Origin of the sequence: Clostridioides sp. ES-S-0001-03 (genome assembly GCF_020676075.1) — a bacterium.
Classification (GTDB): Bacteria; Bacillota; Clostridia; order Peptostreptococcales; family Peptostreptococcaceae; genus Clostridioides.
Map to the genome: position 1 here is coordinate 57,672 of NZ_JACVWJ010000003.1, position 57,671 is coordinate 115,342.

46 protein-coding genes (2 of these 46 cut by a window edge) are annotated in these 57,671 nt (G+C 27.8%); 40 read left to right on the forward strand and 6 right to left on the reverse strand.

Annotated features, from left to right (window positions below; all coding sequences use genetic code 11):
• The 9 genes from IC174_RS06825 to IC174_RS06865 form a co-directional block, all read left to right on the forward strand.
• A protein-coding gene (locus IC174_RS06825) for an EAL domain-containing protein (RefSeq protein ID WP_227482493.1) crosses the window boundary here: on the forward strand, positions 1-2,355 show its 3' portion. 282 nt of this gene lie to the left of the window's left edge; 2,355 of the gene's 2,637 nt are visible here — the last part of the coding sequence; its start codon lies off the left edge, out of view; its stop codon occupies positions 2,353-2,355.
• A 172-nt stretch (positions 2,356-2,527) separates the two neighbouring features.
• The gene (gene asrA, locus IC174_RS06830) at positions 2,528-3,535 is read left to right on the forward strand and encodes an anaerobic sulfite reductase subunit AsrA (protein ID WP_227434906.1); all 1,008 of its coding nucleotides are present in this window, start codon (positions 2,528-2,530) and stop codon (positions 3,533-3,535) included.
• The gene (gene asrB / locus IC174_RS06835) at positions 3,536-4,327 is read left to right on the forward strand and encodes an anaerobic sulfite reductase subunit AsrB (RefSeq protein ID WP_227482494.1); all 792 of its coding nucleotides are present in this window, start codon (positions 3,536-3,538) and stop codon (positions 4,325-4,327) included. It abuts the gene before it with no gap.
• 12 nt (positions 4,328-4,339) lie between these two features.
• Positions 4,340-5,311: a sulfite reductase subunit C gene (gene asrC / locus IC174_RS06840; RefSeq protein ID WP_227482495.1), complete on the forward strand. Its 972-nt coding sequence runs from the start codon at positions 4,340-4,342 to the stop codon at positions 5,309-5,311.
• 56 nt (positions 5,312-5,367) lie between these two features.
• The gene (locus IC174_RS06845; RefSeq protein WP_227434902.1) at positions 5,368-6,153 is read left to right on the forward strand and encodes a formate/nitrite transporter family protein; all 786 of its coding nucleotides are present in this window, start codon (positions 5,368-5,370) and stop codon (positions 6,151-6,153) included.
• Between the two features lie 262 nt (positions 6,154-6,415).
• Entirely contained in the window at positions 6,416-8,434 is a 2,019-nt protein-coding gene (locus tag IC174_RS06850) for an FUSC family protein (RefSeq protein WP_227434900.1), read from the forward strand.
• A 225-nt stretch (positions 8,435-8,659) separates the two neighbouring features.
• Positions 8,660-9,517, forward strand: a complete 858-nt coding sequence (locus IC174_RS06855; RefSeq protein WP_227434899.1) for an alpha/beta hydrolase — start codon at positions 8,660-8,662, stop codon at positions 9,515-9,517.
• 97 nt (positions 9,518-9,614) lie between these two features.
• Positions 9,615-10,484 (forward strand): radical SAM protein, encoded by an 870-nt coding sequence (locus tag IC174_RS06860; protein ID WP_227434897.1) that lies wholly within the window; start codon positions 9,615-9,617, stop codon positions 10,482-10,484.
• A gap of 262 nt (positions 10,485-10,746) precedes the next feature.
• Positions 10,747-12,747, forward strand: a complete 2,001-nt coding sequence (locus tag IC174_RS06865) for an FAD-dependent oxidoreductase (protein ID WP_227482496.1) — start codon at positions 10,747-10,749, stop codon at positions 12,745-12,747.
• Between the two features lie 225 nt (positions 12,748-12,972).
• Here IC174_RS06865 and IC174_RS06870 read toward each other — a convergent pair whose 3' ends face one another.
• Entirely contained in the window at positions 12,973-13,605 is a 633-nt protein-coding gene (locus IC174_RS06870) for a CatB-related O-acetyltransferase (protein WP_227482497.1), read from the reverse strand.
• 416 nt (positions 13,606-14,021) lie between these two features.
• Between IC174_RS06870 and eis the strand changes: the two genes are divergently transcribed.
• The gene (gene eis, locus IC174_RS06875) at positions 14,022-15,233 is read left to right on the forward strand and encodes a GNAT family N-acetyltransferase (protein WP_227482498.1); all 1,212 of its coding nucleotides are present in this window, start codon (positions 14,022-14,024) and stop codon (positions 15,231-15,233) included.
• A gap of 80 nt (positions 15,234-15,313) precedes the next feature.
• On the opposite strand, the gene IC174_RS06880 is transcribed toward eis, so the two are convergent.
• On the reverse strand, positions 15,314-16,222 hold the full coding sequence (locus IC174_RS06880) for a LysR family transcriptional regulator (RefSeq protein WP_227434891.1): 909 nt from the start codon (positions 16,220-16,222) through the stop codon (positions 15,314-15,316).
• 303 nt (positions 16,223-16,525) lie between these two features.
• Between IC174_RS06880 and aroD the strand changes: the two genes are divergently transcribed.
• The 11 genes from aroD to IC174_RS06935 all read left to right on the forward strand — a co-directional run bounded on the left by aroD (position 16,526) and on the right by IC174_RS06935 (position 29,685).
• The gene (gene aroD, locus IC174_RS06885) at positions 16,526-17,293 is read left to right on the forward strand and encodes a type I 3-dehydroquinate dehydratase (RefSeq protein ID WP_227482499.1); all 768 of its coding nucleotides are present in this window, start codon (positions 16,526-16,528) and stop codon (positions 17,291-17,293) included.
• Positions 17,294-17,313: 20 nt separating this feature from the next.
• Positions 17,314-17,391 (forward strand): GTP-binding protein, encoded by a 78-nt coding sequence (locus tag IC174_RS21365; protein WP_227434955.1) that lies wholly within the window; start codon positions 17,314-17,316, stop codon positions 17,389-17,391.
• A 353-nt stretch (positions 17,392-17,744) separates the two neighbouring features.
• A complete protein-coding gene (locus tag IC174_RS06895) occupies positions 17,745-18,311 on the forward strand; it encodes a beta-class carbonic anhydrase (protein ID WP_227434884.1) in 567 nt (188 codons plus the stop codon).
• Between the two features lie 309 nt (positions 18,312-18,620).
• Positions 18,621-19,082: a MarR family winged helix-turn-helix transcriptional regulator gene (locus IC174_RS06900; RefSeq protein ID WP_227434883.1), complete on the forward strand. Its 462-nt coding sequence runs from the start codon at positions 18,621-18,623 to the stop codon at positions 19,080-19,082.
• A 67-nt stretch (positions 19,083-19,149) separates the two neighbouring features.
• A complete protein-coding gene (locus IC174_RS06905) occupies positions 19,150-21,396 on the forward strand; it encodes an ABC transporter ATP-binding protein (RefSeq protein ID WP_227482500.1) in 2,247 nt (748 codons plus the stop codon).
• Positions 21,389-23,221: an ABC transporter ATP-binding protein gene (locus IC174_RS06910; protein ID WP_227434881.1), complete on the forward strand. Its 1,833-nt coding sequence runs from the start codon at positions 21,389-21,391 to the stop codon at positions 23,219-23,221. The genes IC174_RS06905 and IC174_RS06910 overlap by 8 nt, the downstream gene beginning before the upstream one ends.
• 654 nt (positions 23,222-23,875) lie before the next feature.
• The gene (gene hflX / locus IC174_RS06915) at positions 23,876-25,147 is read left to right on the forward strand and encodes a GTPase HflX (RefSeq protein WP_413926913.1); all 1,272 of its coding nucleotides are present in this window, start codon (positions 23,876-23,878) and stop codon (positions 25,145-25,147) included.
• A 232-nt stretch (positions 25,148-25,379) separates the two neighbouring features.
• Complete coding sequence (locus IC174_RS06920; protein WP_227434879.1) at positions 25,380-25,919, forward strand: flavodoxin domain-containing protein; 540 nt, start codon at positions 25,380-25,382, stop codon at positions 25,917-25,919.
• Between the two features lie 207 nt (positions 25,920-26,126).
• Positions 26,127-27,491, forward strand: coding sequence for an aldehyde dehydrogenase (locus IC174_RS06925; RefSeq protein WP_227434878.1), 1,365 nt, complete (start codon positions 26,127-26,129; stop codon positions 27,489-27,491).
• A 146-nt stretch (positions 27,492-27,637) separates the two neighbouring features.
• A complete protein-coding gene (locus tag IC174_RS06930; RefSeq protein ID WP_227482501.1) occupies positions 27,638-28,804 on the forward strand; it encodes an AI-2E family transporter in 1,167 nt (388 codons plus the stop codon).
• Positions 28,805-28,902: 98 nt separating this feature from the next.
• Complete coding sequence (locus IC174_RS06935) at positions 28,903-29,685, forward strand: alpha/beta hydrolase (RefSeq protein WP_227434876.1); 783 nt, start codon at positions 28,903-28,905, stop codon at positions 29,683-29,685.
• Positions 29,686-29,805: 120 nt separating this feature from the next.
• Here the strand turns inward: IC174_RS06935 and IC174_RS06940 are convergent, their stop codons facing one another.
• Both IC174_RS06940 and IC174_RS06945 read right to left on the reverse strand, forming a co-directional pair.
• Entirely contained in the window at positions 29,806-30,459 is a 654-nt protein-coding gene (locus IC174_RS06940; RefSeq protein ID WP_227434875.1) for a TetR/AcrR family transcriptional regulator, read from the reverse strand.
• 23 nt (positions 30,460-30,482) lie between these two features.
• Positions 30,483-31,847, reverse strand: a complete 1,365-nt coding sequence (locus IC174_RS06945; protein ID WP_227482502.1) for a sodium:solute symporter family protein — start codon at positions 31,845-31,847, stop codon at positions 30,483-30,485.
• Between the two features lie 674 nt (positions 31,848-32,521).
• On the opposite strand from IC174_RS06945, the gene IC174_RS06950 reads away from it, so the two are divergent.
• From IC174_RS06950 to IC174_RS06980, 7 genes are all read left to right on the forward strand, one after another.
• Complete coding sequence (locus tag IC174_RS06950) at positions 32,522-33,952, forward strand: MFS transporter (RefSeq protein WP_227434873.1); 1,431 nt, start codon at positions 32,522-32,524, stop codon at positions 33,950-33,952.
• A gap of 99 nt (positions 33,953-34,051) precedes the next feature.
• The gene (gene hisC / locus IC174_RS06955) at positions 34,052-35,155 is read left to right on the forward strand and encodes a histidinol-phosphate transaminase (protein ID WP_227434871.1); all 1,104 of its coding nucleotides are present in this window, start codon (positions 34,052-34,054) and stop codon (positions 35,153-35,155) included.
• Positions 35,156-35,187: 32 nt separating this feature from the next.
• Positions 35,188-35,406, forward strand: coding sequence for an indolepyruvate ferredoxin oxidoreductase subunit alpha (locus tag IC174_RS06960; RefSeq protein WP_227434869.1), 219 nt, complete (start codon positions 35,188-35,190; stop codon positions 35,404-35,406).
• Positions 35,407-35,422: 16 nt separating this feature from the next.
• Complete coding sequence (vorB, locus tag IC174_RS06965; protein WP_227482503.1) at positions 35,423-36,472, forward strand: 3-methyl-2-oxobutanoate dehydrogenase subunit VorB; 1,050 nt, start codon at positions 35,423-35,425, stop codon at positions 36,470-36,472.
• Between the two features lies 1 nt (position 36,473).
• The gene (locus IC174_RS06970; protein WP_227434863.1) at positions 36,474-37,214 is read left to right on the forward strand and encodes a thiamine pyrophosphate-dependent enzyme; all 741 of its coding nucleotides are present in this window, start codon (positions 36,474-36,476) and stop codon (positions 37,212-37,214) included.
• Positions 37,215-37,216: 2 nt separating this feature from the next.
• A complete protein-coding gene (locus IC174_RS06975; RefSeq protein WP_227482504.1) occupies positions 37,217-37,756 on the forward strand; it encodes a 2-oxoacid:acceptor oxidoreductase family protein in 540 nt (179 codons plus the stop codon).
• Between the two features lie 124 nt (positions 37,757-37,880).
• The gene (locus IC174_RS06980; RefSeq protein ID WP_227482505.1) at positions 37,881-39,980 is read left to right on the forward strand and encodes an acetate--CoA ligase family protein; all 2,100 of its coding nucleotides are present in this window, start codon (positions 37,881-37,883) and stop codon (positions 39,978-39,980) included.
• Between the two features lie 133 nt (positions 39,981-40,113).
• On the opposite strand, the gene IC174_RS06985 is transcribed toward IC174_RS06980, so the two are convergent.
• Together IC174_RS06985 and IC174_RS06990 are read right to left on the reverse strand one after the other, a co-directional pair.
• Complete coding sequence (locus tag IC174_RS06985; protein ID WP_227482506.1) at positions 40,114-40,629, reverse strand: ferritin; 516 nt, start codon at positions 40,627-40,629, stop codon at positions 40,114-40,116.
• A gap of 99 nt (positions 40,630-40,728) precedes the next feature.
• Positions 40,729-41,940 carry an ROK family transcriptional regulator gene (locus IC174_RS06990; RefSeq protein ID WP_227434857.1) on the reverse strand — a complete coding sequence of 404 codons (1,212 nt, stop codon included), beginning with the start codon at positions 41,938-41,940 and terminating at the stop codon, positions 40,729-40,731.
• A 243-nt stretch (positions 41,941-42,183) separates the two neighbouring features.
• Between IC174_RS06990 and IC174_RS06995 the strand changes: the two genes are divergently transcribed.
• The 12 genes from IC174_RS06995 to IC174_RS07050 all read left to right on the forward strand — a co-directional run.
• Entirely contained in the window at positions 42,184-42,525 is a 342-nt protein-coding gene (locus IC174_RS06995; protein WP_255612860.1) for a hypothetical protein, read from the forward strand.
• A 976-nt stretch (positions 42,526-43,501) separates the two neighbouring features.
• Positions 43,502-44,944: a cell wall-binding repeat-containing protein gene (locus IC174_RS07000; protein WP_227434856.1), complete on the forward strand. Its 1,443-nt coding sequence runs from the start codon at positions 43,502-43,504 to the stop codon at positions 44,942-44,944.
• A gap of 80 nt (positions 44,945-45,024) precedes the next feature.
• Positions 45,025-45,378, forward strand: a complete 354-nt coding sequence (locus IC174_RS07005; RefSeq protein WP_227434853.1) for a hypothetical protein — start codon at positions 45,025-45,027, stop codon at positions 45,376-45,378.
• A gap of 203 nt (positions 45,379-45,581) precedes the next feature.
• The gene (locus IC174_RS07010) at positions 45,582-46,403 is read left to right on the forward strand and encodes a histidinol-phosphatase HisJ family protein (RefSeq protein WP_227434851.1); all 822 of its coding nucleotides are present in this window, start codon (positions 45,582-45,584) and stop codon (positions 46,401-46,403) included.
• Between the two features lie 273 nt (positions 46,404-46,676).
• Positions 46,677-48,560: a glycoside hydrolase family 13 protein gene (locus IC174_RS07015; protein ID WP_227434850.1), complete on the forward strand. Its 1,884-nt coding sequence runs from the start codon at positions 46,677-46,679 to the stop codon at positions 48,558-48,560.
• A gap of 225 nt (positions 48,561-48,785) precedes the next feature.
• Complete coding sequence (locus IC174_RS07020) at positions 48,786-49,670, forward strand: hypothetical protein (RefSeq protein ID WP_227434849.1); 885 nt, start codon at positions 48,786-48,788, stop codon at positions 49,668-49,670.
• 94 nt (positions 49,671-49,764) lie between these two features.
• Entirely contained in the window at positions 49,765-50,445 is a 681-nt protein-coding gene (gene pgmB / locus IC174_RS07025; protein WP_227434848.1) for a beta-phosphoglucomutase, read from the forward strand.
• Entirely contained in the window at positions 50,442-52,739 is a 2,298-nt protein-coding gene (locus IC174_RS07030; RefSeq protein ID WP_227482507.1) for a glycoside hydrolase family 65 protein, read from the forward strand. The genes pgmB and IC174_RS07030 overlap by 4 nt, the downstream gene beginning before the upstream one ends.
• A gap of 217 nt (positions 52,740-52,956) precedes the next feature.
• Positions 52,957-53,850: a glucosaminidase domain-containing protein gene (locus IC174_RS07035; RefSeq protein WP_227482508.1), complete on the forward strand. Its 894-nt coding sequence runs from the start codon at positions 52,957-52,959 to the stop codon at positions 53,848-53,850.
• A gap of 47 nt (positions 53,851-53,897) precedes the next feature.
• On the forward strand, positions 53,898-56,198 hold the full coding sequence (locus IC174_RS07040) for a glycoside hydrolase (RefSeq protein WP_227482509.1): 2,301 nt from the start codon (positions 53,898-53,900) through the stop codon (positions 56,196-56,198).
• Positions 56,199-56,591: 393 nt separating this feature from the next.
• The gene (locus IC174_RS07045) at positions 56,592-57,320 is read left to right on the forward strand and encodes an ATP-binding cassette domain-containing protein (protein ID WP_227482510.1); all 729 of its coding nucleotides are present in this window, start codon (positions 56,592-56,594) and stop codon (positions 57,318-57,320) included.
• Positions 57,313-57,671, forward strand: the 5' portion of a protein-coding gene (locus IC174_RS07050; protein WP_227482511.1) for an ABC transporter permease. Its footprint extends 346 nt past the window's final position; only the first 359 of its 705 coding nucleotides appear in the window; it begins with the start codon at positions 57,313-57,315; its stop codon lies beyond the right edge, outside the window. The genes IC174_RS07045 and IC174_RS07050 overlap by 8 nt, the downstream gene beginning before the upstream one ends.

The following is a 57,671-nucleotide window of genomic DNA, read 5'->3' on the forward strand; positions in this document are numbered from 1 at the left end:
CAAAAGGAACTTGAAAAAGGAACCATTGATATGATACTTACAGGAAGCATTAGAGATATACCAAATACAAAGGTAGTATTACGTTTTTCATCAGAGCCTATCTATTATGCAACAACTAAGGGAAACAAAAAAATACTAGATGGTTTGAATTATGCATTAAATGAGATTAAGCGAGAAGATATATATTATGATGGTAATTTATTTAATAAACATTATAAGAGTACTGCAATAGCTACAGAAGTATTTACTTTGGAGGAAAAAGAATATATAAAGAAACATCCTGTAATAAAAGTTGTATCAGGTCCTGATACGTCACCACTATCTTTTTATGATAAAAATACAAATTCCTACAAAGGTATATCAATAGATATATTAAAATCAATTTCAAATAACTCAGGTTTAAAGTTTGAGTATATAAAGGTAGATAATTTTTCAGAGGGTTTAAAAATGGTTGAAAATGGTGAGGTAGATATTTGTGCAAATATGTTTATGTCACGAAGTACTGAGTTAGAGCATAATATTATATTTACTGATGGCTACCTTGAAACTACCATGTTAGGTTTGGCAAAAAATGATATTAGAATGGATGAAAAAACTAAAGTAGCAATGATTAAATGGACAGGGATAGAATCATTCGTAAAAGAATATTATCCAAATCAAGAAGTAAGTTTTTATCCAAATGCTAGTAAATGTATTGAAGCTGTCAAGAAAGAAGAAAGTGATGTATTTATAGGAAGCAACTATATCCTAAATAATATAATTAATACTGAAGAATCTGATGGGCTTATGTTTATGCCAATAAAAAATCAAGTCGTGGATATTGGAATAGGGGTTTCTGAAAAAGCAAATCCTGCATTATTGTCAATACTCAATAAATCCATCAATAGAGTTACAGAAGAAGAGGTTGCAATTGCAGTTACAGGCAGTACGAAGTACTTAGAGCATACAGTTACTCTATTAGATTTTATACAGCATAATATTATGGCATTTATTTTGATAATATTATTTATTATATTTATAGTTTTTGGAATATTTATTGTAAATTATAAGGTACAAATGAATAAATTAAAAAAGATAGCATATGTTGATGAAGTAACAGGTATAAGAAGTCTATTGAAATTTAAAATTGATGCTAATAAGCTTTTTGAAAAATATGGAACGTATAACTTTGTTATATATTATATTAACATAGATAAATTTAAATATATAAATGATATGTTTGGTTTTGAATTTGGAGACAATATTTTAAAATATATAGCAAGAAAAATAGGTGAAAGTATTTTTAAGGATGAAATATATGCAAGACTATCAGACGATAGATTTATTGTAATGACTAAAAAAAGTAATATAGAAAATTTAAGAAAAAGAGCAAATGATTTTTTTGAGATTGTGAATAGTGATAAAGAAAATACATTTAAAATAGATATAATACTTAAATGTGGAGCGTATTTAATTGATAAAGATGATGTAAATATTGATGTAATGATTGATAGAGCTAAGATAGCTTGTCAAACAATAGAAACCAATTATAAGAGTAAAGTTGCTTTTTATGATGATAAAATAAGGCTTTCTATACTTCGTGAAAAAGAAATTGAAAATAATATGGATAATGCACTTTTAAATAAAGAGTTTGTAGTTTATTTGCAACCTAAAATTAACCTTATAACAGATGAGATTGTAGGTTCAGAGGCTCTTGTTCGTTGGATTCATCCAATTAAGGGAACTATATCGCCTAATGATTTTATTCCACTATTTGAGAAAAATGGATTTATAGAAAAACTTGATTTGTATGTTTGGGATAATGTCTTTAGTACAATGTCAAAATGGATAAAAAATGGAATAAAGCCACCACCAATTTCTATAAATGTATCAAGAATTCATTTAAATAATAGAAATATAGTAACTAGTTTAAAATCTTTAATCAATAAGCATAATATACCAGCGCATCTAATAGAACTTGAGTTAACAGAAAGTTTATTTTTGTCAAATATAAGCATGCTTTTAGATATTTTAAATGATTTGCATGATATTGGATTTATTGTATCTATGGATGATTTTGGAAGTGGATATTCTTCACTTAGTCTTTTAAAAAAATTACCAATTGATGTATTGAAGATTGATAGAGAATTTTTAAATGAGACAATTACATCTACACGTGGAGAAAAAGTTATAAAGAATATAATTACATTAGGTAAGGATTTAGATATGCTAATTGTAGCTGAAGGAATAGAAACTGAAGGTCAATTAAATTTATTAAAAAATGCAGGCTGTGATATTGGACAAGGATTTTACTTTGCAAGACCTATGGATATAGAATCATTTGAAAAGCTTGTATTTAAAAGAACAGATTTTTAATTTAAAGTTATAAATAATAAAGAAATATTACTAGAGTTTAATAAACTCTAGTAATATTTTTTTTATTATTTTTAAAACTGTGATAATTATCACAGAAGTATCTAAAAGAAAGTGTTAAGATTTAAACAAGATAATAAGTAAGCAAAACTAAAATATAAGAAAGGTGATAAAAATGAAATTAAAATTAGATTCATCCAAATTCAATGAAGGTCTGAATTTCCTAAAAAAAGACTACAAAATATTTGCACCAGTCATAATGCCATTTAAAGGTACTTTTTCAGATACGGACATGATAAGATACAAGGAAGTAAATACTTTTGAAGAAATGGAATTTGCTCAAAAATCAAACTTTTCACCAAAAGAAGTAGTGCTTCCTATTAATCAAGTCTTATTTTACTTTACTGAAAAAGAATTTAAGGAAAGCGATTTAGACAATAAAAAGATTTTAATTTTTCTAAGAGCTTGTGACATAAATGGAATAAAGAGACTTGATGAAATATATTTAAATAATGGAGAAGAAAAAGATTATTTTTATAAACATATTAGAGAAAAAATAAAATTTGCACTTGTAGGATGTAAAGAGAGTTTTAGAAATTGTTTTTGTGTAAGTATGGATTCTAATAAAACTGATAACTATTCACTTGGATTGAATATAGAAGGAGAAACATTGTACTTAGACATAAAAGACAATGAATTTGAAGTATTTAATGGAGAGCCATCAGAATTTGATGTTAGTCATGTAACAGAAAATTTAATTTCTATAGATATACCAGAAAATATTGATTCTAATGAGATAATAGGAAATCCAATATGGGATGAATATGACACAAGATGTATTGGATGTGGAAGATGTAATTTTGTATGTCCAACATGCTCATGCTTTACAATGCAGGATATTTTTTATAAGGAAAATGAAAATGTAGGTGAAAGAAGAAGAGTTTGGGCTTCATGTCAAGTAGATGGATATACAGACATAGCAGGTGGAAATTCTTTCAGAAAAAAACAAGGAGAAAGAATGAGATTTAAAACTATGCATAAAATAAATGATTTCAAAAAAAGATTTGGATATAACATGTGTGTTGGATGTGGAAGATGTGATGATGCATGTCCACAATATATATCATTTTCAAAATGTATAGAAAAAATAAATGATTTAGTAACTAGTAAGGAGGAGATATAAATGAACTCATATATACCAGTAAGTGCAAAAATACTAGACATAGTTAAACATACTGATAAAGAATGGACATTCAAAGTGAATTGTGATACAAAAGGGGTTCTGCCTGGAAAATTCTATGAAATATCTATACCTAAATATGGTGAAAGTCCAATATCAGTATCAGGATATGGAGAAGATTATATTGATTTTACAATAAGAAATGTAGGTAAAGTTACTAGTGAATTATTCAATTACAAAGAAGGAGATTCGTTTTTTATAAGAGGACCTTATGGAAATGGATTTGATGCATCTTTATATGAAGGAAGAGAAATCGTAGTAGTAGCAGGAGGAAGTGCATTAGCTCCTGTAAGAGGAATAGTTGAATATTTTTATAATAATAAAGATAAGTGTGAAAAGTTTAAATTAATAGTTGGATTTAAATCACCAAAAGATGTTCTATTTGCAGAGGACTTAAAAAGATGGAGTGAAAAATTGGATATTTTAGTTACTGTGGATGGAGCTGATGAGGGTTATAGTGGAAATGTAGGATTAGTAACAAAATATATTCCAAATTTAGATATAAAAGATATAAATAATACTTCTGCAATTGTAGTTGGACCTCCAATGATGATGAAATTTACAGTAGGAGAGTTTTTAAAAAGAGATTTAGACGAAAAAAATATTTGGGTTTCTTATGAAAGAAAAATGTGTTGTGGAATAGGAAAATGTGGACACTGTAAGATGGATGATACTTATATATGTTTAGATGGACCAGTATTTGATTATTCATATGCTAAAAATCTTATTGATTAGGGGGTGGAGTTTGTGATAAGAGATTTAAATACTAAAAAAGTAATGAAAAATGCTTATAGAATTACAAAAACAAAATATAAAACTTCTTTAAGAGTTAGAGTGCCAGGAGGTCTTATTGACCCTGAAAGTTTAATCACAGTTTCTAGGATTGCAAATGAATATGGTAATGGTCAGATACACATAACTACAAGACAGGGATTTGAAATCTTAGGAATAGATATGGAATATATGGAAGAAATAAATAATATCATACAACCTGTTATTGAAAAGATGAATATAAATCAAAGTGAGAAAAATGCAGGTTATCCAGCAGCAGGTACGAGAAACATAGCTGCATGTATAGGTAATAAAGTCTGTCCAAAAGCGCAGTATAATACAACTGAATTTGCAAAAAAAATAGAAAAAGCAATTTTTCCAAATGACTTACATTTTAAAGTGGCATTGACTGGATGTCCGAATGACTGTATAAAAGCTAGAATGAATGACTTTGGAATTATAGGAATGACCTTACCACTATATGAAAAAGATAGATGTGTGAATTGTGGAGCGTGTGTAAAAAAATGTTCAAAACTATCTGTTGGAGCATTAAAAACAGAAAATAATAAAGTAGTAAGAGATGGAGATAAATGCATAGGTTGTGGAGAATGTGTACTAAATTGCCCAACAAATGCATGGACTAGAGATGAAAAAAAATACTATAGATTAGCTATAATGGGTAGAACAGGTAAGAAAAATCCAAGACTAGCAGAAGATTTTCTTTTATGGGCAGATGAAGACAACATAATAAAAATAATACTTAATACTTACAAATATGTAGAGCAATATATAGATAAAGATGCACCAGGAGGGAAAGAGCATATAGGATATATAATTGACAGGACTGGATTCATGGAATTTAAAAAATGGGCACTTGAAGGTGTACAATTTGAAGAGATAACTAAAGTACATGAAAATATATACTGGAGTGGTGTTAAATATCTATAAGTAATAAAAAAATATATTTAAATAAATTATAAATTTAATAGAAGGAAGAGGGAATTATGCATAAAGAAACTTTGGATAAATTGACTAACGCAGCTATAAATAAAATAAATTTATTAAATACAAGTAAGATAAAATATTTAGTGTCTTCTGCTTTTGCAGGACTTTATGTAGGTATCGGTATACTTTTGATATTTACTATTGGAGGGATTTTGACAGATGCAGGTTCTCCTATGACAAAGATAATGATGGGGTTATCGTTTGCAGTAGCACTTAGTTTAGTTGTAATGACAGGAACAGAGCTGTTTACTGGAAATAATATGGTAATGTCTGTAGGTATGCTAAATAAAGGGGTAAGTATAAAAGATACTTCTAAAATATGGATATACAGTTGGGTAGGAAATTTAATAGGAGCTTTAATTTTAGGTATAATGTTTGTAGGAACTGGTTTAGTAGATAAAGGTCCTGTAGCAGAATTTTTTGCAAACACAGCAGCAGCCAAGGCATCTATGCCATTTATGTCTCTTTTCTTTAGGGGAGTTTTGTGTAATATTTTAGTTTGTGTCTCAGTTTTATGTTCATTTAGAACTAACAATGATAGTGCAAAAATAATTATGATATTCCTATGTTTATTTGCTTTCATAACAACAGGGTTTGAACATAGTGTAGCGAATATGACAATCTATAGTGTTTCATTATTTTCTCCAACAATTCAAACAGTTAGTATTGGAGGAGCTATTTATAATTTAGTAGCAGTAACACTTGGAAACATTGTTGGAGGAGCTTTATTTATGGGACTTGGTACTTACATACTAGGTAAAGAAAAAATTAAACAAGTTTGCTAGATAAATCTTACAACGCCCTCAATAAGTACAAAGATTGTATTATTGAGAGCGTTGTTTTTAATTTTAAAAAAATATTTGAAAAAAAAACGTATGCTGGCATATGAATATATATGTTATATATGATTATAAAGTTCGTTAACATATGAATTAAAATTAGAATTATAAATAGAAAAATTAGAATCCTCACGTAGAAAAGACGATTTTGAATACGATAATAAGTGTGATAAAATTGACTTTGTTGAAATTTTTAAGGAGGTATTTGATGACAAAAAAATTAATAATATCAAAAACTAAATTGTTTATTTTTATAATAGCATTTATATCTGCATTTATAGCTTTATTTGGAAGTAAAAATACACTTATAGGTGTGGCTATAGTAACAGCTATGCTAATGCTTTTGGAAAGGGATTTAACTATTTCTCCAATTAAAAATTTACTGAAATACTTGATAATAAACGTAACATTAGGAGTATTATCGTTTTTTGCAGTACAAAATATGTATTTAGGAATTTTATTAAATTTTATAGCATTATTTATAATAGGATATTTATTTAGTTATGACTTGAAAAGGGCTGTATATGTACCTTTTGGTCTTATGTATATATTTATGATAAGTATACCTGTAGGATTAAGCGAATTTCCTATAAGATTATCGGCTTTAGCTAGTGGTTCACTTGTCATAATGATTGCTCAATTTGTTATGAATAGAAATAGAATGAAAAAAATTGGTGACAAAGAATTAATATCTATATGTGATGAGTTGTTGGAAAAAATAAATCTTTTAAAAAATATTATTAACAGTGATAATTCTGTAAATAAGTCTAATATGAGAAAAATAGATAGTTGTAATTACACAATAAATTCTATATCAAAAGGTCTTAAAATGGTTATATTTGATAATAGAAAAGATGATTTTTTTATTAGTATTAAAGGAATGGATATAATAAATATCTTATTTTCATTAGAAAGAATAAGTTTAATCTTAGATAGATATAAAATAGATACTAAGGAATTTGAGGATGAAGACATAAAAAATATGCTAAAAGAAAGTAGTACAAATAGTAAAGAAGATGTTTTAGTTGTAGTATCTAAAGAAGTAAATTATATCAAGATGTGCTTAGAAAATAAAGATAAGATAACTGATAAAGAAATACTTGGATTTAGAGATTATGTTGTCGCTCAAGATACTAAAAATATAAATTTGAAAGAAATTTATAGTGCTTTAGAAAATCTATATGAATTTTTATTAGAGTACAAAAAGGTAAAATCAAAAGAGGAAAAAAGAGTTGAAAGAAAAATAAAGATACCACGTGAATTTAAAAGAATATCAATATATAAACAACATTTTAATTTAAAATCTATAAGATTTTCTTATGCAATAAAAATCGCTTTGGCTGCAGCAATCTCAGGTTTTATTATGGATTATTTTCACTTAAAAGATGGAAGATGGATAATGTTAACTGTGTTTTCATTAACGCAACCTTATGCAGAGAACTGTTTGCAGAAATCCAGAAAAAGAATAGAAGGTACACTAGTAGGAGCGGTAATATTTATTGTTTCATTTTCAATAATAAAAGATAATACATTAAGGTCATTAATAGTACTTTTAGCAGGATACATAAACTCATATGTAGTTGATTATAGAAAACTGATAGTGTGTGTAACTGTTTCAGCCCTTGGTTCGGCAGCAGTTATGGGAGACCCTAATGTTTTAACTATGAGTAGAATTTCATATGTAGTATTAGGTGCAATTATTGCATTAATAATAAATAAATTTGTTTTACCATATGATGCAAAAATGGGGTATCAGCATGTTATAGATGTGTATAAAGGTATAGTTAAAAATATAATTAATGAAGTTAATAAATCTATTGAAAATTCAACCAATGTTCATTATATAAAGAATCTATTATTAGTGCCATCACTTATTGAAGATAGACTTATGCTGATAAATACTATATACAAAGATGAACATCAAGATGATTTCTTAGAAAATCAACAATTACTAATAAGTAATATGTACAATTTATATATAAATGTCAAAAAGAATAATATTAGAGATGAAGATGTAGAAAGAATATTGAGAGATACTAGTTATATTTCAAATTATGATGCTGATAAATATGATGAAGGAAGAAGTGTAATTTTAGATAGTATTGAAAGTACAGTAAGTTTAGGTGATAAAATAATTTGTCTAAATTTACTTCAAACCTTAAATGGTGTAAAAGAAATGTATAGAATAAGTAATATCAGTAAAATGTTAGTGCAAGAAGTTGCATAGTTTTCTAATCTAATTAAATTATATAAAAAGTCATAGCTTTAAAATAAAGTATATGACTTTTTCTTTTATACAATGTTAACAGAAAATAGTATATTAAAAACAAAAACCATATATTTATGAATTTTGTGTGAAAAAGGTTAAAATATTGATTTTTTTCATTGGTTGAAAAAATAATTTACTTAGGATAAACTATAATAGTATTCAAATATTATGGGGGTTAGATTTATGAGTAAAGATGTAAAGGTAAAGCGCAATAAGAAATATGATACATTTAGTATAACTATGGAACTTGAAAGACCTTTACTTTATGATGAGGTTGAAAACGAAGATGATAAAAATGATAATAGAAAATTTAATATAAAAAAGAAAATATTCATGGGAATAGGTATACTGTTTGTATTGATTCTGCTTAGTTTTTTCATATGGATAAACAAAACATATGAACCTCAAAAACTAGCAAAAGAAGCATTAGTTAGCAATAGTAAAGTTGAGGTAACCATAAATGAAAATATTTCATTTACACCGAAGGGTAGAAAAGTTTCTAAAGGTCTAATTTTTTATCCAGGAGCTAAAGTAGAAATTGAATCATATGCACCACTTGCAAGAAAAATAGCAGAAAGTGGATATGAAGTGGTAATTGCAAAAATGCCACTTAATCTAGCTATACTTGGAACTAATAAAGCACAGAAAATTATGGATTCTTACAATAATATAGAACATTGGGTAATAGGAGGTCACTCATTGGGTGGAGTTGTTGCATCTAATTTTGCACGTGACAATAAATTAATTGATGGAGTTGTGTTTTTATCTTCCTATCCAATGGGCAATGAACTAAAACAGCTAGGTAAAAAGGTTATATCTATATGGGGAAGTAAAGATGGAGTAGTTAATTTTAAAAATCTTATAGAAGCAAAAGAAAAACTTCCTGATGATACAACTTATGTTGAAATTGAAGGGGGAAATCATGCACAATTTGGAGATTATGGAAAACAAAAGGGAGACAATGATGCTATTATAAGTCAAGAAAAACAGCTTAAGATTACTGCAAATAGTATTATTAAATTTTTAAATAATATATCTTAAACAAAAGCTTGAAGTTTATAATATATATAAAGTATTATTTTAAGTAAATATTATTAATATAATAAAATTAAGAGTTGATTAAAAGGGGGATTTTAATATGGAATATGATATGCCACTTTATAGACCGCCAAGTGAGGCTTATAGTCTTATAATACAAGTTACACTAGGATGTTCTCATAATAAATGTACATTTTGTAGTATGTACAAATCAAAGAAATTTAAAATAAAACCATTAGAAGTAATAAAAAATGAAATTGATATATTTAGAAGACATTATAAAAATGTAGACAGAATATTTTTAGCAGATGGAGACGCATTGATAATACCAATGGAAAAACTAAGAGATATAATATTGTATATAAAAGAAGTTTTTCCAGAGTGTGAAAGAATTACTCTATATGGCTCTCCTAAGTCTATAGAGAAAAAAACTGATGATGAACTTAAAGAGTTAAAAAAACTTGGTGTTAAGATGATTTATCTAGGGCTTGAGAGTGGAAATGATGAGGTATTAGAAGATATTAAAAAGGGATTTAATAGTGAACAACTTATAAAAGTTGGTAGAAAAGTTAAGCAAAATGGTATTAAATTATCAGCTACTGTAATAGCAGGTCTTGGAGGAACTAAAAAAACGAATCAACATGGAGTTGATACAGGAAAAATGCTAGGAGCAATTTCACCAGATTATGTAGGTGTATTGAGTTTAATGGTAGAACCTAATACTGAACTTTACGATTTGCTTCAATCAGGTGAATTTACAGTATTGGAAGATAAAGCTGTGCTACAAGAAATTAAAGAAATGATAAAAAATATAGATACCAATGAAAAAGTCGTATTTAGAAGTAATCATGCCTCAAATTATGTTAACCTAAAAGGAATATTACCTGAGGATAAACAACGTCTAATTGATGAGATAGATTATTATCTAAGTAACTTAAAATTAAAAAGAGAAGAGTATAGAAGACTGTAAAATTTAGCTATTCTTAATATATATGTGTAGATGTAAAATATTAAAATTATCTAGAGTTTAAGTAATCATGCTACATTAATAGTGTATCACTATTAATGTAGCATGATTTTTTTTGTTAAGAAACATAATCATAAAATTATAGAAAAAATCTATCAATAATGATAAAAATATGCACTGGTTTAATAGATTTCTACGCATTATAATAGAGACATAAATTTAAAACACAAAAACTATAAACATAAAAACGTGTGGAGGAATAGAAATGAAAATATATCAAAATATCTTTGAACCATTAACTATAAAAAGGATGAATGTAAAAAATAGAATAGTTATGCCACCAATGGGAACAAACTTTGGTGGAGAAAGTGGAGAATTTAAAGATGAACACATTAAATATTATGAACAAAGAGCTAAAGGTGGAACTGGACTTATAATTGTAGAAAATGCTTGTGTAGATTTTCCTTTAGGTTCTAATGGAACTACACAAATAAGAATAGACCATGACAGATACATACCTGCTTTATATAAGTTAACTGAGAGTCTACATAAACATGGTGCATGTGTAGCTATACAAATTAATCATTCAGGTGCTTCAGCTATGCCAGATAGAATAAATGGATTAACTCCAGTATCTTCTTCGAACATACCCTCAAAAAATGGAGGAACAATACCAAGAGAATTAAAGAAAGCAGAAATACTAGATATAGCTAAAAAATATGGAAAGGCAGCAAAAAGAGCTCAAATAGCTGGTTTTGATGCTATAGAGATACACGCTGGACACTCATATCTAATAAGTCAATTTTTATCCCCAATTTACAATAAGCGTACAGATGAATTTGGTGGAAGTCTTGAAAATAGAGCGAGATTTGCAAAACTAGTAATTGATAAAGTTAGAGACGAAGTAGGAGCCTTATTTCCTATATCTTTAAGGATAAGTGCTGATGAATTTATAGAGGGAGGAAATACTTTAGATGATACTTTAAAGCTTCTTGAATATTTAAATGAAGAAGTAGATATATATAATGTATCAGCAGCATTAAATGATTCTATACAATTTCAAATCGATACAATGACATTAGAAGATGGGTGGCGTTCATATATGTCTAAAGCAGTTAAAAAAAGATTTGGAAAAACAACAATAATAACTGGAAATATAAGGAATCCAGAGATAGCATCAAAAATACTTGAAAATAATGAAGCGGATTTTATAGGTATGGGAAGAGGCCTTATAGCTGACCCTAATTGGGCTGAAAAGGTAGAAAATGGAAAAGAAGATTCAATAAGAAAGTGTATTTCATGTAATATAGGATGTGCAGGTAATAGAATTGGAGCAAATAGACCTATAAGATGTACAGTAAATCCAGACTTAATAAATGGAGAAGAATATAAACAAAGAAAAGTAAATAAGACAACAAATGTGGTTGTTATAGGTGGAGGAACGGCTGGTCTCGAAGCCGCAGCCACAGCAGCAGAGGTGGGCTGTAATGTATTTTTATTAGAAGAAAAAGAAGATATAGGAGGGCTTGCTGAGACAATATCAACTTTTCCAGATAAAAGTAGAATAAATGATTTTCCAAAGTATTTAAAACAGAGAGTTAATAAATTAAAAAATTTAATTGTTTTTAAAAATACAAAGGCTGATATTAAATTTATAGAAAATTTAAAACCTGATATAATTATAAACGCTACAGGTTCAAAACCATTACTTCCACCAATAACTGGTTTGATGAATAGGATAGACCAAGAAAATGGAAAGGTGAGTTCAATATTTAAGCTATTTAATGATATAGAATATTTTAAAACAAAAGACTTAGAAAATAAGAAAGTAGTTGTTGTGGGTGGTGGAGCTGTTGGATTAGATGTTGTAGAATTTTTCTCAGAAAATAAGGCTAAAACTTCTATAGTTGAGATGTTACCAGTTGTGGGCAAAGATTTAGACCCTATAACAAAGGTGACAATGATGAAGATGTTAAAAGATTACAATGTTGATGTTTATACAAATACAGCATTATTGGAAGTTGAGGATGATAATTTTAAAGTTAAGAAGAATGAAGAAGAGTTCTTGCTAAATTTTGATTATGGATTTATATGTTTAGGAATGAAATCTAATAATCCAATTTTGAATAATTTAAAGAAATATTTTGAAGCTAAAAATGTGGAAGTTCTAAATATAGGAGATAGTAAAATAGCTAGAAGAATAATCGATGGAGTTAGAGAAGGAAGAAATATAATAACAACTTTAGAAAAGTTAAATCTTTTATGATAATAAATAATAGATATGATTTTAGAAAATTCGAATCTCTTGTAGAGAATAAATAATAAAAGTAAAGTAATTTTAGAAAAGTTAATTTATTTTTGTTTTATAACCTTAGTACTATTTTTAATTTTAATTATATCAAGTAGGACTATTGGCAATATAGTAGATTTAAGGGAATTCCTAAAAAGATTTCCCCTAAATCTCGTTTTAAGATAAATTAGTCATAAAATATTAAACTAATCTATCAATAGCTCCTGATTGAATGTGTTGAATACTTGATTGGATTTTTTCATATGACCAATCCCACCACTTAATTTTTAATAATTTTGAAATTATATCATCATTAAATCTTTTCTTTATAATTTTTGCAGGTATTCCTCCAACAGTAGAATATGGAGGGACATTATTAGTAACTACAGCTCTTGTTCCAATAATTGCTCCATCACCAATTTTTACACCTGGCATAATTACAGCATCATAGCCTATCCATACATCATTTCCAATTACAATATCACCCTTATTATCCCAAGCATCTGTTATATGATTTATGTCTAAATCCCATTCTTCATAAAAGATTGGAAATGTATAAGTAGAGAGTGATTTCACAGTGTGGTTTCCACTAGTCATTAAAAATTTTACATTACATGCAATTGAACAAAATTTTCCGATTATTAATTTATCATTGTTTATAGGATACTGATATAGTACATTATTTTTTTCAAAATCCCTTGGGTCATTATAAAAATCGTTATATATTGTATAGTCTCCAACTTTTATATTGTCTCTTGTAATCACATTTTTAAGATATATAGTTTGATAATCATTACTTCTTGGATATATTTTATCTGAATTTGGAATAGTCATGTTTAAATCTCTCCTTTATATTATGTTGTTTTCCTGACTATCCCATTATTACAATGCATCTCTTCACAGAATCACTCCTTATATATTACTTATTTATTCATAGTTTATTATTTTATTTTAAATAAAATATTTTTAACTAAATTGTATTTTATTACAATTGTCTATTTATTTGATTATATCAAAGTGATAAAAAATTACAAGTATTTAAGATATACTAAATATAAATCATTTTTTATTAAGTTAAATAATGCTATTATTGAATTAAACTTTAATTTTCAACAGTGATTTGACTAGAATATATTGGGTATGATAAAATTATGTTTATATAAATATTTATGTAGTATTTATGTAAATTTATTATCTATATTATATAAATAGATAGTATTTATATGTATTTATTTTTAGGAGGTTTTATTATGAGTCGACTAGAGAGACTCGAAATGAAGAAAGTAGAAACTAAGCATTTGCAACAATTCAATCAATTGTTACGTTATGTATTTCAAGTGACAAACCATGATTTACAACAAGTAGGTTGGGAGGAAAGAGAAATAACTCTTGCTAAACTACCTGTATTAAGACAAGCAGATGTATTTGGTTGGTTTGATGAGGATAAACTAGTATCTCAAATAGCTGTTTATCCATTTAAAATCAATATATTTGGTCAAGAATACGATATGGGTGGTCTTACTGGTGTTGGAACATATCCTGAATATTCTAATTTAGGTCTTATGGATAAATTGATGCGACAAGCATTAACAGATATGAGAGAAAGAAAGCAATCTATATCTTATTTATTTCCATACTCAATTCCATATTATCGTCGTAAGGGATGGGAAATAATATCAGATAAGATATCTTTTGAAATTAAAGATACTCAGTTGCCGAAACCTAAAGCGGTATCAGGAGAAGTTGAGCGTGTAAGTATAGAACACGAAGATGTCAGAAATGTTTATGAACGATTTTCTAAAAAGAGCCATGCATCTATGATTAGAAGTGAGTTGGCATGGGAAGAATACTGGCGTTGGGATTTAGATGACTTAACATGTGCAATTTATTATGATAAAAACCATGAAGCACAAGGTTATGTGTTATATTGGATTTCTGATGAAATATTCTATATTAAAGAAATGGTATTTGTAGAAGAAGAGGCACGTGCAGGATTATGGAATTTTATAAGTGCTCACTTTTCAATGATAAATAAAGTGGTTGGAAATACATATACAGATGAACCATTGGCATTTTTACTTGAAGATGGAGACATAGAAGAAAATATAAAACCATACTTTATGGGTAGAATTGTTGATATAGAACAATTTATAAATCAGTATCCATTTAAAGAACAAGAAAATGAAGTAAAGTTAGTATTTCAATTAAAAGACCCTTTATTAGATTGGAATACAGGAGTATTTACACTAAGTGTTTCTAAAGAAGGTAAAGGTATACTAACCTCTGGTGGTGATAAGTATGATTTGAAGCTTGATATACAAACACTTACAACTATGTTGCTTAGTTATAAAAGACCAACTTATCTTCATAGAATAAAAAGAATTATTTGTGATAAAGAAATAGTAGATTTATTAGAAAATCTTATTGAACGTGAAAATCCATATTTCTCAGATTATTTCTAATAAACTTTAATAAATTTTAAAATGTGTCTGGGATTGTACACAGAGTATTTACTCTGAAACAATCCCTTTTTAACTTGTTCTTATTCCATTTTATCAATTAGATTATTGTTTTTACTATAATTAATAACAAAGTTTCTAAAACTATTAACAGCAGGAGTTAAATATTTATTTTTCATTGTAGCTAAATATATGTATCTTTCATGTATAGGATTTGTTATTGATAAAACCTTTACATTAAAATATTTAAGAGCAAAAATATTTGGAACAACTGCTATACCATAGTTAATAGAAACTAAACCTGCGACAGCTGTATCTTCTTCTGTTTCACATACAATTTGTGGTTTTACATCAACTTTTTCAAAGAGCTTATCAATAATTGGTCTAACTCCACTATCTTCACTGAAAAATATAAAAGGATAATCCTTTGTATCCTTTAAGTCTACACTTTCATTTGAGGCTAAAGGATGGTTATATGGCACTATTACAACCAATTCTTCCTGAAGTATAGCTGTAAAATCTATGTTGGGTTCATTTGGAACAAAAGAGCAAAATGCTAAATCAAATTTTTCATCTTTTAAACTTTGGATAATCTTTTTAGTAGTACCTTGACCAAATGAAAATGAAATATTTTTATTTGACTCTTTTTCTAAAAACTTACCAAGTATATCTGGAATGAAGTAAGCTCCCAATGTATAAATAAATCCTAAGTCTATGACACCTTTTGATATACTCGTATATTCTCTAAGCTTTTTTTCTCCTCTTTCTAATTCACTCAATGCTTTATCAACATAAGTTAAAAAAAATTTACCATATTTAGTTAAACGAACATTTCTACCTTGTTTTTCAAATAAAAAAGTTCCCAGTTCTTTTTCAAGAGCAGATATAGCATGACTTAAGCTTGGTTGAGTTATAGACAATTGTGTAGCTGCTTTTGTATAGTGCTCAACTTTGGCTAAAACTCTAAAGTAATGCAAATGATTTAGGTTCATTGATATTCAATCCCTTCATAAGTAATAAAATTCGGGTTATTTCTACAAAATTATACCATATTATACCATAATTCATAGATTAATTCTATCAATATTAAGAATAATATGTATTTTATTAATAATAATTAAGTAATATAATGAAATTACAAGAAAGAGTGTAAAAAAATTAAATGTAAGTATATAAAATGAAGTACTACTGTAGAATTAGTATTGTTATGACTTATAGTATTTTTACGATATAATAATATTGTGATGTAAAGAATATAAAATCTGATAAAACTTCTATATGTGTGGAGGAGAAATATGAATAATATAGTACAAGTAAAAAATATTAGAATAGGAGAAGGTATACCTAAAATCTGTGTACCAATAGTTGGAAAAACTAAAGAAGAAATTATTGAAGAAGTTAATGACTTAAAGGAAATTTGTTTGGATGTTGTAGAATGGCGTGTTGATTTCTTTGAGAATGTAGAAAATATTCAACAAGTTAAAGAAGTTATTAATGAATTAAGAAAATATATACCAGATACACCTCTATTATTTACATTTAGAAGTATAAAAGAAGGTGGACAAAAATTAATATCAAAAGATTATTATACTATTTTAAATAAGGAAATCTCTAATACAGGATTAATAGACTTAATAGATGTAGAGCTATTTATGGGAGATGAAATTGTAAATGAAATAGTCGAGTTTGCTCATGAAAAAGAAGTGAAAGTAGTCATGTCGAATCATGATTTTAATAAAACTCCCAAAAAAGAAGAGATTATATCTCGTTTATGCAAAATGCAAAAACTAGGAGCAGACTTACCTAAAATAGCTGTTATGCCAAAAAATGAAAGAGATGTTCTAGTGTTGCTTACAGCTACAAATGAAATGGTTCAAGTTTATGCAGATAGACCAATAATAACTATGTCTATGGCAGGAATGGGAGTTATAAGTCGTTTGTGTGGGGAAATATTTGGCTCAGCATTGACTTTTGGAGCAGTTAAAAAGGTTTCTGCACCAGGTCAAATGTCAGTTGAAGAACTAAATTCAATACTATGCATATTACATAAAAGTATTAATTAGTTTAAAAGACTTGAGTATATATGATAAAGGTTGATGTTGTTTCAGGTTTTTTAGGAGTAGGAAAAACTACACTCATTAAAAAAATATTAAAGGCATAAGGTTTTGTAAATTCATTTGATGTATATTTAGAATTTAGCTATTCTTCTGGCAAAACTAATGTTTTTAAATATAGCGGAGTTAAGGATGGAAAAGTAACTATAATAGGATTAAATTTAGGTAATAAAGTTTTAAAAGAATTATTTAATTAAATAACAAAAATATATAATTCTAATTTTGATTATTAAAAGATTATTATAAGAGTCTTTACTAATATAACTAATATGTGAAATTATGGAAAAATAATAATTTTATAAAAATAGATGATAAATATAAATTAAATTATATATGTATATATTGTAGTCCAATAGTGATATAATAATATAAAAAATTTTTATAGAGAGTGAGATTACATATGCGAAGACTTGAAGAGATATTAGAGTACAATAAATCATTTGTAAAAAATAAAGAATATGAACAGTATGCAACCTCAAAACATCCAAATAAAAAAATAGTAGTCCTATCATGTATGGATACAAGATTAACTGAACTTTTACCTAAAGCCATGAATCTTAAAAATGGAGATGTTAAACTGATAAAAAATGCAGGTGCTACTATAATGCATCCATTTGGAAGTATTATGAGAAGTATTTTAGTTGCAATTTATGAATTTGATGTGGATGAAGTTATGGTTGTAGGACATCATGGATGTGGTATGTGCAATGTGGATACGGATAAATTACTAAATAAAATCTTAGATAGAGGAATATCAAATGATGTAATACTTACACTTCGTAGTGCAGGAATTGATACAAAACAATGGTTACATGGATTTGATTCAGCAGAGGATTCTGTAAAAGATAGTATTAATTTAATAAAAAATCATCCTTTAATTCCAGAGGGAATTGTTGTGCATGGGTTGATTATATCGCCAGAAACTGGAAAAATAGATGTTGTTGTAAATGGATATGAGGATAAATAATATATTTTTATAGTATATAAGTAATATATTATTAAATAAGAGGTTGTTTCAAAATTTATTTTATTTTGAAACAACCTTTTTTAATTGATAAATTTATGAAGAGGTTTATCTTAAGGTTTCAATGAAAAATATAAGTAGTTAGCTAATTAAAAAACTTATTATTAGCTATTAAAATCATAACTAATCAATAGAAAAATATTTAATAAATGAAATTTATATGAATTTTTTATAAATATATTGAAAAAAGATAGCTGTTATAGTAAAATAATCATTAGCCGACTAAGTAATATAAAAATAAGGAGGGTAAGTATGAATAGCAATTCTGAAGAAAAATTAAATGATGTTTTCTTGCAATTGATGCGAATATATTTTATAAGAACTCATTTTTATTTTGATAAATTAGGCTTGTACCAGGGTCAGCCACAAATACTTTTTTCTCTTAGGATGAAAAATGGTCAAAGTCAAAAAGAATTAGCAGATAAAAGAAAAGTAAAAGCATCTACAACGACAGTTATGATAAAAAGAATGGAAAAAACTGGGCTTGTAGAAAGAAAACAAGATGAAAAAGACCAAAGAATTTCTAGAATTTTTTTAACAGATAAAGGCCTAGAAGTATGTAAGAAAGTTGAGGAATTTAACAAAGAATTAGAAAGAGAAATCTTTTTAGGATTTAGTGAAGAAGAAAAAATAGTACTTAGAAGACTTCTAATGCAAGTTAGAGACAATTTAAAAGCAGGATGTCATAAACATGAGCATGAAAAATATTTCTAAAGTTTAAAACAATGTTTTTCAATTTAATGCTATCAGACTAATTAATATTACAGAAGGGAAGAAGTGTATGTTTAAATTAATTAAATATTTAAAGAAGTCAGCCTTATCAATAGTAATAATAGTATGCTTATTGGTAGTTCAAGCAGTATGTGACCTTTCTTTACCAAAATATACATCTAATATAGTAAATATAGGGATACAGCAAGGTGGAGTAGAAAACTCTGTTCCATCTATAATTAGAAAAAGTGAATTAGATAAGATTACTTTGTTTATGGATAAAGATAATAAGGATAAAATATTAGACAATTATACTTTATTGAATAAGGAAGATTACAGCAAGTATAAAGAGAAGTATCCAAATTTAAAAGACGAATCTCTTTATGAGTTAAATACTAAAAACAAGGATACTATAGAGGAGTTAAATACTATTTTTGGTAAATCTATTTTAATTGTATCAGGGCTTGAGGGGGACAGTAAGGAAGTAAAAGCAATGAAATCTCAGATAATGAGTCAACTTCCTACACAAGGGACTCAAGGTGAAGAAGTTGATATATTTAAAGTGTTATCAATGATGCCAACAGAACAATTAGACAAATTAACTAAAGAGATGAGCAAAAGCTTTGAAAGTATGCCAGAAAGTATGATAACACAAAGTTCAGTATCATATGTAAAAGCAGAATATGAAAACATAGGTATTGATACAGAAAATATGCAAAATAATTATATATTACTTACTGGTGCAAAAATGCTTGGTATAGCTATGATTAGTATGATAGCTACAATTACAGTTGGATTTTTAGCAGCAAGAGTAGCAGCAAGCGTAGGAAGAAATTTAAGAAGTGGAGTTTTTAGAAAAGTTATGTCATTTTCAAATAGTGAAATGAATGAGTTTTCTACAGCATCATTAATCACTCGTAGTACAAATGATATTCAACAGATACAAATGTTGATGGTTATGCTACTTAGAATAGTTTTTTATGCTCCAATAATGGCTATAGGTGGAATAATAAAAGTTTTAAATACTAATACTTCAATGGCTTGGATTATAGCAGTTGCAGTAGTAGCCATTTTATCTTTAATAATTGTATTATTCTCAGTTGTTATGCCTAAGTTTAAATTGGTTCAAAAGCTTGTCGATAAGTTAAACTTAGTAAGCCGTGAGATAATTACAGGTATTCCAGTTATAAGAGCTTTTAGTACTGAAAAACATGAAGAAAAAAGATTCGATGAAGCAAATAAAAATTTAACTAAAACAAATCTTTTTGTAAATAGAGTTATGACATGTATGATGCCTGCTATGATGCTTATAATGAACCTTATTACAGTTCTTATAGTTTGGAGAGGTGCATATAGTGTTGATTCTGGAGCAATGCAAGTTGGAGATATGATGGCATTTATACAATATACAATGCAGATAATAATGTCATTCTTGATGATATCAATGATATCTATTATGCTTCCAAGAGCATCTGTTTCAGCTACACGTATAGATGAAGTGTTGGTATCAGATATAAGTATCAAAGACCCAGAAAAATCAAAAGTACAAGAATTTAAAGAAGATAAAAAAGGTCTTGTTGAATTTAAAAATGTTTCATTCATGTATCCAGATGCAGAAGAAGCTATATTGACAGATATATCCTTTACAGCAAAACCAGGAGAAACAACTGCATTTATAGGAAGTACTGGTAGTGGTAAGTCGACTCTTATAAATTTAATTCCTCGTTTCTTTGATGTTACTGAGGGAGAAATATTACTTGGTGGAGTTAATATAAAAGATGTTGCTCAACATGATTTAAGAGAAAAAATTGGATATGTACCTCAAAAAGGAGTATTGTTCTCTGGTACCATAGAATCCAACTTGAAATATGGCAGAAAAGACGCAACAGATGAAGAAATGAGAGCTGCAGCTGAAATAGCTCAAGCTACAGAATTCATTGATTCTAAACCAGAAGCTTTTAAAACTGAAATTTCTCAAGGTGGAACAAATGTCTCTGGAGGTCAAAAACAAAGACTTTCTATTGCAAGAGCAATAGCAAAAAATCCAGAAGTTTATATATTTGATGACAGTTTTTCGGCTCTTGACTTAAAAACTGATGCAGCTCTTCGTAAAGCTTTAAAATCAAAAACTGCTGAAAGTACAGTATTAATAGTTGCACAAAGAATTAGTACCATCTTGCATGCAGAACAAATAGTTGTTTTAAATGAAGGAAAAATAGTTGGAATAGGAACACATAAAGAGCTTCTAAAAAATTGCGAAGTTTATGAGCAAATAGCTTTATCACAACTTTCAAAGGAGGAGCTAGCTAATGAGTAGAATGGGAAAAGGTCCTATGGGAAAATCTATAGGAGCAGGACAAAAAGCAAATGACTTTAAAGGAACCATGCGAAAACTAATTGCATACTTATCTAAATTTAAAATATCAATAATTTTGGTAATTGTATTTGCTATTGGTAGTGCATCGTTTTCTATAGTAGGTCCAAAAATTTTAGGTAAGGCGACTACAAAGATATTTGAAGGATTAGTGAGCAAAGTCTCTGGAGGCAATGTAGGTATAGATTTTGACGCAATTGGAAAAATTTTAGCATTATTACTTTGCCTTTACTTGGTAAGTGCACTATTCTCTTTTATACAAGGATTCATAATGAGTGGAATTTCTCAAAAAGTATCTTATAATTTAAGACAAGAGATTTCAGTAAAATTGGATAGATTGCCAATGAAGTATTTTGACACTAAAACACATGGTGAAATACTATCAAGAATTACAAATGATATAGATACTCTAAACCAAAGTTTAAATCAAAGTATGACACAACTTATAACATCAGTAACAACTATGATAGGTGTTTTGATAATGATGTTATCTATAAGTGGTATTATGACATTAGTGGCAATTTTAATATTACCAATATCAATGTTTGTAATTTCAAGAATAGTAAAGAAATCACAAAAATACTTTAGATCCCAACAAGAATATTTAGGGAATGTAAATGGTCAAGTTGAGGAAACTTATAGTGGTCAAACAATAGTAAAAGCATTTAATCGTGAAGAAGAAGCAATTAATGAATTTGATAAATTAAATGATAGTTTGTATAATTCAGCATGGAAATCTCAATTTTTATCTGGGATAATGCAACCACTTATGATGTTTATTGGAAACTTAGGATATGTAATGGTATCAATCTTAGGAGGTTGGCTTGCAATTAAGAAAACAATTGAGGTTGGAGATATACAGTCATTTATACAATATGTAAGAAACTTTACACAACCAATGACTCAGATTGCACAGGTTGCTAACTTACTACAGTCAACAGCAGCAGCTTCTGAAAGAGTATTTGAGTTTTTAGAAGAGGAAGAAGAAGACCAAGTTGTTGAAAATGCAGTTTCAATAGATGGTTTAGAAGGTAAGATTGATTTTGAAAATGTTAATTTTGGATATAATTCAAATAAGACTATAATAAATGATTTCTCAGTAAATGTTAAACCTGGTCAAAAAGTTGCTATTGTTGGACCTACAGGAGCAGGTAAAACTACTATAGTTAAGCTTTTAATGAGATTTTATGATGTTAATAGTGGTTCAATACTAATTGATGGTCATAATATTAAAGATTTCAATCGTAGTGAGCTTAGAGAAATGTTTGGTATGGTTCTTCAAGATACATGGTTATTTAGTGGCTCAATTATGGAAAATATAAGATATGGTAAACTAAATGCTACAGATGAAGAAGTTATAGAAGCAGCTAAATCTGCACATGTTCATAGATTTATCAAAACATTGCCAGATGGATACAACATGAAATTAAATGAAGAAGCAAGCAATGTTTCTCAAGGTCAAAAACAATTATTGACTATAGCTCGTGCCATTTTAGCAGACCCTAAAATCTTAATATTGGATGAAGCTACAAGTTCTGTTGATACTAGAACAGAAGTATTAATTCAAAAAGCTATGGATAATCTTATGGAAGGTAGAACAAGCTTTGTTATAGCACATAGATTATCAACTATACGTGATGCTGACATGATTCTTGTTATGAATGAAGGAGATATAGTTGAACAAGGAAACCATGAGGAACTTCTAAAGAAAGGTGGATTCTATGCTAATCTTTACAATTCTCAATTTGAAGAAGATGAAGCAATGTAGTAAGAATTTACTTTAAAATATGAGTATCGTTGTAAGAGAAATATAGAATAAACTATGTAGATAAGATTATATTTTGTAAGATATAATCTTATCTATTTTTTTATGTATTTACAAAGTTATGTATTTTGTTATAATATATAATAAGGAAAATGTTGGAGGTGATTATCAAAATGTATATTTAATCGTATTCTTTAAATTTTATTAATAATAAAATTTAATTTTAATAGTTAACAATTATGTAAAGTTATCTACTTTAGTTACTTTTATTAGTTGTGTAAAAAACTACTTAAATTTAAGAATTGGGTTAAATATAATATAATAATCACATATGAGTCAATTAAATTGACATATTTTTAATATATATTTAGAATTTTAATCCTTCTTATAATGTAAGTAGATTGTTTTGTATTACTTAGATTTATAAGGAGTTTTTTTATTGAAAAAACTACATAATATAATTGAGGAGAGGTGTTTTAAAGTGATTTTTTATATAAGATTAAGAAAATAACGTACGATTATGGTTATTATAATATTAAATTAGAAGTATCATTTAAGAATAAAATTAAACAAGCAAATTCTTAATGAATTTAATTATAGAGCCATAATCTCGTGCTATATATTAAATAAAAAATAGTATATAAGGAGAATATGGATATGGCAAAAAAAGGAATAATAGTAGGACTAAACATAAATAGTAAATCTGAGGATTTCAACGAACTAATGATTGAACTTGAAAACTTATGCTCTGCATGCAATATTGATGTTGTAGGAAGTATAACTCAAAATGCAAAGCAGGTTAATAGAGCATATTATATTGGTATAGGTAAAGTTGAAGAATTATTAAATATAATAAAACAAGAAAAAGCAGATATAGTTGTGTTTTATAATGAGCTTTCTACATCACAACTTAAAAACCTTGAAGAAAAATTAAACTGTGAAATTATAGATAGAACAGCATTGATACTTGATATATTTGCACAAAGGGCAAAAACTAGAGAAGCCAAGCTTCAAGTGGAAGTAGCAAGTTTAAGATATATGTTACCAAGACTTATAGGCTCAAATGAAAATTTAGGGCGTCAAAGTGGAGGAGTAGGTACTAAAAATAGAGGTTCTGGTGAAAAGAAATTAGAGCTCGACCGTAGAAGAATAGAAGAAAAGATAACTTCTCTAAATAGGGAATTAGATGATTTAAAATTCCAACGAGAAACTCAAAGAAATATGAGAAAAAAATCTAATCTTCCAAATGTAGCTTTAGTTGGATATACAAATGCCGGAAAATCTTCAATAATGAATGAATTAGTTGATATATTTAAAAACTCTGAAGAAAAGAAAGTATTTGAAAAAAACATGTTATTTGCGACATTAGAAACTTCTATTAGAAGCATAGTTCTTCAAGATAATAAAGAATTTTTATTGTCTGATACAGTTGGATTTGTAAGTAATCTACCACATGATTTAGTAAAAGCATTTAGGTCGACATTAGAAGAAGTGTGCGAAGCAGATGTGTTATTACATGTTATTGACGTTTCAAATCCAAGCTATAAAAATCATATTAAAGTAACAGTAGATACTTTAAATCAAATTGGCGCAAATGATATCCCTATAATAAATATTTACAATAAAATTGATTTAGTTGATGAAGAATTATTAAATGATATTGTAGATGATATAGGCAAGGAAGGTATATTTGTTTCAGCCAAAAAAAATATAAATATAGACAAAATGGTAAAATGCATTTGTGATAGCATATTTAAAGATTATATAAGATGTAAGCTTTTGATTCCATACAGTGAAGGAAATGTAGCTTCTTATTTTAATAATAATACAAGTGTCATAAATACAGAATATATGGAAGAGGGAACTCTTTTAGATGTAGAATGTAGTAATATAGAATATAACAAGTATAAAAAGTATGTTTTAGAATAAACTTTTTAAAAGGTATTGTAATCTAGAATTTATTTAAAGTAGTTAGTTTGGAGTTAAGTTGGAAAATTATTATAAATTATAATTTGTATAAAGCGGTATAGTTATCTAAGCTATACCGCTTCATTATATATGATAAAAAATAAGATTATTGACACAAAAGTAATTAATTACTATAATATAAAGTAACTAGTTACTAATTATAGTTATTATCAAGATTAAGGAGATAATTAACATGAAAAATATAGTGATAATTTATAAAAGTAAGTATGGTTCAACAAAAAAATATGCTAAATGGCTTTCAGAATCATTAGCTTGTGATATTTTTGAAATTAAGGATGTTAATCTAGAAAAGATTATAGATTACGATACAATTATTTTAGGTGGAGGTCTTTATGCTTGTAATATAGCAGGAATTTCTTTTTTTAAAAAGCACTATGAGAAATTAGCAGGTAAAAATCTAGTTGTTTTTGGTGTAGGAGCATCTCCATATGATGATTCAGTAATAAGAAAACTGAGAGAAGTTAATTTTAAGGATAAGTTGAATAATATTCCTTGTTTTTACTGCCGTGGCGAATGGAATGAAACAAAAATGTCATGGCTTGATACCACTCTTTGTAGTTTTCTTAAAAAGTCAATAGCTAAAAAACAACGTCAAGGTTTTAATCCAATAGAAGCTCCTTTATTATTAGGAGAAGATTTTGATTGGTGTGATAAAAAGTATCTAAATCCTATACTTGATTATGTGGATAAACTTCAAAACACAAGCTTATAACTATATTGTAATTTATAGAGTAATTAATTCTTAAAAATACAATTTTTTTATTAGTTCTCCTGTATCTAAAAGGGGGGCTTTTTTTATTTGTAAATTTATGTTATATTGATATGAATTTATTATTGTATAAAAATTATATTAATAGAAATTTAAACAATTTGTTTTAAAAATAGAGTAGTCTAATTCTTAAAGAGGGGGGTTTAAATAGTGGATATAAATAAGATAGTAATGATGCAAAGGGAATACTATAATACAGGTAAAACAAGAGATGTATCATTTCGTTTAGAGCAGTTAAAAAAGCTAAAGTCAGTTATATTAAAAAATGAAGATAAAATACTTGTGGCATTAAAACAGGATTTAAATAAATCAAATTTTGAAGGATTTATGACAGAAGTAGGTATTTTATATAGTGAGTTGAATTTTGCTATAAAAAATATAAAAAAATGGAGCAAAACAAAAAGAGTTCGTTCAAGTATGGTCAATTTTCCATCTATATCTAAGGTTGTTCCTCAACCTTATGGTGTTACACTTATAATGTCACCTTGGAATTATCCATTTCAACTAGCTCTTATACCATTGGTTTGGTCATTAGCAGCAGGCAATTGTGCAATAATAAAACTTTCTGAGTACTCTGTATCAACTTCACATATAATCAAAGACATACTTGAAAGTATATTTTCAAAAGAATATATTGCAGTAGTTCAAGGTGACCAAGAAGAAAGCGAAAAAGTACTTTTAGAAAAATTCGATTATATATTTTTTACAGGAAGCACTGCGGTAGGTAAAGTAATTATGAAAGCAGCATCAAAGTATTTAACTCCTATAACTTTGGAACTAGGAGGAAAAAGTCCTTGTATTATACTAGAAGATGCAGATATAAATCTTGCTGCAAAAAGATTGACATGGGGAAAACTAATAAATGCAGGACAAACTTGTGTAGCACCAGATTATATTTTAGTACATGAGAATAAAAAAGATGAGTTAATAGAGAAAATAAAATATTATATTGAACAGTATTTTGGAGAGAATCCATGTGATAATGAGCAATTTCCTAAAATTATAAATGAAAAGCATTTTAAGCGTATAATATCCCTTATTGATATGGAAAAGGTAGTATATGGTGGTAATTATAATAACCATACATTAAAAATAGAGCCAACTATAATAGATGATGCTAGTTGGGATGATGATATAATGAAGGAGGAAATATTTGGACCAGTATTCCCTGTTTTGACATACAAAAACTTAGACGAAATTTTGCAAGAAATTATACAAAGACCAAATCCACTAGCTCTTTATATATTTACAAAAGATAAGTATTTGGAAAATAAAGTTTTAGAAATGATTCCAGCAGGAGGGTGTTGTGTAAATGATACAATTATCCATATAGCTACCAACTACTTACCATTTGGAGGTATTGGTGAAAGTGGTATGGGTTCATATCATGGTAAAGCAGGATTTGATACATTTACGCATTACAAAAGTGTATTGAAAAAATTAAATTTAGATATTCCTATTAGATATGCACCATATAATGATAAATTAATTAAAATTCTTAAAAAAATGATGTAAACTATATTGTAGAAAAAATACAAATCAAATTAAAAATATATATTTTGATTATATTTTATCAAATTAAAAATTTTAATTTGGCATATTTGTTATAAAAGTAGTAATTTTGTGATAAAATTTAATTATATAGAAATAAGGAGGAAAAAATGAAAATTAATTGGAATACAAAGTACACGACAATAGCAATTTATACGTTTATAATATCTGCTTGTAGTATTATATTCTATCTTATATCATCACAAATTGATGTATTCTCCAACAATTTAGATATTATGTTTACAACATTACAGCCATTTATAATAGGGTTTGCTATTGCATATCTTCTGAATTTTATTTTGAAATTTTATGAAGAAAGACTTTTTATCAAAAGTGAAAAATTAAAAAACCTAGAACAAAAATCAAAAAGAGGATTGGGTCTTTTATTAACATATGCAACAGCTGCATTGATACTTTATTTATTTATGCAATTCGTATTACCTCAAGTAATTGAGAGTATTGTTGGATTAGCAAATGATATACCTATGTATGTAAACAACGCAACTAAGCTTCTTGATAAATTAATGACTGATTTAAATCTTGATGAACAATACTTTAATTTAGCAGTAGATAAATGGAATGAATTTGTCACATACATTATAAAATTTGTAACAGATTTAATACCAATATTAGGAAATATGTTGAAGGATATAGCTTCTAGTATATGGAATATTGTACTAGGATTGATTGTTTCAGTATATTTGCTAATTGATAAAGAAAAATTCTATGGATTAAGTAAAAAAATAACTTATGCACTTTTTACAGAAACACAAGCTGCTAAAATTCTAGAATTAACTCACAGAAGTAACTATACATTTGGTAGATTTTTAGGTGGTAAGATACTAGATTCATTTATTATAGGTATTTTAACATTTGTAATACTTACAGTGGTAAAAATGCCATATACATTATTAATATCAGTAATAATTGGTATTACAAATATTATTCCATTCTTTGGACCACTGTTTGGAGCAATACCATCTACAATAATAGTAATGTTTGTTTCTCCAATACAAGCACTATGGTTATTGTTAATTATATTAATAATACAACAAATAGATGGAAATATTATAGGGCCTAAAATACTTGGAGACTCAATTGGGATATCTGCATTTTGGATTTTATTCTCATTGTTGGTTGCAGGTAAATTATTAGGCTTTGTTGGAATGGTAATAGGAGTTCCTCTATTTGCAGTAATTTATTCTATAATTAAAGATATTATTGAGGGTAAATTAGATAAAAAAGGATTACCAACAGATACTTCTGATTATATGTAGTTAAAAATATATAAATTAATAAAATATTTAAAGCACTGAGACAATTAAAATCTTGGTGTTTTTTAGATAATAAATTCATTATAAAAGAGGTGTTTTTTGTGGCATTTATAGAATGTAAATTTAAATCAAAATATACAGGAGGAGAGACTGATATAATCGTAGTTTTACCTATAGCAAATGGAAAAGAACTATTTACTGGCAAAGAGATATATGACTTTGAAGGTAAGTTTAAAACATTGTACTTATTTCATGGGCTAGAAGATGACCAAAGTTCATGGATTAGATACACTAATGTAGAACATTATGCCAAAAGCAAAAATATAGCTTTAGTAATACCAAGGGTAGAAACTAGTTTTTACACAGATATGTTATATGGACATAAATATTTCACCTTTGTAAGTGAAGAGTTACCTAGATTTGTTAGAGCTATATTTCCTTTATCAGATAAGAGAGAAGATAATTTTGTAGCTGGAATGTCTATGGGAGGGTATGGCGCTTTAAAATTAGCACTTTCAAAACCAAATGAATTTTCAGCAGTAGCAAGTTTTTCTGGTTCACCTGATATGATTCATGAGTTGGAAAATCAGCAAATAGAAACAAATGCTGATATTCTATTCCATGACTTTGGGAAACCAGAAGATGCTAGAAATAGTGAGAATGATTTACTTTACATACTTAAGAATCTTAAAGAGAGTAATAAAGATATTCCTAAAATTTATCAATTTTGTGGTGATAGGGATTTTTTATATAAGAATAATCAAACCTTTAAAAAATATGCAGAATCTTTAGATGTTGATATTGTATATGAAGAGTGTGTTGGTGGTCATGAATGGCGTCTATGGGATTTATGGATAAAGAAATTTATAGATGCAATTGGATAAGCATTTTATTGTCATTAGAGCAAAATATTATAAAGTATTTTTAAACGTAATAAAGACTGAAATATTAAAATACAATTATGATTTCAAAATTTCAGTCTCTAAAAGTTCAATAAAATTTTATTAAGTTCTTATGCGAGTTATTATTGGCGTAAAATTATCAACTATATCTATATAGTATTTACTCAATTCTTCTAAAATATCTTCGCATAAATCAGTGCTGTGACCAAGGTTAATTAGAAACTGTTTTGTAAAATATTTTATTACAGATTGATAAGATATATCATATTTATGTGAAGTATAGACCCTAATTATCTCAGGTTTCATAGCGAGTATACCAATACAGGAAAGTATCAATTCGTCATGTTCTATAGATTCTTTTTCATTAACATATCTTTTCATGACCATTTCAGTTACACTTCGTTGATAGCTTAAAATAGCTTCCTCATAAGCTATATCCAAATAAAAGTTTCTATACGCTTCATTTTTTAAAAGAAAACAAAGGTCAGCATTCATAGCAAGAAAGAACATCATCATTGTACCTTCTTCATGATAATTATAGATTAAAGATTGCATTTCATCCCTTATATCTTCATATATTATAGCTCCTATTTCACTTTTACTTGAGAAATAATAACTTATTAAGCCTAAATTTATATTGGCTCTTTCTGCAATTTGCCTAGTGGTTGTCTTGTGATAACCTTGTTCAAAAAATAATTCTCTAGCAGCACTTATAATACTAGCTTTTGTTTCCTTACCTTTTTCTGATTTTGACATATTTACTGTGTATACCTTTCTTTTCAATCTTTTTTTGAAAATTTACTAACTATAAATATCGTAACCGAACCACCTATTATAGGTACTAAAATTCTGTCAAAGACAGTAAGGAGGCCAATCATATTTAAAAATGCTAATATTGCACTTACTATGACAGCACAGATAGCTCCTTTTTTTGTAGCACCTTTCCAGGAAAGACCAATGACAAATGGTGCAAATATCACACCTGTACATAATGGTGCTGGCCAAAATAATAGTTCTAATAAACTGTCAAACTTGAGTGCTATAATTGCTCCTATTATAGCTGTTAAAGCTGAGGCGATTTGAGAGTATTTAAGAGTATTTTTTAAATCATTAAACTCTATATTAGGATGTAATAATTTATTATAAATATCTCTCGATATTATGGCACTCATTGAGGTCATTAATGAGTCAGCAGTGGACATTATGGCAGCTAATATAGCAGCTAAGAATAATACAGAAACTAAAGGAGGTAGAGTTGTTGATATCATTTGAGGTAAAACCTGAACAGATGATATGTTTGGAAATAAACTACCACCAATAGCTCCAATTATGCCTATAGGGAAAGCAAGAAATAATAGTATAAATCCTGCAATAACACTGCTTTTAACTGCATTTTTAGCATTATCAGCACATTGGTATCTCAAAAAACTTTCATAAGAAAATATTGAGCCTAAAACCAATGGTAAAACTGTATACATAAAATCACTAAGCGACTTATTTCCTGGGAAGAATGGTTCTTTTACCATTGATTGTAACATAAGTAAAGGATTGTCGCCAACTAATTTTAAGCTTATATAAGCTACTATTGGCAAAAATACTACACAAATAGCAAGTTGAATAAATGCTGATACTGCAACTCCCCACATTCCTGATGCATAAGTATATATAATGATTACTATGACTCCTACAATTACAGCTATATCATAAGGGATACCAAATGCAGTAGATACAGAACCAAAAGATATTAGTTGACTGCCCATAATAGCTAATATTGATATTGGTGTTACAAGACATTGATAAGCTCTTAAGAATATACTATGACCATATCTAGTTTCAATATAGTCAGCAGGTGTTATATCACATGATAAGCTTCTTAATTTTCCTGCAAAAAACGCATTTACAAAACAAGCTAAAGCCGCACCTATAGTAGAGTACATACCAACCCATAGTCCTCTTTCAGCTCCCCATTGAACTCCACCAACCAAACATCCTCCTCCAAAAGACGTAGCAGCAATAGTTGCGGCAAGTATGGGTAAAGGAAGATTTCTACCCGCAATTAGGAAATCGGATGCTGTTTTAACTTTTTTAGAAAAATAAAAGCCAATCCATATGTACACTGCACATGTAGCAATTAAAAGTAACATAATTTTTTCTCCTTATATAATATTTTTTAAATAAAATTTATAAAATATATTTATAAAATATATTTTATATAAAAGTAAGACAATATTGACTTTAACTGGCTTTGGATTAGTGTAGCTACAATAATTTAACATATTATGTTATGTAAAAGTTAGATAAAATAAGAAAATTGAAAATTCTGAAATTAAAGATTATAATAAACGTTTACTTGATATATTCTTTTTTGTAATTGTAACATGCTTTTATTTTAAAATCAATAGTACATGTATAAAAATAAAAGGAATTTAAAGGGCGAAAAAATATTTTTAATATCTGATTGTAGTATATAAAAAGAAGATAAAAATTATTCTTGAATAAATTTATAATAATTTAAAATAAGTAAAATTTTGATAAAATAATTTGGAATGTATGCTTTGGTGACACTTTATATGGATATATTAATAAAAATAACGATTTAAATTAAGTATAAATGCCTTTTTGGTTCATTTGAGTAATGAAAAAATAAAACCAAAAAGTGTTTGACAATTATGAATTTTAAGAATATAATTAAATTAAAATTATACACATATAAAAATTTGATTCGAATTATAGAAAGTGTAGAGATGGATTTGAAATTCAAATTATTATACGTGAATAAAAATAAATAAAGAATAAATTATATTAAGGAGGGGTAGATGTGAGTAGTCAAGAAAGCAAACCAAAAGGAAACCTTATATCAAACTTTAGAGATGATATGAGAGACCCTAAAAAGAGAGCAGTATACACTTACTCAGGTTCTATAAATTTGGCATATAATTTTATAGGCTACTTTGTATCAACAGTAACAAACATATTTTTAACTGATGTAGCAAAGCTTGGGGTAATTATGGCAGGTGGTATGCAAATAATACAATCTTTCATAAAGATGGCTGTGGCTCCAATAACAGGGACTGTATTTGACAAACAACCATTTAAAAAAGGAAAATATTATCCTTGGCTTAGATATACACCAGCAGCATTAGCACTAACATATGGAGTATTTTTCATAGTTCCATTAATGAAAATAAGCCCAACATTACTTTTACCTTTAATGACAGCATTATTGTTAATAGCATCTTGTGCTCAGCAAGTAGTTTTCACTATAATCTATGCTATTTACCCTGTGGTTACTAAAACACCTAGAGACAGAGTTATAGGTTCGACTACTACAAATATATTCAAAGAAGTTGGAAAATTTTTAGTAGGTTTTTCATATCCGTTATTATTAGTTTTATTTGCAGATGTACTAGGTGGAGAAGGAATGGGTTATTTAGGTACTTATCTATTCTTTGCAGTAGGATGTCTTCTAGTATTTTGGTTTTCTTCAACAGAGATAATAAAGTCTGGAGCAGAAGCTGAAGTACTTCAAAAAGAAGAAAAACCAAAAATTAAAGCAAGTGAAATGCTAAAAGCTTTATTTACTAATGTACCACTTATGATGGCATTCTGTTTAGAGTTTCTTATATGCATAAGATCTATAGGGCTAGGACCTTTAGCTCCTTATTACTTTAAGTATGTAATAGAAGATGAACGTGGATTAGCAGTATTTTTAGCAATAATGCCTTTGGTAAGTGTAGGCTTTATGTTTTTCGCACCAGTATTTATAAGAATTTGTAAAGAACAAAAATTAGCTTCAATAATTTCTTTCTCTATATGTGCATTATGTCACTTGTTAGTTGCATGGACTCCTTGGGGGAGAACAACTTTAGGTGTAACTATGTTATTGGCAATTGGTGGAGGTTTCTCAAATGTAGTATCAATAATAAATCTTAACTTCTTTGCTGGTTCTTGTGATTATGGACATTGGAAATCAGGAAAAGATTTACCAGGTTTAAGTATGTCACTATATCCAGTTGCAATACAAGTAGGTGTATTACTTGCGACTACTATAAGAACAATTTTAATGAATTCAATGGGATATCAAGCTGATATGGTAGTTACAGCAGCAGTTAAAACAGGTTTTATAAATATGATTTCTTACTCTATGGCAATACCTTTAATAATAGCTGTTGTTATAGCAATCTTATATCCAGTAAGTGATAAAAAATTAAATCAAATAAGAGAAGAATTAAATCAAAGAAACGCTTAATAAAAAATTTGAGTAAATGACTTAGTTTAGTTGTGAGAGTAAGTAGACGCAATAGCGTTTATATAAATGAAAATACATATACAGAGGGGGCTTTTAAAAATGATAGAAAAATTATTGAGAAATACAGTAAAAGAATTACATCAATATGTTCCAGGTGAACCAATAGAAAAAGTAAAAGAAAAATATGGTGTAAAAGAAATAATAAAACTAGCTTCAAATGAAAATCCTCTAGGACCATCACCAAAAGCAATGGAAGCTATGATTGAAATGTTAAAACAAGGTCAACTTTATCCAGAGCCAGAAGCTAATGAACTTAGAAGAAAATTAGCTGAAAAATTGAATCTAAAAGCAGAAAATTTCATTGTTGCTAATGGAGCAGATAACGTTATCACGCTAATAGGTGAAGCTTTTATAAATAGAGGGGATGAAGTTATATACTGTGACCCAACATTCCCGTCTTATAGAACAGCAACTGTTAAAAATGAAGGAATACCAGTAGAGGTACCTTTAACAGAGGATTATAAGTATGATTTACAAGGTATATTAGATAAGATTACAGATAAAACAAAGTTAATATGTGTATGTAATCCTAATAATCCAACAGGAACAATTGTAGATGATAAAGAATTGGAAGAATTTTTAAAGAAAGTCCCTGAAAATATTATAACTATATTAGATGAAGCATATATAGAATTTTTAACAGTACCTAATTATGTGGATGGGCTTAAATATGTAAGAGAAAATTACAATGTTATAGTGACAAGAACTTTCTCTAAAATATATGGTCTTGCAGGACTTAGAGTAGGGTATGGTATTGCTAAAGATGAGATAATAAGAACTTTATTTACCGTAAAAGAACCTTTCTCTGCTAATCGTGTTGCGATAAGTGGAGCAACAGCAGCACTTGATGATGATGAATTTATAAAGGAGACATATGAGTTAAATAGAGTTGGAATGGATTATTTCAAAGACGAGTTCACAAAAATGGGATTTGATGTTGTAGATTCACAATCAAACTTCCTTTATGTAGATATGAAAACAGATATACCTAAGCTATTTGAAGACTTAAAACAAAAAGGTTTTGTAATAAGACCAAATGCTACACATGCACGTGTAAGTATTGGAACTATGGAAGAAAACAAGAAATTTGTAGCAGTTTTAAAAGAAATATTAAATCTTAAGGAAGAGCCAAGTATTGGCTAATAGATAGAAATATTACGAAATGGGGTGTAACTATGAGTTTAAAAATAAACGCAGAGAGATGTAAAAGCTGTGAATACTGCGTTATATCTTGTAAAAAAGGAGCATTAAAAATATCCGATAATATAAACACAGAAGGATATACTCATGTAGAAGTCGATGAAAGCAAATGCATACTTTGTGGAATCTGCTATCAAGTATGTCCAGACAATGTATTTGAAATAATTAAAGAAGAAGCATGTCAAGAGGCTTAAAAGGAGTTGGGAGAATATGAAAAAAATGTGGAAGGGGAATCACGCCATTGCAGAAGCAGCTCTAAGAGGTGGTTGTGAGTTTTATGCAGGATATCCAATTACACCACAAACAGAGGTAATGGAATTTTTATCACATAGAATGTCTGAACTTGGAAGAACTTTTATACAATCTGAAAATGAAATGGCTGCTATATATATGGTATATGGAGCATATGCAAGTGGAATGAGGTCTATGACAAGTTCTTCAGGACCAGGAATATCTTTAAAACAAGAAGGAATCTCATATTTATGTGCAAATCATTATCCTTGTGTAATTGTAAATGTGCAAAGATGGGGACCTGGTCTTGGTTCACTAGATTCAGCACAAACAGATTACCTAAGAGACACTAGAGGGGGAGGAAATGGAGATTATCATCTAATAGTTTATGCACCAAATAGTATTCAAGAAACTGTAGATTTAATGTATAACTCATTTGATGTAGCGGAGAAATATAGAGTGCCTGTTGAAATTTTGACAGAAGCAGCTTTAGGTCAAATGATGGAACCAGTAGAGTTTCCTGAATTTAAGAAAAGAGAAGAAGACTTAGGTTGGACTTATGATGGAAGCAATAGAGACCATGCAAAAGTTCCAGATAACCAAAAACCAGCTTTTTGTATGGAAAAGCGTATGAAAATAACTGAAAATGAACAACAATGGGAAGATTATCAAGTTGAAGATGCAGAATATGTGTTTGTAGCGTTCGGTATACCATCAAGAACAACTATGAATGCGGTTAGAAGACTTAGAGAACAAGGCGAAAAAGTTGGAATAATAAGACCAATAACAGTGTGGCCTTTCCCATATAAAGCATTTGAAAAGGTAAATAAAGATGTAAAAGGATTTATCTCAGTAGAGTCAACTGATACAGGGCAGTTAGTAGAGGATGTTGCATTAGCTTCAAAGAAAATATGCAAAGAAAATGTACCTGTTTATGGATTATTTAGTGGAAATCATATACCAAAAACATTACAAGTAATGGACACTTACAGCAAAATAAAATCTGGCGAAATTAAGGAGGTGTTCTAATATGGCTACAGATAGATTAACACCTAGCATTGTTTCAATACCAAATAAATTTTGCCCAGGTTGTGGTCATGGAATAGTAAACCGTATAATAGCAGAAGTGATAGAAGAAAATGGATATGAAAAAAATCATGTATTAACTTTAGGCGTTGGCTGTGTTTGTAATATGAATTTTAGCTGGAATGGAGATAAGATGCAAACCGCACATGGTAGAGCTTCATCTACAGCTATAGGAGTAAAAGTAGCACGACCAGATATGTTAGTTATGACTTATCAAGGTGATGGAGATGCATATGTTATAGGTCTTTCTGAAACATTAAATACTGCATATAGAAATCATAATATAACTGTGTTTGTAATAAATAACAATAACTTTGCAATGACTGGTGGTCAAATGTCATGGACTACTATGCCAGGTCAAGTTACAACAACAAGTGTAAATGGAAGAGATATAAAAACTACTGGTAGTCCATTAAAAGTTCCTGAAATGGTGGCAAATTACTTTGATGTAGCCTATGTAGCAAGAGGTTCAGTTCATAGTCCAAAAGAAATAATTAATCTAAAAAAATATATAAAAAATGCTATAGAAGCTCAATTGAATGGAGAGGGATATTCATTGGTTGAAATATTAGCACCTTGCCCAACTAACTGGGGTGTATCATTAGAAAAATCTATCCAGTGGATTGAAGAAGAAATAGTGCCATATTATACTCTTGGCGAATTTAAGCAAAGGGATGGTGAATAGTTATGGAAAAAGAGTTAGTATTTGCAGGATTTGGTGGTCAAGGAGTCTTAACTTTAGGTTTAATTGTGGCTGAATCAGCACTTGAATTAGGAAAACAAGTTACTTGGATGCCAGCATATGGTCCAACTATGAGAGGTGGAAAAGCATACAGTGTGGTTAAGTTTTCTGATGAGAGTATAGGTGGACCTGATATGGAAGAAATAGATGTTTTAGTAGCAATGAATAAGCCATCCTTAGATTATATAAATTTAGTAAAAGAAGGAGGAACAGTAGTTATTAATACGTCTGCTATAGATGAAAATATAGTATTAAGAGAAGATGTAAATGTAGTTAAAATAAATTGTCAGGAATTAGCTCAAAAGGCAAACAATCCAAAAGCCGCAAATGTAGTAGTTCTTGGAGCATTGGTTGCAAAAACAGGATTATTTGAGAAAGAATTAGCTATAAAAACTATGTGTGATTTCTTTGAGGAAAAAGGAAAAGGCAAATTTAATGTTCAAAATGAAGCAGCATTCATGGAAGGCTATAATAACGCCATTTAATAAATTACCCTTATCTTAAGTGATTCATCTCAAGATTTAGCAAATCTTAAGTGCCAAGAGAAGCTTTATCTTGAGATGGAATTTACTTAAAATCACAACTATAAACATATAGGAGAGTGAATTTATGAGTTTGGAAAAACTTATTAGACCAAAGAGTATTGCTATAGTAGGAGTTACTGATAAACTTGGTTTTGGTAGAAGTGCTGCACTTAGCATAGTAAAAAGTAAAGATACAGATAGAGTATATTATGTAAATCCAAAAAGAGAAGAGTTATTTGGCAGAAAATGTTATAAGACAATACAAGAAGTTCCAGAAGTTGTAGACTGTGTGGTAGTATGCACACCTAGAAATGTAGTTCCATCTGTGTTAAAGGATTCTGGAGAATTAGGAACAAAGGCGGCAGTGGTATATGCTAGTGGATTTGCAGAAGAAGGAACAGAAGATGGAGTAGATTTAGAAAATCAACTTATAGAAATATCTAATACATATGATATGAAAATATTAGGTCCAAACTGTATGGGATTACTAAACTGTATAGATAAAGTTAATCTATGGGCTGGTGGTTCTAAGTGGGATTTGGATACTAAAAAACCAGGGATAGGAATTGTAGGGCAAAGTGGATTTATAACTGCAGAAATTGTTTCAAGTGATTATTTTAATATATCTTATGGTTTTTCAACAGGAAATGGAAATATAGTTACACTAGAAGATGCAGTAGACTTTCTTGTAGATGATAATTATGCATCAGTAATAGCTATTTATCTTGAGGGACTAAAAAATCCTCAAAAATTTATAAATGCACTAAAAAAAGCAGCTCAAAAAAGAAAACCAGTAATAATCTTGAAGTCAGGAAGGTCAGAAAAAGGAGCTATATCAGCTGCTTCCCATACAGGAAACTTAGCTGGTTCAAGTAAAGCTTTTGAAAGTATTTTTGAAAAGTATGGAGTAATTTCTGTAGAGAATTTAGAACAATTTATGAGTTTAGCTCAGGCTTTTAGTGTCTTAGAGGGTAATTTACCTAAAAATTCTAATTTTGCAGCAATAAACTTCTCAGGCGGAGAAAATACTATTTGTGCAGATTTAGCAGAAGAAAATTGCGTAGAACTTGCAGAAATATCTGCTGAAACTAAAGAAGAGATGAAAAAATATCTTCCAGGATTTGCAACACCTAAAAATCCATTGGATGCTACGACTGCATTATTCCATGAAAAAGATATGATAGTAGGATTATTACACACATTTGATAAAGATGATAGTGTTGGATTTACTATGATAGGTGCAAATATAAGAGATGAAGAAAATGAAATGCATGAGACTCTTTGTCAAGCTGTAAGCGAAGCTAGAGAGCAGGGATTAAAGAAACCTGTATTTGCAGTTCCTACACTTGAAGGAAATAGATATCTGAATTATAGGGCTAGGTTAGAAAACAGCCAAGTACCTATAATGTCATCAGTTGGGACTACATTTACTTGTTTCAATAAAATGGCTAAATTTGTAGATTATGATTATTCAAAGAGAACTTTAGAATTTGAAGCTGTTAAGAAAAGAAACTCAAATAATGTAGTAGCTTTATCGGAATTAGACAGTAAAATTGAAATGAAGAAATATGGAGTACCAGTGCCAGGTCAAGGTATTGCAAAAAGTATTGATGAATTGGATGAAATTTTAAATTATATAAACTATCCTGTTGTCCTAAAAATAAACTCTTCAGAGATATTACACAAGTCTGATGTTGGAGGAGTCAAAGTAGGAATTAATAATAGAGAAGAGGCAGTAAACGCATATAATGAGATTTTAACTAACGTAAAAGAAGCAAAGCCAAATGCCAAGATTGATGGTATATTGGTTCAAGAAATGGTTGAAAGTGGAATAGAAATAATTATTGGTATAACTAATGATGACCAGTTTGGACCAATGTTATTGGTTGGTTTAGGTGGAGTATTTGTAGAAGTATTTAAAGATACTACTTTATATCCTTTGCCTATAAATCATGATGAAGCTATAATGATGCTTAAGAAGTTGAAATCATTTAAGCTTTTAAATGGATACAGAGGTAGTGAACCTTGTGATGTTGATGCTCTTGCAGATATGATGGTTAAATTAGGTAAATATGCTTATGAAAACAAGGATGAGGTTAAGGAAATAGATTTAAATCCTGTGTTCGTATATCCTAAAGGAAAAGGTGTATGTGTAGTAGACGCCTTAATAGTTAAATATAAATAGTTAACAAGTTTTGGTATTCAACCATAATTAAAGTACTGACTGAAAATCACACTAATTTATAGATTGTGATTTTCAGTCACCCCACATTTAATACACCTTATCTATTATACTAAAAATTTTAATGGTAATATTTTTATATTGTTACAGGTGGATTTGTTGGTGCTGAATATGTACGAGTAGCCAATTCTTGGTCCACAAAGAATAACCCACCTTCTCCAGCAAGTTTAACACGTTTTATATTGTCTTCGCAAGTTGTCTCTTCTTCTGCTTGTTCAGATATAAACCAAAGTAAGAATTGAGAAGTTCTAAAGTCTGCTTCAGAGTTTGCTACAGCAGCTAGATTGTTTATTAAAGCAGTAACTTTTTGTTCATGAGCTAATGTACGTTCAAGAACATCCATTGCAGAAGTGAAGTCTGCATCTGGCATTGGTATAGCATCAAGCTGAACATTTCCTCCTACATTATGTAAGTATTTGTAGAAATACATAGCATGGTCTGTTTCTTCTTTATATTGAACATAAAACCAATTAGAAAATCCTTTAAGTCCTTCTGCTTCAAGGTAAGAAGACATAGAAAGGTAAAGATATGCAGAATATAATTCATGGTTAATCTGTTCATTAAGTAATTTTTCCATTTTAGCTGAAATCATTTTTATACCTCCAAATTTTAAACGCTCTTATAAGATATAATAATATTAAATGGAAAAATATTCAACAAAAGTGATTAAATATTTTAATATTTTACATATTTAATCAAAACTTATACTACCATTAAAAAAATTATAGCTTACTATGGCTACAGAACCAATTAGTGGTGCATTTGCTCCAAAATTTGAATGCCTTACATTTATTTTTTTATATTTAGAAAAACTTGCTGAAGCAGTTAATTTCTTTAATAATGTATTTTCTATAAATGTACCAGGAATATTAAAGTCATAACCTATTATTATAGAACTACAATCAATTAAGGTAAGTGTATTTACTAATGCATATGATATATATGTACAAAATTCATCAAGTAAAAACATACCTAGATTGTCCTTGTTATTGGCTTCATCTATTAACTTGACTAGAGAAAAATCTTTACAATTAATTAGTGGAGAATCTGGATAAATATGACTTAACGATTCAATTCTTTTAATTAACTTACTCACACTTGTATAATAGTCTAGACATCCATTATTGCCACAACTGCATACTGGACCACTAAAATTAATAGATGTATGCCCTATTTCACCACTTTGCCCTAAATTACCAGTGTGAAGTTTATTTTCTAATACTAAACCAGCTCCGATTCCATTCATTATATGTAGATATATATAATTTGGAATATCTTTACCTAGACCATACATTTTTTCAGCCAAAGCACCTGCATTAGCATCATTTATCAAAAATATAGGTAAATCAGATATTTCTCCTATAAAATTTACTATGTTTAGGTTTGATACGTTTCCAAAGTCTGGAGGATTTAATATTATACCATTTATATTATCTACAGGACCTATTGAAGAAATCCCAATTCCAATTATATCTCTTTTGTTATTTTTCATTATTTTAGAAAACATTCGTTTTATTATATCTTTTAAAACGTCATTTGACAGATATTTAGGGTAAGTCTCAAAAAGTTGTTTGACAATATTACCTTTTAAATCTGCAATGATTACCTTACAAATATTTCTTCTTATCAAAATGCCACAAACACAAGGAGAGATATTAGAAATATCTAATAAAATAGGTTTACGACCTGATGAATGTGCATTTAAAGTTGATGATTCTATCTCTCTAATCATATTTTCATTAATAAGTTCAGTGACTAGGTTTGATAAAGTCATTTTAGTAAGACCTGTAGATTTAGCTAAATCAACTCTAGACATAGGAGTATTTGTAGAAAGTAGTTTCAGTATTATTAACTTATTTTTAATTTTTACATCTTTTATGTTAGAACCTTGTTTGTTGCTCATCGTAGATCTCCTTAAAAAAGTTAAGTATTTTTATGTATTTTCATATATATACTATGACCTTATAATAGAATAACATTTGATTAAGTTCGAAAATACCATTAATTAGAATATATCACATTATATATTAGAATAGCACTAAAAATATGCTATAATAGGATGAAAAAATATTAAAGTAAGTTAAGGTATACAATAATAAATTAGAATTTGAGGTGAAATACTATAGATAAATATACAAAAGAAGAATTGATACAAACACTAAGAGTTGTATCTTCAGTTATCGTAAGATGTGAAAAAGCACAACTAAAGTTTATGGAAGGGACTTCTCAACATTCACTCCTTAAGAATAGGATAAAAGCAATGTATATTTCAAAATCATTAATAACAGATGAAAATATAATTGATAAATATACAAAAGAAGAATTAATAGAAGCACTACGACCCGTATCTTCAAGTATAGGCAAATGTGAAAAAGCACAGTCAAAATTTGCAGAGGGTACTACTAATTACAAACGATTTAGAAATATAATAAAAGCAATGTATATTTCTAAATCATTAATAACAGACGAGATTAATAGAAGAAGTTAGATTCCAGATTTTTAAGTTATTAGAAACTTATTTTTTAGGTTATTTTGAAAAAATAATTATTCCTATTTCTAAAATGGGAAAGTCATTTTATATAATCAATTAGAATAATAGTCATCCACTTAAATGCTATATTTTTGTGCCCTTTCTTAACTTTTTCATATCTAAAATTTTCTATTTTAATATCATGATGAAGGATTAGTCATACCTACTACACTTGTTACTATAATATTTCTGCTTAAATTTATTACAATTGTTCCTGCACATGTAGTTACAAATACAATAATAAGGGTTTCAAGAGCAAAACCGAACATTAAAGAAAGAAGCAGTGAAATATTGATTGTTATTTTTCTCATTAACTGTAAAATAACAATTAGTACAATAAATAGAAAGAACAGTGTAATAGCAAATAACATGCAAATGATAAATGATAATATGATTTTTGAAAAAAACAAATCCTAAATTGTCTTTGTGCTGTTATTGAAAAGAGCTACAGTACCACCAGTCAGTACAGGTATTAAAGATAGGAGCAGAAGAGAAATCATTTTTTTGACTCCTTGGTTCTTATCTCCTACGCAATACATTATATTTCGTTTATTCAAATAAAGCAATAAAAGATATCTTTTATTGCTTTTTATAATATGTTTATTCAATAGTGAAAGTCTTATATAATTTTTATTAAATTTTTATATGCAATAAATTTCATTATTGTATAATATTAAAATGAATACAAAGTGTATTTACTATCTTTTATTACAAATTGTTACCAAATATGTATACATTAGAATTAAAAAATGGAAAATTGTAACTAAAATGTAAATTTTTTCTCTAATCTATCTAATATTATGGAAACTTTTTGTAATTTATGATATAATAAGAAACATATAATTATTAAATTATAATAAATGACTATAGCGTAGATGTATTACTATGTTATAGTCATTTTTGGATTAAACTTGATATATCAAGGGGGAAGAATATGAGAACAATTAAAAGAGTTTTAGCATTAGGTTTAACATTAGCTATATTTCTAATGAACGCACCTAATGTAAGTGCATTAACATCAGATACCATTAAAGGTAAGAACATATACGAGACGGCTGGATTAATAGCAGATAAAACGAGTTATGATACAGCAATTGTGGTAAATATGGATAGTTCTATAGCAGATGGTCTTTCAGCAAGTGGTCTTGCTGGTGCTGTAGATGCTCCGATTTTACTTGCTCAAAAAAGTAACATACCAAATGAGACAAAACAAAGATTAAAAAATGTAAAAAAGATATACATAATAGGTAAAGAGTTATCAATAAGTAAGTCAGTAGAAACTGAACTGAAAAATACAGGAGCACAAGTAACTAGATTAGGTGGAGATGATAGAATAAAGACTAGTTATAGTGTTGCCAAAGAAGTAAGTAGCATTAAAAAAGTTGATGAAGTTATATTAACTAATGCATATAAAGGAGAGGCTGATACTATAAGTGCTGCACCTGTCTCAGTAAGAGATGTAGCTCCTATAGTACTTACAGATGGAAAAAGTGTTCCTTTTTCAACAAGTAATGTAAAATCATATGCTGTAGGTGGAAGTATTTCTATGAGTACGAGTTTAGTTAACAAGACTAACTCTAAGAGACTTGGTGGTTCAGATAGATATGATACAAATAAAAAAGTTATAAAAGAATTTTATCCAGATTCATCAGAATTTTATTTAAGTGATGGATATGATTTAGTAAATGCTCTTACAGGTTCTACAATTGCTAAAGATAATCCAATTGTATTAGTATCAGAAGATAGTGATAAATCCATACTAGCAGGAGCAGATAAGATTACTAGATTAGGCTCAATAAGCGATAGTGTATATAATAAGTGTGTTTCTGCTGCACAGAATAATGGTGATTCGTCTACAAAAGGGGATTCACCTATGAAAGATGAAACAAGTATATTAGGTGAACCAACAGCTAGCTTAGAAGCTTGTTTAAAATGGGCAAAATCTAAAAAAGCCAATGATTTATTTATAGAATTAATACCAATACTGTATGATACAGCTGTTCAAGAAGGTGTAAATCCTGTTTTAGCTGTAGCTCAATCAGCAAAAGAAACTGGTTTCTGTAATTTTGGTGGAGTATTAGATGCATCTTTTAAGAATCCTTGTGGACTTAAGACTTCTGTTGGTGGTTCTGATACTGACAAAAATGCACACTCAAAATTTGATACTTGGGAAGAGGGAATACTAGCTCAAATTCAACATTTATGTCTATATGCAGGACAACAGGGTTATCCACTTTCAAATCCAGTAGACCCTAGACACGAAAAATCTTTGTTTGGGAAAGCTAAAACAGTTGAAAGTCTTTCTAATAATTGGGCTGGTGGTCAATATGGACAAGACTTAGTTAGAATGATGGGAGAAATTGAGGCGATAAAGTAATTAAATTATTAATTTAATGGTTATATTTAATGAGTTTCATTAAATAACCAATTCAAAATTACAAATAAGGAAAATTTATTATGAAAAAGAGTAATGTTTTTAGTATTATATTTCCTACAATCATAATGTTATTGGTGTTTTTGACTTTTGCTACAGATATATTCAATATACCAGATATTCATTCTAAAGGGATTTTTGTAATAGGGATGATTTTAATTTTTCCAATTGCCTTTTTAATTCAAGGGATAGTTTGTGTATTGAGTAAAACCAACTGGATTTTATCACTTGTAGTATCTTTAATAACTTATATAATATTAATGTATATGTTTTTAAATGATTCAGCATATATCTATATTTTACTTTATGCCGCTTTTTATATGATTGGATATATAACCACTAAAATTTGTCAAAAAATGCAAATTTTTAAAAGATAAATTAACCAAAATATATTACTAAGGAAGTGTCTGCATTGATTTTTTTAAATCAAAAGATAGACACTTCTTTTATTGTAAAAATAAAATATTTATTTAAGAGGAAGTATTGTAAATAAAATTTAACTATTATCATTTTCTTTTAACAATTGTATACAATAAACCTGTAGTATAATTAAGATAGATAAAATAAAGGGAGGGATAATATGAATTTAATTGATAATCATATTCATACTAATTTTTCAAGTGATGGAAAGGATTCAATGGAAGATACAATAAAAAAAGCTATAAGTATAGGTGTTAGATATTTAACTTTTACAGACCATTTAGAACATGATGAAGGGAAGGGATTTTGTATAGATTATAACAACTATGTCCCAGTGTTTAATACACTAAAAGAAAAGTATAAAAAGGATATAGAATTATTGTTAGGTGTTGAAGTAGGATATAGAAAACATTTAAAAAATGAAATAAAAGATGTAATAAGTTCACATCCTTTTGATTTTATATTGTGTTCAACTCATACAATTGATAACGTACCTGTTCCATCAAAAAAATACTTTGAAGGACTTAGCAAAGAAGATGCGTACTATAAATATTTTAATAGCATACTTGAAACTAATCATGAGTTTAAAGATTATAATATATATGGACATTTAGATTATATATCTAGATATGGGATATATTCAGATAACAGAGTAATATATAATGATTTTAAAGATATTATTGATGAAGTTTTAAAGTCAATAATTAATAATGGAAGTGGAATAGAGTTAAATACATCTGGTTATAGATATGGATTAAATGCCATACATCCAAATGAAGATATCTTAAAAAGATATAGAGAACTTGGTGGTTTTATAGTTACTGTAGGTTCTGACTCTCATAGAGTAGAAGATATCTGCAAAGATTTTGATGTGGCTTACGATATGCTTAAATATCTTGATTTTAAATATGTATCATTATTTAAAGAAAGAGAAACTTATTTTTTAAACATAGAAAAAGTTAAATCTAATAATATAGCATAAAGAACTAATATGGCATATAGAGTCTTTTTAAATAATTTGAAAGTTAGTATAAAAATTAATAGCAGAATATTGTATCCTCTAGGAAAATACTAGAGGTTTTTATTTTGTAAAAAATGATAATAGAGAAGAGTTTAAGTTTAAGAAAAATGATTGTCTCAAATTAGAAAACTATTACTATTATATTTAACTATTATATCTTTTTATTATGATATAATAGTTAAATACATTAACCTATCTTTAAATCATGCAAATTATTAGAAAGAAGGGATAAAGTTGTCTAATAAAAATAAAGAAAATATAACCTTAAGCAATCAAATCACAGAATCAACTCAACAAACTTTAACAAAAGAGGCTATACTACATATACCAATGAGCAACTATGCTTATGGCTATGATAGAGAAACATTACATATAAGAATTAGAACCAAAAAAAATGAGGCAAAAAAAGTGACCTTAAGGATAGGAGACCAATATGTATGGGACAAAGGAGGTGCAGGAGGAGGGAATCTAAATGCATCTGGACTTGGTTGGTCTGGTGGAACAAATATAACAATGAACAAAGAAGTAGAAACAGAATTATTTGATTATTGGATAGCTGAGTGTAAGCCTTTAAATAAACGTTCGAGATATGGATTTATAATAGAAGGTCAAGAAGAAAAAATTTTATTTACAGAGAAAAAGATAATAAAATTAGGAAACGAAAATGATGAAAAAGAGTTATGCGAAATAAGTAATTTTTTTGGATATCCATATTTGAATTATATAGATATACCTAAAGTTCCAGATTGGGTAAAGGAAACTATTTGGTATCAGATATTTCCTGATAGATTTGCAAATGGAAATCCATCTATAAATCCAGAAGGAGTAGATATATGGGGCGCTATTCCAACAAGAGATAATTTTACAGGTGGAGATTTACAAGGTGTAATAGACCACCTAGATTATTTGAGCGATTTAGGGATAAATGGAATTTATTTTTGTCCTATTACAGTTGGAAAAACTAATCATAGATATGATACGATGGACTACATGGAAATAGACCCTACCTTAGGTGATAAATCTACTTTGAAAAAACTAATAGAAGAAGCCCATAAAAGAAATATAAAAATAATGTTGGATGCTGTATTTAATCATATAGGATATTATTCTAAGCAGTGGCAAGATGTAGTTAAAAATAAGAATAATTCGAGATATAAAGATTGGTTTTATATAAAAGATATGAGTAAAGTTGATACTCCAATAGAAGAAATAGATGAAAAAAACATACCTTATGAAACTTTTGGGTGTGAAAAATATATGCCAAAGCTTAACACAGAAAATTCAGAAGTAATAGAATATTTATTGCGTGTAGGGAGGTATTGGATACAAGAATTTGATATAGATGCATGGAGATTGGATGTATCAAATGAAGTAGATCATGTTTTCTGGCGAAAATTCAGACAAGAGATTAAAAGAATAAAACCTGAGATATATATATTAGGAGAAATTTGGCATGGAAGTTTACCATGGTTGATGGGAGACCAATTTGACTCAGTTATGAATTATTTAATGTCAGAAGCTATGAAACAATTTTTTTGTACAAATGAGATAAATGCTGAAGAATTTAAATACATGATAAATGATGTAATAGTAAGCTATCCAATGCAAGTTAATGAAGTTATTTTTAATTTACTTGGAAGTCATGATACTACTAGAATATTGAGCTATGCTGATGGAAATGTGGATAAATTTAAACTTGCATATTTGTTTATGTTTATACAATCAGGAGGTCCGTGTATATACTATGGTGATGAGATAGGAATGCAAGGAGAACTAAGTCCAGTATCTGAAGGACAAAGAAAATGTATGGAATGGAATGAAGGAAAGTGGAATAAAGATATACTTGATTTTATGAAGAAGATTATTAGACTTCGTAAATCAAATAGAGAACTTAGAACTGTATCAAATGAATGGATACTAGCAGATAAAGAAAATGGAACAATTATATTAAGGAAAGAATCTATTACAATAATAATAAATAATTCATCCAAAGATTTAACCTTAAGATTACCAGATTATTTGGTAAATAGAAAAGTAAAAGATTTATATGAAGAAAAAATAGTTGATTTAAAGGAAGAAATAACATTAAAAAAATACAAGTTTATTATTTTAAAATAATATAACCATGTGTTTGTTAGATTATACTATAACTTTTTATATTATTTAAACAAAGTATCATTAATTATAATAAGTGAATTCAGTATAATTTTATATACAAATTATTTGCAGTAAAACTTGTTAAGTAAAGTTTTTATTTGAATAAAAATTAATATTGAAATTTTTAATTATTTTGTAGTTAAGTAAAGATGTATAATTACTGAATAAGTAGAGGGAAGAGAAAACATGAATGACTATGAAGAATATATAGTTACAGTAAAATCTAGTATCGTGAATCTAATTTTAGGTTTAATATTTTTATCAATTGGGATTGTATTAATTGTATTTTATGTATATATTAAACAGTATTATATATTATTAATTACTCTTGTACTTACAATGTATGGATTAATTTCAATTCTCAAATATACAAGAAAGTATATTATTTTTGATTTATATAATATTAAAGTTCGTAAATGTATAGGGAGTGAAAAAGAGTATTCATATAATGATATTACTAGAATTTCAATAAATAATAAGAAACAGGAATGTCCAGTTAATATATATGTGGATAATAATAAAATTGCAACTTTTTTTGTATCGGATAAAAGTTATATGTCTGCTATAGCAGAAATGAAGCGAAGAGAGTTGCCATTTGATGATAAAAGTATAGACTATATATCAGATATGCCACTTTGGATTCCAATTCCATCTAGTGAGATTAAAAAATTTTGCAATGAAGCTTCAAGAAAACTTGAAAAACAGGTTAAAGAGGATTTGTGTAAAATAGAAAAGGAGTTTGGAAAAGATATATCCTTTTCTTTTGGTATAGATGTTGAAGAAAAAATATTTGTATGTGTATTTTTAGTATGTATTATGAAGAATGGCAACTATACAAAAGTTATAAAAAAATACAGAGGAAAAAAAGCATGGGCTATGTTTCCTGTATATATAGTGGGTCCACAACTATATAAGAAAGAGATTGAAGATGGCAAATTTATTTGTAATATAAATTATTTAAATGCTTTTTCTGGAAAAATGTGGTCAAATTTTTCTAAAATGATAAAAAAATATGGTGTGCAAGAGAGTGAAATAGAAGTTGATTTTGAATTAAAGAGTGAATTGGATTAAATAGTTCTATAGAGAATATCTTAAATATAAGGTATAGACACAAAATAAATTAATTATTAGTCTAAAAAATCCTTATAGAGAAAGGGGTACAAGAATGCTAGAAGCATTTATATTTGATTTAGATGGAGTGATTACAGACACAGCATATTATCATTATTTAGCTTGGAAAAAACTAGCTGATGACATTGGCATAGATATAGATATAGAATTTAATGAGTCTTTAAAGGGTATAAGTAGAATGGAGTCATTAAATAAAATATTAGAATATGGATATAAAAAAGATTTATTTTCAGAAGAAGAAAAAATGAAAATGGCAGAAGACAAAAATAACTATTATGTATCTTTAATAAACAAAATAACTTCAAATGATATTTTGCCAGGTATAAAAAATTTACTTGATGATATAAAATCTAATGATGTAAAGATAGGGTTGTCTTCTGCAAGCAAGAATGCTACAAATGTATTAAAACATCTAGGCATAAGTGATAAGTTTGATTTTATAGCAGATGCGTCAAAATGTAGGAACACCAAACCATATCCAGATATATTTCTTATGTCAGCAAAGGGACTTGGTGTAAATCCTAAAAATTGTATAGGAATAGAAGATGCAAGTGCAGGTATTGATGCTATAAACTCAGCCAATATGTTTTCTGTTGGAGTTGGAGATTATAAAAATCTAAAAAAAGCAAATTTACTTGTAAATTCAACAAGTCAGTTAAATTTTAAGTATATATTAAGTGAGTATAATAAGTATATAGTTAGGAGCATTATATGAAATGTTTGTTTGATAATATAAATGAGTGGAAAGTTATACAAGACAAGATTGAAATTAAAGAAAATAGATTAGCAGAGTCTATAATGAGTATAGGCAATGGTTATATGGGTATGAGAGGAAACTATGAGGAAAGATATAGTGGAGATAGCCATAGAGGTTCTTATATAGCTGGAGTATGGTTTCCTGATAAAACTCGTGTTGGATGGTGGAAAAATGGATACCCAGAATACTTTGGTAAAATTCCTAACTCAGTTAACTATATAGGGATAAGAATTTTCATAGATGGGGTAGAGTTAGACCTTGAAAAATGTAATGTTGAAAATTTTTATAGAGAATTAGATATGAAAAATGGTATTTTAAAGCGTAAATTTACTGTGAATATTAATGGTAAAAAATTTGAAGCTAATATAACAAGATTTTTAAGCGTATCAGTTAAGGAATTAGCTGTAATAAAGTATGATATAAAAGCTTTGAATTCTAGTGCTAAAATAAAATTTATTCCATACTTAGATTCAAATATAAAAAACGAAGATTCAAATTACGAAGAAGAATTTTGGAATGCAGTTTCTTCAAGTTCCTCAGAATATAGAGGAAATATACTTTCACGTACAAAAGAAAATACATTTAAGACACCCATATTTACAGTAGGTGCAACGATGCATATTAAAACAAGAGGTAAAGTAGATGATATATCTTATTTAAGTACTGATAATTACTGTGAAAATTCAATAACAATGGATGTTTTAGAAAACGAAACTATTGGAATAGAAAAATATGTAACAATAACTTCCACTAGAGATTATAGTGAAAATGAGTTATTAAAGAAATGTGATGATATCTTAAATATAGAAATATCTAAAGAGTATGAAGAAATTTTAAATGAACATACAAAATTGTGGAATAAAAGATGGGAAAGTGCAGATATAAAGATAGAAGGAGATAAGAGTAGTCAACAAGGTATAAGATATAATCTATTTCAATTATTCTCGACTTATTATGGAGAAGATTCAAGATTAAATATAGGGCCAAAAGGTTTTACTGGTGAAAAATATGGAGGTGCTACTTATTGGGATACAGAAGCATATTGTCTTCCAGTATATTTAGGTGTAGCAGATAAGAGTGTAGCAAGAAATCTTTTAGTATATAGATACAATCAGCTAAAGCAAGCAAAAGATAATGCAAAAAAACTTGGACTTAAGGGAGCACTATATCCAATGGTTACTTTCGATGGAGTGGAATGTCATAATGAATGGGAGATAACATTTGAAGAGATTCATCGCAATGGAAGTATAGTATATGCAATATATAATTATACAAATTATACAGGTGATTTTGGATATATAAAAGAAAAGGGCATAGATGTAATAGTAGAAGTAGCTAGGTTTTGGGCTAGTAGGGTACATTTATCTACAAGAAAAGATTTATATATGATACATGGAGTTACAGGCCCAAATGAATATGAGAACAATATCAATAATAATTGGTATACTAATTATATAGCTAAGTGGTGCTTAGAATATGCTGTAGAAAATGTCTTAAAGTTAAAAAAAGAGCATAGCGAATGTGTTGAAAGAAATAATGTAAGTTTAGAGGAAATTGAAATCTGGAGAATAATATCAAAGAAAATGTATTTGCCATATGATGAAGAATTACAAATAATAGTTCAAAATGATAATTTTTTAGATAAGGAATTTATAGAGGTAAAGGATTTGCCAAAAGAGAATCTTCCTCTTAATCAAAAATGGTCTTGGGACAAGATTCTTAGGTCATGTTTTATAAAACAAGCAGATGTGTTACAAGGAATTTATTATTTTGGGAATATGTTTACTAAAGAAGAGAAAAAGAGAAACTTTGATTTTTATGAAAAATATACTGTACATGAGTCTTCTTTATCTTCTAGTGTTTATTCTATTATTGCTTCTGAAGTAGATGACTTAAAAAAAGCTTATGAATTATACTCAAGAACAGCTAGGCTTGATTTAGATAATTATAATAATGATACTAATGATGGTCTTCATATAACTTCAATGTCTGGCTCATGGCTTTCTATTATACATGGATTTGCAGGGATGAGAACATGGAATGAAACACTATCTTTTGAGCCTAAGTTACCTCAAGAATGGAATAATTATTCTTTCAATATAAATTATAGAGATAATAATATCCATGTTGATGTATATAGTAATTTAATTAAGATAGAAAATTTAAAGGGAAAACCAATAAAAATTATTGTATATGGAGAAGAGTATGTATTAGAAAAATCTATAGAAATTAATAGAAGTAAATTGAAATAATGTCTTAGTGTATAAATAGTTAAAATAAATTTATCTAATTTTAAATTTATTTTAACTATTTTTTATTTAATGCAAACCTATATATTATAACAATAATCGTGCTTTAAATTAAATATATTACATAAATCTTCATAAAATCTTCATAATTTCGTAAAGAATATGTAACAAAAGTAGGGTATATTGTATTCTGTAGAGAATATAAGGGAGGAAATAATTTATGAAGAATAAGAAGTTCATTATAGCAATACTGATAATAATAGTTGGAATAGGTGTGTTAGTAAAAGAATATTCAATTAAAGAGATAAATAAGGCTGATATAGATGTTAGTAAGTATATAGAATATGCTGATTTAGCAAGTGAAAATAATGCACAAGTTAATTGGAAGTATGTGGCTTCTATCATTGCTGTATTAAATAAAAATAAGTTAGAAAAAGTTAATGATTCACAAATAAAAGAAGTATCAGATTTATTTGTTAAAGATTTTTCTAAAAATAATAAAGTAGAAAATTTAAGTAGTGTTTTAGATGAGTTGAAATTTAATAATAAACAAAAAAGATTGGTTAATGATTATATAGAGGACCTTAAAGATTATGGAATAAAGCCAGAAAGATTAAAATCTGATACACAATATATGAAATTTATTAATGAGATTGAAACATCTGCTATACAAAACTATAAAAATTATAAAATATTGCCATCTATAACCATTGCACAAGCAATAATTGAGTCTAGTTGGGGTAAATCAAGTTTAGCAAAAGAGTATAATAACTTATTTGGTATAAAGGCTGATGCCTATTGGAGAGGAAAATCAGTTACTTTAGAAACAAAAGAACATTTAGATACAATTATAGATGATAAATTTAGAATATATGATGATAAAAGTGAATCTATAAAAGACCATGCAGAATTTTTAGCTACAAATAAAAGATATAAAGCCAATGGTGTATTTGATGCAAAAACATATATCTATCAAGCTAAAGCATTAGAAAAAGCAGGTTATAGCACTGCAAAAGATGAAAGTGGAAGTAACATATATGCAGAACGTCTAATAGAATTAATTCAACAATATAATCTTCAATTAATAGATAGTGAAATTCAAAGTAAATTGTAACTTTGGTGTAACATAAGGGTGATATATTTATCGAGGAGGTGGATTTTATGAAAAAAATATTCTCGGTATTTACAAGTTGTATAATTATTGCAACTACTATCACTGGATGTAGTAGTAGTGAGGTTATTAATGACACATCATCTATGTATAATGTCAAAAATCTGGACTTTAATTTTGAAGTAAAACCAGAAACTTTTGAGGTATCAGTAGAATCTAATGGTTTAAAGGAAAAGATATCTGAACCATTAAAAGAAAGGAAAGTATCAAATTTTAAACAGACAAAAACAGAGACATCATGGACATATCCTGATGAAAACATAGACATAAATATAAAAAAAGAGGAAAGCTATTTAGATGTAGATATTAAATCTAATTCAGAAAAAGAAGCTAGTTTTAATTGGCCAAGAATTGAAGGCGAAAGTTATGTGTTACCACTTTATGAAGGTAAATTTATACCAAGTGATGATAAATACTGGAAAGAGCATTTAAATGAATCAGCTTACAATGTCATAGAATCCTTTTCGATGCAGTTTTTTGCAGTAAATAAGACAAAGTATTCTGTGCTTTATATTATTGAAAATGAATTTAATAATGAGATTAAATTTAATTCTAAAGATAAAATTAATTTTACATTTACACATGAATATCCAAGTATAAATAAAAATAAAGAGTATGGATTTAAAATATATTTGACTGATAAAAATATTACAGATGTAGCAAAAACCTATAAAAATTATATAGTTGATAAAGGTGAGTTTAAAATATTAGAAGAAAAATCTAAGGATAATAAAAACATTGAAAAGCTTTATGGAGCTCCTCAGATTTATTTTGCAGACAAATCTATAATAACAGTAGGTGATATTAAATGGGACAAATTAAAGGAAAATTTATCAGATGATTTAATTAATTGGATGAAAGAACTCCTAAGTAAAAAACCTGATAATAGTGAATTTATAACTGTACTTAATCAAATAAAAACCCAAGATTATATAGATAAATATCAAAAAAATCAAATAGTTCAAGCCTTTAATCAAGTTATGCAACTAAATACTTTTTATAATAGTAAGGTTTTTGATAGTAATGATAAAGAAATAAAAAAAGTACTAGATAAAGGAATATCTAAATTAAATAGAGTAGAACTTATAGAGTTTAACAAAAAGTTATTAAAGTCAAAATTAGGGAATAGTGTGAATAAAATTGATACATGGGCAAGATATAATACAATTGATGTAATTAATGATATGAATAAATCTGGTATTGATAATGCTTGGATAGGATTTGATGATATGGAAGAAGGTTATGTATCACCAGAAATAGTCAAAAGAGCTAATGATTTAGGTTATCTTGTAGGACCATATGATTCATATCATTCTATACACAAGCCAGGGGAAGAAAAATGGAGTACAGCATCATTTAAAGATAAGTCACTATATGAAAATGCTACTATAGAAAATAAAAAAGGTGAAAAAGAATCTGGATTTCAAGGAGAAGGAAGACAACTAAATCCTACATTATCTTTACCAAGTGTAAAAGAGAGAGTAAAAAGTATATTGAATGAGGGGTATGAATTTAATTCTTGGTTTATAGACTGTGATGCTACAGGAGAAATTTTTGATGATTATTCTCCAAATCATATAACAACACAGTCACAAGATTTAAAAGCTAGACTTGAAAGAATGTCATATATAAGAGATAATGCAAATATGGTTATAGGTTCAGAAGGAGGAAATGACTTTGCAAGTAGCACTATAGCATTTGCACATGGGCTTGAAACACCAGCGTTTGCTTGGGTAGATAAAGATATGAGTAAGAACAAAGAAAGTGAATATTATGTTGGTAGATACTATTCTCCAACAGGAGGAGTGCCAGAAGTCTTTTCAAAGCAGATACCTGTAAAAGAAAAATATAAAAAAATATTTATAGACCCAACTTATTCTTTACCTTTATTTAGATTAGTTTATAATGATTCTGTTGTATCTTCTCATCAATGGCTATGGGGAACTTTCAAAATTAAGGATGAAGTTGGAAGTAGAATGATGAAAGAAGTATTATATAATACACCACCTATGTATTATATAGATAGAACTGAATGGGAAAAACATAAAGGTGAAATAATTTCTCATGATAAAGTATGGTCAGAGTTCAATAAAAAGGCTATTAAAAGAGAAATGACAGACTTTAAGTTTATTTCTGATGATAGATTAGTTCAAATGACTAAATATGGAGATGATTTAAAAGTAGTAGCTAATTTCTCTGAAAAAGATGTTAAATATGAAAATGAAATTGTAAAATCAAATTCTTTGGTAATATATGATAATAATAAGAAAATTATGTATAAACCAGAATAATAGATTTAATGAAAATAAATTCTATCAAACTCACATATAAAATAATATTTAATTAAACTATACAAAATGGTGACTATAATTAATTTTAATAATTAAGATAGTCACTATTTTTATATCATTTTTAATATTGAAAGCTTTACTTCAGTAATATTAAATATCCTAATTATTCTAATATATGTCATACTCATTGTGCCTCTTAATAAATATAAGTTTTATTTTTATTTTAGACAATATATTGACTTTTTGTATTTGAAATAGTATTCTTAGATAAGACACTATATTGTCTAATTGAAGTAATATTATTTTATGAATTATGAATGAATCAAATTTGAAAGATTTAATAAACACTAAAAATAAATACTGGTTCATAGAGAAAGGAAAATATTAAAGAAAATGAATACAATCATTAAAGTTCAAGATTTGGTAAAAGTATTTGATAATCAAGAGGTCATAAAACATTGCAATATAAATGTAGAGAAAGGAAGTATTTATGGATTTTTAGGTGCAAATGGAGCTGGAAAAACTACAGTACTAAAATTGATAGCAGGTTTATTAAAACAAACCACTGGGAATATAATGATTTCTGATATGAATATATCTGAAAATCGTAATAATATTTTAAGAAAAATTGGATGTATTATAGAAACACCAATTTTTTATGAACATTTATCAGCTGAGGAAAATTTAAAGATACATAATGCTTACATGAATTTTTATGATGCAGATATAAATGCTGTTTTGCAAAAAGTAGGACTCGAAAATACTGGAAAGATACAGGTATGTAAGTTTTCTTTGGGTATGAAGCAAAGGTTGGGGATTGCTCGTGCAATGATACATAATCCAGATATTCTTTTACTTGATGAACCTATCAATGGTCTTGACCCTATGGGAATAAAACAAATGCGTGATTTATTCAGAACACTTGCAAAAGAATATGATATGACACTTATTATTTCAAGTCATATATTAAGTGAAATAGAGTATATAGCTGATACAATAGGCATTATTTCGAATGGAAGTATTTTAAAAGAAATTCCTATGTCTACAGTAAAACAAGAATTTCCTAATGGCTTGGAAGAGTATTTTTTTGAAATAATGAATGGAGGAAACAACTGTGTATAAACTTATAAAATTAGAACTAAAAAAAAATAATATTCGCCCTTATCTTCATGCCATGGGTATCATTACCTTATGTGTATTAGGATTTTTGTATACATTTGCTATGATTGCTTATACAGGGGGGGATACAGATTCTGCTGAGTTTTCTAATTACCATAATATTTGGGTAATCACTAACGTTCTACAAATGTCAGCTTATGCCATTTTATCAGCTGTATTGTTTTCCACATTTGTTATAAAAGAATATTCTGGAAAAAATGCAATTTTGATTTTTACTTATCCAATAAATAGAAAGACTTTATTGAACTCAAAGATTGTATTGATAGCTACATTATGTTTGAGTTTTATGTTGCT

Coding starts and splice junctions, on each gene's coding strand:
- IC174_RS06865 (WP_227482496.1), top strand. CDS start 10,747: ATGAAAATATATCAAAATATCTTTGAACCATTAACTATAAAAAGGATG.
- IC174_RS07035 (WP_227482508.1), top strand. CDS start 52,957: ATGAAGAATAAGAAGTTCATTATAGCAATACTGATAATAATAGTTGGA.
- IC174_RS06975 (WP_227482504.1), top strand. CDS start 37,217: ATGGAAAAAGAGTTAGTATTTGCAGGATTTGGTGGTCAAGGAGTCTTA.
- IC174_RS07020 (WP_227434849.1), top strand. CDS start 48,786: ATGAATGACTATGAAGAATATATAGTTACAGTAAAATCTAGTATCGTG.
- hisC (WP_227434871.1), top strand. CDS start 34,052: ATGATAGAAAAATTATTGAGAAATACAGTAAAAGAATTACATCAATAT.
- vorB (WP_227482503.1), top strand. CDS start 35,423: ATGAAAAAAATGTGGAAGGGGAATCACGCCATTGCAGAAGCAGCTCTA.
- IC174_RS06870 (WP_227482497.1), bottom strand. CDS start 13,605: ATGACTATTCCAAATTCAGATAAAATATATCCAAGAAGTAATGATTAT.
- IC174_RS07045 (WP_227482510.1), top strand. CDS start 56,592: ATGAATACAATCATTAAAGTTCAAGATTTGGTAAAAGTATTTGATAAT.
- IC174_RS06940 (WP_227434875.1), bottom strand. CDS start 30,459: ATGTCAAAATCAGAAAAAGGTAAGGAAACAAAAGCTAGTATTATAAGT.
- IC174_RS06895 (WP_227434884.1), top strand. CDS start 17,745: ATGCGAAGACTTGAAGAGATATTAGAGTACAATAAATCATTTGTAAAA.
- IC174_RS07010 (WP_227434851.1), top strand. CDS start 45,582: ATGAATTTAATTGATAATCATATTCATACTAATTTTTCAAGTGATGGA.
- IC174_RS06850 (WP_227434900.1), top strand. CDS start 6,416: ATGACAAAAAAATTAATAATATCAAAAACTAAATTGTTTATTTTTATA.
- IC174_RS06990 (WP_227434857.1), bottom strand. CDS start 41,940: ATGAGCAACAAACAAGGTTCTAACATAAAAGATGTAAAAATTAAAAAT.
- IC174_RS06855 (WP_227434899.1), top strand. CDS start 8,660: ATGAGTAAAGATGTAAAGGTAAAGCGCAATAAGAAATATGATACATTT.
- pgmB (WP_227434848.1), top strand. CDS start 49,765: ATGCTAGAAGCATTTATATTTGATTTAGATGGAGTGATTACAGACACA.
- IC174_RS06845 (WP_227434902.1), top strand. CDS start 5,368: ATGCATAAAGAAACTTTGGATAAATTGACTAACGCAGCTATAAATAAA.
- IC174_RS06900 (WP_227434883.1), top strand. CDS start 18,621: ATGAATAGCAATTCTGAAGAAAAATTAAATGATGTTTTCTTGCAATTG.
- eis (WP_227482498.1), top strand. CDS start 14,022: ATGAGTCGACTAGAGAGACTCGAAATGAAGAAAGTAGAAACTAAGCAT.
- IC174_RS06880 (WP_227434891.1), bottom strand. CDS start 16,222: ATGAACCTAAATCATTTGCATTACTTTAGAGTTTTAGCCAAAGTTGAG.
- IC174_RS06920 (WP_227434879.1), top strand. CDS start 25,380: ATGAAAAATATAGTGATAATTTATAAAAGTAAGTATGGTTCAACAAAA.
- IC174_RS07005 (WP_227434853.1), top strand. CDS start 45,025: ATGAAAAAGAGTAATGTTTTTAGTATTATATTTCCTACAATCATAATG.
- IC174_RS07000 (WP_227434856.1), top strand. CDS start 43,502: ATGAGAACAATTAAAAGAGTTTTAGCATTAGGTTTAACATTAGCTATA.
- IC174_RS06905 (WP_227482500.1), top strand. CDS start 19,150: ATGTTTAAATTAATTAAATATTTAAAGAAGTCAGCCTTATCAATAGTA.
- IC174_RS21365 (WP_227434955.1), top strand. CDS start 17,314: ATGATAAAGGTTGATGTTGTTTCAGGTTTTTTAGGAGTAGGAAAAACT.
- IC174_RS06985 (WP_227482506.1), bottom strand. CDS start 40,629: ATGATTTCAGCTAAAATGGAAAAATTACTTAATGAACAGATTAACCAT.
- IC174_RS06860 (WP_227434897.1), top strand. CDS start 9,615: ATGGAATATGATATGCCACTTTATAGACCGCCAAGTGAGGCTTATAGT.
- IC174_RS07040 (WP_227482509.1), top strand. CDS start 53,898: ATGAAAAAAATATTCTCGGTATTTACAAGTTGTATAATTATTGCAACT.
- hflX (WP_413926913.1), top strand. CDS start 23,876: ATGGCAAAAAAAGGAATAATAGTAGGACTAAACATAAATAGTAAATCT.
- IC174_RS06960 (WP_227434869.1), top strand. CDS start 35,188: ATGAGTTTAAAAATAAACGCAGAGAGATGTAAAAGCTGTGAATACTGC.
- IC174_RS07030 (WP_227482507.1), top strand. CDS start 50,442: ATGAAATGTTTGTTTGATAATATAAATGAGTGGAAAGTTATACAAGAC.
- IC174_RS06910 (WP_227434881.1), top strand. CDS start 21,389: ATGAGTAGAATGGGAAAAGGTCCTATGGGAAAATCTATAGGAGCAGGA.
- asrB (WP_227482494.1), top strand. CDS start 3,536: ATGAACTCATATATACCAGTAAGTGCAAAAATACTAGACATAGTTAAA.
- IC174_RS06945 (WP_227482502.1), bottom strand. CDS start 31,847: ATGTTACTTTTAATTGCTACATGTGCAGTGTACATATGGATTGGCTTT.
- aroD (WP_227482499.1), top strand. CDS start 16,526: ATGAATAATATAGTACAAGTAAAAAATATTAGAATAGGAGAAGGTATA.
- IC174_RS06980 (WP_227482505.1), top strand. CDS start 37,881: ATGAGTTTGGAAAAACTTATTAGACCAAAGAGTATTGCTATAGTAGGA.
- asrA (WP_227434906.1), top strand. CDS start 2,528: ATGAAATTAAAATTAGATTCATCCAAATTCAATGAAGGTCTGAATTTC.
- IC174_RS06970 (WP_227434863.1), top strand. CDS start 36,474: ATGGCTACAGATAGATTAACACCTAGCATTGTTTCAATACCAAATAAA.
- IC174_RS06930 (WP_227482501.1), top strand. CDS start 27,638: ATGAAAATTAATTGGAATACAAAGTACACGACAATAGCAATTTATACG.